Raw genomic sequence first — 57,456 nt, forward strand, 5'->3', positions numbered from 1 at the left:
TGGATGAACGATTACAACGAGCAATGCCCACATGATTCACTCAACGGGATGACCCCTGTTGAATTCCGGTTGTTTCACCAACCTCAAAACTCTAGTAATACCTGGCACTGATTAAGGGAGGTTTACAAACTTATCTTCGTGTTTTGCATAAAAATGTGGTTATGCATTTCATGCATAGTTAGATGCAAACAAAGCATTGGAGCGCTGGCAAGCACTTGCCTTAAGATGCGCTGCCTTTGATCAGATCGAGAAAAAGCGATGTGATCAAGTCAGAACAAATGCTAATTCAAGCTTATTTTGAGCCACATTATTCAATACGAATCGAGACTTACCATGTCGAGTAATCACCAAATCCCGTCCTACCTGACCCCACATGCGACTGGCCCATGGAATGTATACCTGGAGCAAATTGACCGCGTGACGCCTTACCTAGGCAGCTTGTCTCGCTGGGTTGAAACCTTAAAGCGTCCTAAGCGTATTTTGATCGTTGATGTCCCTATCGAGCGTGATGATGGCACCATTGCCCATTTCGAAGGCTATCGCGTTCAACACAATACCTCACGCGGTCCAGGTAAAGGTGGCGTACGTTTCCATCAAGATGTGACCTTGTCCGAAGTGATGGCCTTATCTGCGTGGATGACGATTAAGAACTCCGCAGTCAATGTGCCTTACGGTGGTGCTAAAGGCGGTATTCGTGTTGATCCTAAGACTTTGTCACGTGGCGAATTGATGCGTATGACGCGTCGTTACACCTCCGAAATCGGCATCATCATCGGCCCAGATAAAGACATTCCAGCACCAGACGTCAATACCAATGAACAAACGATGGCGTGGATGATGGACACCTATTCCATGAATGAAGGTCGCACGGCGACAGGCGTGGTCACAGGTAAGCCAATTTCCCTCGGTGGTAGTTTAGGTCGTCGTGAAGCGACAGGTCGTGGTGTGTTCGTCGTTGGTTGCGAAGCTGCTGCAAAAAAAGGCGTGACGATTGCCGGTGCAAAAATTGCGGTGCAAGGTTTTGGTAACGTCGGCGGTATCGCGGCACGTTTGTTCGCTGAGGCCGGTTCTAAAATTGTTGCGGTACAAGATCACGGTGGCACGATTTTCCACTCGAATGGTTTTGATGTGCCAAAGCTGTTAGATCATGTCGCAGCGCATGGCAGCGTGGCTGGTTTTGATGGCATAGAAGCGGTATTGCCTAACAATGAATTCTGGTCAGTCAATTGCGACATCATGATCCCAGCGGCATTGGAACAGCAAATCACCGAAGCCAACGCAAACGAGATCAAGGCTAAGATTATTCTTGAAGGTGCGAACGGCCCAACCACGCCAGAAGCTGATGACATCTTGCGTGATCGTGGTGTTTTGGTTGTGCCAGACGTTATCGCGAATGCCGGTGGCGTGACAGTTTCTTACTTTGAATGGGTACAGGATTTCTCTAGTTATTTCTGGACTGAAGATGAGATCAATAATCGTTTGACACGCATTATGAAAGAAGCTTTCAGCTCTGTTTGGCAAGTCACAGAAGACAAGAAAGTTTCTTTGCGTACGGCTGCATTTATTATTGGTTGCACACGCGTACTACAAGCGCGTGAAGTCAGAGGTCTCTACCCTTAATTGAGCGCGGCGATAAATTCGATTTTCGGGCGCTGTGCGGCGTTGTCTGTCCTCGCAATATTGACATATTGCTGCGGGCGACGCCTTGCTCTGCATCCCGAGAATCAAATTTCTCTTGGCTCAATGCGTTCAGTGAGGATTTACGGTTGACTTGTCAGGCGGCGATTTTTCCGCTTCTGGCGATGCCAATTGTGCAGGGCAGAAAATGGATAAAGAAAGCGTTGTTGTTTGAGGTTTAGCAGGGGTTTTGATGTGCATGCACATCGCCTGAGTTACGGTCTCCGCTTGCAAGCGGAGATGCGCCCTGCAAGGGAAGCGAGTTTCAACGCTTTCCCATTTTTTGCCCTGCATAATTGGGAACCCGAAGGGCAGCGACAGCGCGGTCGCCTTCTTTTGCTTACTTTTCTTGGCGAAGCAAGAAAAGTGAGTGGCCGCCGGGCCACACCCGGCCAGAGGTCGCGAAATAATCATCACAAAGTTGAAACTCGAAGAAAACCAAACCAAATCAAACATACACCCTCCACAACACACAAATCTCTCAAAGTGTAAAATACCACGGCAATCATTCCCCCAAAAAGGAACACCGTGTTCAAGCTGTTAAGTTTTGTCTTAGTTTTGTTAATTGCCACAGAAGCCAACGCCGCCGACACTCTGGCGCGTATCAAAGAACGCAAGACCATCGTCATCGCGCATCGCGAAGCCAGTGTTCCCATCTCCTATTTATCCGAAGACAGCAAGCCCATAGGCTATGCGATGGATATCTGTGCCAATGTGATAGAGCGCATCAAACGCGAACTAAAACTGCCGCAACTAGCTATCAGCTATTTATTGGTTAACCCATCGAATCGACTGTTAGCGATACAAGAAGGCAAGGCGGATATGGAATGTGGCACCACTGCTAATACCGCCGAGCGACGCAAACAAATGGCGTTTTCCATTCCTTACTTTTTTTCGGCAACACGCTTGTTAGTAAATGCCAATGCCAACATAAAAAACTGGATCGACCTATCGCAAAAGCGCGTGGTCGTAGTACGCGGTAGTACCGCATCGAGTTTGCTGAGACAGCAAACTCAATTCACATTTTCAGAATTAAAAATCATAGAAACCAGCACGTCACGCGCCGCCTTTGAATCACTGAAAGCTGGGCAAGCTGATGCTATGGTTGGTGAAGAAGTGGTTCTAGCCGGATTACGCGCAAGTGCAGAAGCAGCATCACAATGGAAAATTATCGGGGACGGCATCGGCATAGAAGCCCAAACGATTATGTTAGCCAAAGATGATCCCGTTTTGAAATCACTGATCGATAAAGAAATCGCCAGAATGATGAATGAAGGTGAACTCAATAAACTCTATGAAAAATGGTTCATGCAGCCGTTGCCGACGAGAGGTGTGAACTATGCTTTGCCTATGAGTTTTTTACTGCGCGATAGTATGCGGTTTCCGTCGGATAAGGTGTTCAATTAAGATCGGTGACACAGCAAAGTAGGTGCGATTAGCATCGCGTAATCGCACGAATGATCAATTTTTGTCAGATGGAAGTGCCATCTTCAAGTCTGTGAAAGAGAATTTTTAAGTAATCTTTATTTAAATCTAAACGAAGATATTCATCTGAATTCCATTCATGTGTTTAAAACTGACGGTGACATACGTGCGATTACGCAATGCTAATCGCACCTACTGCACTAAAACGGTAAAATAGAGGCTAATTTGATGTTTTCAGAACAATCATTGCCTCCTCATCGTTTTAGCGAGCTTTTATGACTACCTCTTCCATCCAACAAATCACCATCACCCGCCCTGACGATTGGCATCTCCACTTACGTGACGGCGATGCCCTAAAAACTGTCTTGCCACACACCGCAGCGCAATTTGCGCGCGCCATTGTGATGCCGAATTTGAAGCCACCGGTGACCACCACCGCATTGGCTGGAGCGTATCGCCAGCGTATTTTGGCGGCCTTGCCAGAAGGCATGTCGTTCGAGCCATTGATGACTTTGTATTTGACCGATAACACGCCGCCAGATGAAATTCGTCGTGCCAAAGATAGTGGTTTTGTGCACGCGGTGAAATTGTATCCAGCGGGTGCAACGACCAATTCCGATGCTGGTGTCACGGATTTGCGCAAATGCTATAAGACTTTGGAAGTCATGCAAGAAGTTGGCATGCCGTTCTTGGTACATGGTGAAGTGACGAGTCCTGAAATTGATTTGTTTGACCGCGAAGCGGTGTTCATTGATACCGTCATGAAGCCCTTGCGTGCCGATATGCCAGAACTCAAAGTCGTGTTTGAACACATCACTACCAGCGAGGCCGCAGCGTATGTAGCCGAAGCGAGTGGCCCGATTGCAGCGACGATTACTGCGCATCATTTGCTGTACAACCGCAATGAAATTTTCAAAGGCGGCATTCGTCCGCACTATTACTGTTTGCCAGTGTTGAAGCGCGAGACCCATCGCCAAGCTTTGGTGAAAGCGGCAACGTCGGGTAATCCCCGTTTCTTCCTCGGCACGGATTCTGCACCTCACGCTAAGGGTGTGAAAGAGCACGCCTGTGGTTGCGCTGGTTGCTACACCGCTTTGCATGCGATGGAATTATATGCGCAGGCCTTCGATCAGGTTGGTGCATTAGATAAGTTGGAAGGCTTTGCCAGTTTCTTTGGCCCTGATTTTTATCAATTGCCACGCAACGCTGGCAGCATGACCTTGAAACGTGAAAGCTGGACATTGCCGAGCGAGTTGAGCTATCTCGATGGCAGCCTGGTGCCTTTGAATGCTGGTGAAATCATCAATTGGAAAGTCTCAGAGTAATCCTAGAATGACTAAGTTTTATTCCGTCATTGATTGGTCGCGTCCTTGGTTGACATCTATCCTTCCTGCCGCTCAACATATTCTTGCGCAGGAAGATTGGCGTGCTGCCTTAAACCATATCGCGCAGACCCTTGATTTGCGTAATCACCGAGATTTGCCTTTGCAATTTATCCCACAAGAGGCATTGCCTGACGGTGTCGCTTACGAAAGTCATATCAGCCAAGCCGGTAAAGTACCGACACGTGAAAATCTGCATGACTTTTTTAATGCCTTAGTATGGTTAAGCTTTCCGCTCATTAAACGTCAGCTCAATGCCTTACAGTCAGCGCAAATTGATAGCCTTGGCATAGGGAAATCACGTGGGCCAGCCCGTGATGCAGCAACGATCTTCGATGAAAATGCAGCGCTTTTGGTGCTAGAAAATTCTGAACGAGGCCATCGGCTTTTGGCTTGTTTACGTGAGCATCAATGGCAACAGGCTTTCCTCGATCATCGCGATGATTTTGGTGCTGTGGCACAGGTCTGGAGCTTTGGACACGCATTGATGGAAAAGCTGGTGCAGCCGTATAAAGGTATCACCGCGCACACTTGGGCGGTGTGGGTTGATCCTCACTTTTTCAAGCAAGATTTTGCCTTGCAGGTGCAACAACTTGATAGGCAGGTGAGCGCACAATTGCAATCCCATGCATTGACGACCGCAGACTACACACCGTTGCCGGTACTTGGCGTACCGGGTTGGTGGCCAGGGCAAGATCACGCATTTTATGCAGATCAATCTGTATTTCGTGCGAAACGCAAAACCAGTTAAGTTCTCTTGTCGACATAAAAAAAGGCGAACCGAAGTTCGCCAAAATTTGCCCTACCAACTCAGTGACTGTTGTACTCAACAGTGTTGTAACTAATTACGCAACGTGGTTCTGCAATAAATGGAACAACTGATCTTTCAAATGCATACGAACTTTTTTCAATGTTTCTAAAGCTGCGTCGGCTAAATGTTCTACGCCGTTTTCTGCGCGGTTAATTGCCTTGTCAGTATCGGTGTATTCATCGAATAATTTGGCAAAATGCGCGTTAGCTAATTTTAAAGTATGAATCGTGTCTTTGAATTCTGGGAATTCGAGAGCTAATGGATGATGTTCAACTTGCATGGGTAAAACTCCTTTAGAAAATAGTTGCTACCGAATCGTATGACATCGATGATAGAGCTATTTCACTAAAGGAGAGCTGATCTAGATCAAGATAGTCTTTACTTTTTACCGTGGTGTAACCACGGGAGCATTAATTCTGTGGTTTCAGCTGCGATATCGACTGAGGACTCAGATTGATTTGCCACCGCTGCACAGATTGCTTCAATCAGGCATAACACGATACCTTCTGAATTAAATTGTGGTTTCGTTTGGGCGTATAAAGTGACATCAGCGATCGAAGCGACTGGTGAGCTGGGCCTGTCGGTCAGCGCCAGAATCGGCACTTGTCGCTTCTTTGTTTGACTCAGTAGGGTGATCACATCGCTGGAATAGCGCGGAAATGAAATGGCAATCACCAGATCCCGTTCCGTGTACTTGTATAGCGTCCGTGAGACTTGGGCTGGTCCGCCAGTGCCGATGTTGGTTTGCACTGAGTTGCAGTAGTTGGTCAGTGCATGGCACATAATGCCGCCTAAGTAAGCGCTAGCGCCATAACCAATAATGTAGATATGTTCCGCTTCCAAAATCATGTTAACTGCACGATCACAAACATCGGGGCGGAATTCGCGGCGGGTAATTTCCAGATTCGCGATGTCGTCGGAGAGTGAACGACTAATGACTTCTGAACTGCTAGAGGCACGGCTGATTTCGGAACGTAATTCTTCAATCGGTGCCAGCATGGTTTCAAAACCAGAAACCAGCTCAGCACGAAACTGTGGATAACCGTCAAAGCCTAAGGCACGGGCAAAACGATTGGCGGTCGCATTCGAGATCCCAACGGCATCAGCTAGTTCATCAATCGACATGGTGGCAGCTCTAAACGCATTGCCAACGACATAATCTGCGGTAATTTTGTGTGACTTCGACAATGAGCCATAAATGTGACCTATGCGCTCATTAATTGACCCCCCCTGGGTCTTGCTCTTTTTTGGACTCATTATAATTTTCTTGGTATTGCCAGTGATTGCTTACCTATGAGCGAACATAGACATGCACAGGATTTAAGATAGTTCTTGATTTGACTATTTAATAACTCCGAAAATACCACAGGACGCTTGCGCTATCAATCATTGCTCTGAATTCTTCATCCTTAATTGCTATTTTTATGATGTTTTTTATGCATTGGCATCGACGGCACTTAAATTCTTGAATGGGTGAGACATTTGCCCAGCCATCGCGAATAGTCGATGTTTGACCGGATAGGTGCAGCCGTGCGAGAGCACTTTCTCCAATCAAAGACTCAAAATCCGGTCGCGCAGAGATCTCTGATTACCTATAAAAAATGGCAGCCGAAGCTGCCATGGTGAAGGGGAGATAGATTATTCTTCGCGTATCCAGATTTGCGTGCGTCCAAACATCGGCATGCCAACGTAGCCACGCACTTCCAGTTTTTTGTTGTTTTCTATCAATTTGAGTTTACTGCTGTAGAGCTTGCCATTGGCAGGATCAAGGATTTTGCCACCACTGTATTCGTCGCCATCTTTTTTGATATTAAAAAGTATGGTCAGGCCGATTAATGGTTGATCTTTATTGCTGCCCTCGCATTTGTCGCATTTCGGGTTTTGATCCTGATCGGCTTCGCGGAATAATTTTTCGATTTTGCCTTGAAATTCGCCTCCAGTTTCATTAATGCGCACCAGCGATTTTACCTTGCCAGTTTTGTCGTCTATGGTTTTCCACAGACCTGTTGGCGAGCTTTGGGCAGCGGCCATTTGCGCTGCAAGTAGGCTCAGTATGGCAAAACTAGATTTGATCATTCCAGATTTATTCATGTTGTCTCCGATTTTTATAAAGAGGGCAAAAACTGCCAAAGAATTGTACGTGCAGTTCTTGAAGCAGCACACGAATTTACTAGAGTTAGAACTTTAAACTACCAAATTACAACAATAATGTGCCGGCATTCTTTATTTGTTGATGGCGTGCAATGCCGATAACGTCGTGCACACAAGTGTGATTCCGCAATTCGGATTTTACCTCCCACAAACAGTAGAAGGTTTAGCGATGAGTTGGTCGTAAAACTAAAGAATTACGTGTACGATTTAATTCTCACTTCGACATACTGCACATGTAATTGCATCAGTATTTCGCCAGGCAGAACTCTCCTCATCTCAAGCAGTTTCTAGCTGGGCTTCCAACTTGTCAAAGGAACCCGTCCATCCCATCGTCATGCCACCGCGTGCTTGCATAAATACTTCTAATTCCTCAGCGGTCACCGCGCCGTGCGGTTCCCATGTCACCGTCACGCGGGTACGATCGTCTGCCTCCTCAGTGAACAGCACGGTGGTCAACATCGTCTCCGGCCAGGTTGGTGCCATCGGATGACGCGAGATGTTTTCATGCGCATCGCAAAATTGTTGCGCGTAGACTAGACGATTCGGTCGATCCATTTCCAGATACGCGGCGCGGCCGTACATGGTCACATTATTCTCGCTACTGCCATTCGTCATCAAATAGAACGAACTACCACCGACGCGAATATCGGCGCGATTAAACGACATCGTAAATCCAGTTGGTGGCAACCATGTTGATATGTGCTCGGCTTGTGTCCACATGTCATACATGACATCGATCGGTGCTGCAAAGCTGCGATTGATAACGAAGCGTTCTTTGTGGTCGATTTGCTCTGCGAGATATTCTGCAAAACGATCCCAAGTGGAGTCACCACCAGCTTGCTTGATGAACTTGCGTGTTTCTGCTGCAGCTTCTGCGGTCGCCAAGGCCATCGTCATTTCCATCTGCGTTTTCTTGCCAACGGTGGAAAACAAAACAGTCACGCGAAACAGTGGTGGCGTGAGTTCCGTCGCGCCGTGGTCATACACGAGTTTTTTGTATTGTTCGATTTCGTGGTAAGTCGCGATATTTGGATAATCAGTGCCATCAGGCCCATGCATGGTGTAACGCCAGGTGCCACCGACACTCAAATCTTTGCTGTGCGTAGTCAGTGTAAATCCGCGCGGCCCCCACCACTGCGCCGCTTGTGCAGGATCGGTCCAAGCGTCCCACACCATCTCCACGGGGGCGTCATATAGACGCACGAGGTGGATTTCATTCGCTTTTGGCTGTACTTGTGCTTTTGGATTTGCGGACATTCTTTTTACCTTTCTTTTCAGCAGTGATAGTTTGTAGATAGAGATCAAGGCGATCAAAACTTTGTTCCCAAAACACGCGATATTGATCCACCCAGTCCGCCGCCAGTTTCAGGTTTTCACCATTGAGCTTACAAGGACGACACTGCGCATCGCGCGTTTTGGTAATTAGACCAGCAGTCTCGAGAACCTTGAGATGTTTGGTAACAGCAGGTAGGCTCATATCATTTAGAAATGGCCGCGCCAAATCAGACACATTCGCCTCGCCGTGCGAAAGCTGCGCCAAGATAGCCCGGCGTGTTGGATCGGCAAGTGCCGAAAACGTTAAACTCAGTTGATCTTGCATAATGTACCGATTGGTTAATTAACCGAATGGTTTAATAGTAGTTTGAGTTTTGGGAGGCGTCAAGAAATTTTGGTGGCTCGGTTATCGATGTGGAGCGGACGGATCAATGAATACGCCGTTCTGCTTCGTCGAAACGCGGCCTGCCTTGGTTTGTATTGGTTTGACGGCTTATCTAGCAAAGCGATATTGAAAACAACTTCCTCGTTTTCGTTTTGGTTATCGTGAATATTTCTCAACGTCTGGTTTTATGTATTTGATTTACTTAGACTTTCCTTTATGATCCTTGTTGTTGATAAATCAAGTCGGTCAGGTTAATTTTCAATCTTGTCCTTTTGAATTAAAGTTAGGCGAAATGCCCACCATCCGAAGCAACATGGACAAAATTTAGAGGCTGCTGTGAATACCATTCTGTTGATTGCAATTATAATTTTAGTGGCCGCGTTTATTTCATTTATTCTACTTCTTCAAAGAAGGACGAATAGTTCCGCCAGCATGATCGCGCCGGAACGGATTGACCTTAAACCAGATGATGCCTTAGAAATAATAAGTGACTCTGGATACAATCTCGCAATATTCGATGACAACGGACTCAAAGTGCTTGAGTCAAGAGAAATAGAAAAAATACCTGTCGGGGCTCATATGGTTGAGTCATCCAGCAGTGCAATTAGTCGTGTCAAACACCTTGCAGCCGACCTATTTAAAGGCGCCGCAGGCATTCCGAACAACACTGTAGAGGTGCTTTTCAAGCCCGAAATCCATCAAGGCTTAATTGATGGAACGTACACCTTGATGAAAACAAAATCAGGAGAAATCCTGGCAGATGCGGTTGATGCCTCAAATAAAGTGGTCGGGAAGGCTCGATTAATTCAAGGAGGAAAAGCGAAACAACTTGCCGGAGGTGCCTTTCAGCTTGTAAGTATTGCGGTTGCTCAATCACATTTGGCAGATATTGAAAGAAGTCTAAGCGCAATCAAAGACTCAATCTCCGAGGTGCTTGAAAGGCAAGAGAACGAAGACAAGGCAAGAATTACTGGAGCCTTTGACTATTTACGCGAAATCTCCACACACATGAAGGAGCTTCGTTGTCCTGATGAGCTCCCCCAACAAAAGAGGAACGCGATTGAAGGGATCATCAAGGACTCCTACTCTTGGCGCAACAAGTTAGAAGAAGACATGACCTCATTAATCAATACAATATCAAAGCTCACCGATCGAGACACTTTCGGGACAGGCGATACATTTGAAGAATTAAAAAATCTCATAGACAAAGTAAGGCCACTCTTAAAGCGGCGCGAGCTTTTCCTCAACCTTGCCTCAGCTATAAATTTTGTTACAGCTTATCTTGATCCTGCAAAACGCGAATATTCAAAGATTGATGTAAACGAAGATCGTTGGGCAGACCTTATCAACCAGTTCAAAAAATCCGCTTTAGAGCGAGAATCTACGCTCTTGGAAAAATCTTTTTGGAATTCGAATGAAACTTTGCACTTACGCAAAGATAAGCTTAGGTCATTGTCTTCTGACTATCACCGATCTGGGAATGATCAGCAAGCCGAGTACTTCGCGTTACGGAGTTCACTTGCAGAGAGCATGTCTCGCCTTATTGATCCAAGCGGCAATGTGCGCATTGCAATCTCATATGACGATCAGGGTAACGTTTGTGGTGCAGCAATACTTTAGCCATGCAGGGCGGGTGCAACCCGCGCGGTATATCTGTCGATCAAGTTTGCACATAGTTCAGGCGGCGCGGATTCCACCCGCCCTACATGGCGTTGAAGATTGGATGAAGTTGAGCAAACATACAGTCAATTTTAACGATGTTCGCCCATTTAATTGTTTTTGATTTGCAGTTGGCGTCAAACTTCTACCAAGTAAAGTCATCCGGAATCTGGTAGGCGGCATACGGATCATCTTCGTCAACTTCGGTTGATGTTTTCTTTACTCGCACCACCAGCGACGCATCGCGTTCTTCTATTTTTTCCGCGATAACTCGGGGAAGCAATTCGGTTTTTCCATCCACGCACACGATCATGAGCCGGCCAGCAATCAGATGTTTTTGTACTTCGGCCGATACGTAGATCTTATCGATCTTGGTGCCATGGGTGTAGTAATAAGCGATGTCGCCATTACCTTTACTTTGTCGATTGTTTTGCACCATCTGTACGATTTGCGCAAACACGGCCTTTTGAGCTGCCGCTGCATCGCGTTGTGCATTGAGTTCACGTGCGCGTTCGGCATTTTTTCGTTGCACTTCAAGCGCAGCCAAACGTGCCTCATCGACACTCTCGCTGCCAGTACGGCGCTCGACCTTTTTTTGTTTGACCTTGTCCTGGTGAACCAGTTTGGCCTTGTTTTTATCGACTAAACCCGCTTTTAAAAATTGATCTTGCAATGATGCCATAGTGCATTCCCATAAAATAAGTGCCACTGATTCAAGTCAACGCTGTTGACTGATCGCAGGCCGCCAGCATATCAAAATTTCCGATTCTGCGCCCCTGCAAAGTGTCAGCCGAGCTCTCATTACTAAAATTTATTGGCGTGGCGAACCCACTTTCGGTGCGCTTTTTGAGTTCACTCGGATTTGTACATGACCACAACCACCTTTTCCGCTGATTGAATGTTTTCGTTTTGTCTTACTCAAGCTTGTCGCGCCACCATGTCATATCCTCGTCATCAAAGCTTGCCAGAATTCGCCGTTTGATTGCGACGCCCTAAATGCGTGGCCATTTTCTGCGCTCACTTTTCACGCTTTTCACTTTTTAGACGAGAGACATCCATGTTGACATCCAGCCGACGCCATCTATTGGCCTCATTTATTCTTCCCATCACACTCCTGAGTGGCTGCGGTGGAAGTAGCAACGACACCAAGGAAACGCCTATTCCAGTCGCTCCGACGCCAGTTAGTATGACTTTAGAAAAAATCGGCAGCTACGACGGCCTTGTGCTTGGTGCTGCTGAGATTACTGCGTTTGACCCAGCGAGCAAACGTTTGTTTGTTGTCAATGGTGCCAATGGTTCTGTTGATGTACTCGATTTAACTACACCAGCAACACCGAAATTAATTAGTGCCATCAATGTCAGTAGCCTCGGTGGTGGTGTGAATAGCGTGGCGGTCTATGATGGCTTGGTCGCCTTGGCAATCGAAGGCAAAGCAAAAACTTCTCCTGGTGTAGTGGCGTTTTATAATGCAGCTGACCTCAAATTGTTGCACTCAGTTGCCGTGGGCGCATTGCCGGATATGGTGACTTTTACGTCTGACGGTAAGCAATTGTTAGTTGCCAATGAAGGTGAGCCAAATAGCTATGGCTTAGCCGACTCTGTTGATCCTGAAGGTTCTATTAGTGTGATTACAGTGAACCGTACTGGAACATCGACGGTCGCTACAGCCGACTTTAAAGCGTACATCGGCAAAGAGGCAGAACTCCGTGCTAGCGGTGTGCGTATTTATGGTCCAGGTGCCAATGCAGCACAAGATCTCGAACCAGAATACATTGCGATTAGCGCCGACAATAAAACAGCCTATGTCACGCTACAAGAGAATAATGCCATCGCGATAGTCGACATCGCGACAGCAAAAGTGACAGCCATCAAACCATTGGGCTTTAAAAATCACAATGTCGCAGGTGCGGGTTTAGACGCGAGTGACGAAGATGGCGGCACGAACACCAATAGCGGAACACCTGCGATCAAGATTGCTCCACAGCCGGTCAAAGGCATGTATCTGCCTGACGCTATTGCACGTTACACAGTCAACGGTAGCACTTATCTGATCACGGCAAATGAAGGTGACGCACGTGCAGATTGGCCAGGATTTAATGAAGAGACGCGGGTGGCTACGCATTGCAAATTGGGTTTAGATCCAGCAGTGTTTGGCAGTGAAGCGACAAACCTATTGTTTGATTCCAACCTCGGACGCTTACGCATCACGACCACACCAAATGGTGGTAGTGCTGGTAAGAATGCGGCAGGATTGTGTACTGAATTATTCTCATTTGGCGCACGTTCCTTCTCGATCTGGTCGACTGATATCGTTCGAGTGTTTGACTCTGGTGACGATTTAGAACAACGTACTAAAGCGCTCAGCAATGTCGCTTTCAACGCCAGTCACGACAACAACACGCTCGATGGACGTAGCGCCAGCAAAGGCCCTGAACCAGAAGGCGTCGTCGTCGGCACATTCGGCAACAAGACTTTCGCCTTCATTGGTATGGAACGCGTTGGTGGCGTGATTGTGTATGACGTCACCAATCCAACTGCGCCGATCTATGTCACTTATCTCAATACGCGTAATGCCTTAACAGGTGATCGCGGGCCAGAAGGCTTAGCATTGATCACCGCAGACAAGTCACCAAATGGCAAACCATTATTGATCGTTGGTAATGAAGTCAGTGGTACGACGGCAGTCTTTCAATTGAATTTGACCTACTAAAATGTCGATGACATCCGTCTGAATTGAGCAAGTATTCAGACGCGGATTTGCAAGTCAAAAAGCCTCCTTCGCGGGAGGCTTTTGTATTTTGGCGAACCCATTCTGAGCGATGAATTCTAATTTGAAGATCTACTAGTTGATGGTGATGGATGTTAATAAGTTGCCTTTTACTGAACTCTAGTTCAAGCTTGTTACCCGAAATCTTCCAACCCATTCCTTAAAGGAGTATCGCCATGAGCAATGCCATTCGCACCTGTCTTTGGTTTCGTGACGGACGAGGCCAAGAGGCTGCTGAGTATTACTGTTCTTTGATTCTCAATAGCAAAGTTGAAAGTGCCTATGTAGGTGACAACGGCTATGGCGTATTCTCCGTGATCGACTTCACGTTAGGCGGTGTCCCTTACCAAATTCTCGATGCGGGGCCGATGTTCACATTGAGCGAAGCTGTGTCGATTGCGGTCGCGACCGACGATCAAGCTGAGACCGATCGACTATGGGCAGCCTTCACCAGCAACGGCGGGGAAGAAAGTGTCTGCGGTTGGCTGAAAGATCGTTTCGGTGTGTCTTGGCAAATTTATCCAAAGCGTTTGCTTGAATTGACCATGAATGTCGACAAAGCAGTATCGAGCAAAGCAATGGCCGCGATGATGAAGCAAAAGAAGATTGATATTGCTGAGATCGAGGCGGCGGTTCGCGGGTAGGAACTAGCGGTGTGAAACTTCGTTGAACATGGTTGCTTCGCTAAAATTGGTAGGGCTGGTGCAAACCGTGCGGTTTATAAACCGATCAACTATGCACATTGGCGAGGACGTGCGGGTCGTACCCATCCTAGAAGGCTGCGAAAAACGGATGGCTGAACAAGTTTAGTTTATGATGAAAGTCAGAATTGAACGATTTTTCGAACGAAACAATATTGAGTCAAAGAGCAAGGGTCGAATATGAAATTATTTTTGGAGACATCGCTGATTGTGGTTTTTAGCACCTTGAGTTTACTTGCTCAAGCCGATGATTTTTCGGATGGCGTTGCTTTGTATGGTCAGCGTGATTTTCCGGCCGCTGCTGCTGCATTCAAAAAAGCTGCTGAACTAGGAAAGTCTGATGCCCAGTTTAATCTTGGCCTAATGTACTTAAAGGGTGAAGGCGTCGCGCAGAATTACGTAGAAGCGAAAGCCCTGTTTGAAAAGGCAGCGGAGCAGAATAATATCCGCGCGCAAGTCAATCTCGCCCGAATGTACGCAAAAGCCAAGGGCGTCGCGCCTAATTACGGAATGGCGGTCTATTGGTTCAAGAAGGCAGTGGAGCTCGGATATGCCGACGCGCAATATAGTTTGGGAGTTTTATATGTGAATGGGATTGGCGTTTCACGCAACTATGATAAAGCGCACGATCTTTTTGTAAAGGCGGCGCAACAAAAGGACGCTAGTGCGCAATATCAACTAGGGCTAATGTACTTCAAAGGAAAAGGTGTTGCGATCGATAAAGTCGAGGCTATGAAATGGCTTATTCTTGCTGGCGATTATGATGATGCTGTGACGTATCGTAAGTATGCAGAGTCGCAAATGAGTCCGAAAGAAATCGAGGAAGCCAAGGTAGAGGCGGCAAAATCGCAGTGAGTATCCATCATTTGTCGCCACTATATGGGTTACTTGAAGTGGGATAACAATGTAGGTCGGGTGCAACCCGCGCGGTAGATCGGTCGATCAACTTTGTACATAGCCTGAGCGGCGCGGGTTTTATCCGCCCTACAAGGCTGGATTCAGAATTTCAAAAATAGAAGGAGATCAAATGATAAATCAAGGAAGTAGTGATTTGAAAAACACGGCATGGATCGATTCAAAGCAATCTGCAAAGTGTCGAAGTCGATTTGGATTTTTAATCATGAGCATGACTTTACTTTTTACAAATATCTTGATGCTTGAATCAGTCGCAAATGAAATTCTTGCGCAGAAGAGCATGAAAAATAGATCTGATCAGGTAAAAGACGCAAAAACAGAACTTGAACAAACAAGGGAATTCTTGCCGCCTTTCTCTTTTACGAAAGACGATTTTCTCCAAAATGTTGGAAAAGTTTTGTTGAGTGAAGATGGTCGAACCAAAAGGGAAACGGTGGAACGTGCATTTAACGTGAAATTTCCCGAGACACCGTCGATAGATTTTCAGACATCATATCCAAATATGAGAGTGGATTATTTGAGACCAAGATTAGATTGGTACTTTGCAATGTCAGTTAAGAATGGAAACAATTATTCAAGTTTTGATTTAGGATTAGACTCCACAATGTGTATTCATTACCAAGAATTTCGAGAAGTCGCGAAGATCGCAGGATGGACGCTCGTAGGTGAAGCACAATTTCTTAATCATCGACCAATTTTTCGTGAAACTTACAATAAAGATGTGAAAGGTGCGACTCTATTTGTGAGTTTGTCTAGAGGCGATGTGAACTGCGTCACTAGTATTCACATGTTTAATCGTTCTTAATTTTTCATCTTTTATTTTTTCCCTTCGAGGCATATGTGGCCACGTTTTTTGTGTCCACGCAGATTTTGAAAACCTAGTGAGTGATTTCCTTGTCAAAACAAAAAAGCGCTTCAAAACATAGAAGCGCTTTTCGCATTTACAACTCAATCAAAAACCAAATCACCCCAACTTAGCAAACGACTCCTGCATCTTACTCAGAGTCGCAGAGAAGCCCGCGACGCGTTCTTTCTCTTGTTCGACAACAACTACCGGAGCACGTGCAACAAAACTCTCATTGCTGAGTTTGGCTTGAACCGTATTGATTTCGGCTTCCAGTTTCGCCATCTCTTTTGAGAGGCGTTCGCGTTCTGCGGCGACGTCGATTTCTACTTTTAATATCAGCTTGGTTTCGTCGACAATGGATCGCGTGGACGTAGCACAGCTAATACTCCCATAATGCGTATTCTTTATCTCTTAGGTATCCACTTGGCTTGACACTTGTGATCGAAATGAGAAACATAGATACTCTGACTGTGTTCGTGCAATTCAAATGTCTATGTCAAATTTAAATATCCCAAATGCAGTACTTGAAACATGGTCTGCTCAAGTGACGACAGCAGAACTTACTTGGGTTCTTCCCGATGGTTGTCAAGACTTGATATGGTGTGGCTCCGCCCAAGGTGTGGGCGAGTGGTTCGTAACTGATTTAGCGGATAGTGCTTACGCAGTGCAATGCAATCCGAGTGATTACTTTATCGGTTTTCGATGCAAACCTGGAGTCCGGTTTGCTACCGAAACTTTATTGCAAGCGATGCAGCATTGCCATCTCGACGACACCAGTAAAATATTGAGCTATTTGGAGGAGTGTACTTCCATAAATCAAGATGTGATTGACGCTTTAATTGTGCTTGCAAAAACGAGCAGCGTCGCTGACTCTGCCCGTTTATTGGGAATATCTGAACGAAGTTTAGAGCGTCACTTGCAACGTCATACGGATCGATCCCCTTGCTATTGGCGTAATCTGGCAAGAGTAAGGCGCGCAGGTGCAGAACTTGCACATACGACTTCTTTAAGTACCCTAGCGGCGAATCATGGCTATGCCGACCAATCGCACATGAATCGTGCATTTAAACAATGGTTCGGTCATAGTCCAAATGTACTCAGAAACGACCCTAAGTTGCTCGCTGCATTATCAATCTCAGGCTATTGACGGCTATGACGGAGTCATCGGCGTACATAGTTCCACCAAAAATCCATTGATATCAGCTACATACGCCACCGTTTGCCCCCAAGGCATTTGTTCTGGTTCTTGAATCATGACAGCACCTGCATCCAAAGCGTGTTGCATGGCGGTTGCGACATTTTCAGTTACTAATGCGATTTCAAAACACGGCGTTTTGGGATCAGGTGTTTGCGTTGTTTTGCCGATTTGCTTTAGCAGTGAATAAGAGCAAAATGAAAGGCAAGTCTCACCCGTTTCCAGTTCCCCCCAATCTCCACCTTCGTGCAGAAATCGAGCTTGAAAACCAAATGCCGCTTGATAAAATGCCAGCGTCTTCGGCACATCGTGTACATATAAAATGGTGTAGCCTAATTTCATCGCGATTCTCCGTATCGTTAATTGAACAAGGAAGATACGATATTGATCTCTAGCCGTCTTGAAGAAATCCGACAAATTGTAAATGCGCGTAAGACACTAATTTTGCCATCGCGGAATTGCTTATCGTCGCAAATGATATTTTTACTTTTTTTTCATCTTAATCGACCGTTATGCGTGGGTACGAAGAGGCTGGGTCCACCCCACATTCAATCTCCAAAAACAAAAAAGCGCTTCGAAACCTCGAAGCGCTTTTTGCATTTACAGCCCAATCAAAAAACCAAATCACCCCAACTTAGCAAAAGACTCCTGCATCTTGCTCAAAGTCGCAGAGAAGCCCGCTACGCGTTCTTTCTCTTGTTCGACAACCGCTGCAGGCGCACGTGCCACAAAACTTTCGTTGCTGAGTTTGGCTTGTGCTTTATTGATTTCGGCTTCGAGTTTTGCCATTTCTTTCGAGAGGCGTTCGCGTTCTGCGGCGACGTCGATTTCTACTTTTAACATCAGCTTGGTTTCACCGACGATGGAGACGGGTGCTGGTGAGTCGGGTAAAACATCGACAATCTGCACTTCAGACAATTTCGCCAAGGCTGCCATGTAAGGTGCGTAGCTTTCCATGCGGGCTTTGTCGGCAGCGTTCGCTGGTTGCAATAACAGTGGTACGCGGACTGCTGGTGATAATTGCATTTCACCGCGCAAGTTACGGCATGCATCGATGGCGGCTTTGAGGCCTGTCATCCAGTGTTCTGCTGCTTCGTCTATCGCTTCTGCATTTACCAATGGGTAGGCTTGCATCATGATGGAATCGCCCGCTGGGTTCAGCGTTTTGCCTGCCAATGGTGCTACTGTTTGCCACAAGGCTTCTGTGACGAAAGGAATGACTGGGTGTGCCATGCGCAGCGTGACTTCTAACACGCGTAACAAAGTACGACGCGTTGCACGTTGCTGCGCTGGCGTACCTTGTTGTACTTGCACCTTTGCTACTTCCAAATACCAATCGCAGTATTCATCCCAAACGAATTTGTAGATGGCGGAGGCGATATTGTCGAAGCGGTAGTCGGCAAAGCCTTTTTCTAGCTCTGCTTCTGTACGTTGCAAAGTGGAGATGATCCATTTGTCAGCTTGTGAATAATCGAGATCATTGTCTGTTGCTGTACCTGTGAAACCGCAATCCTGACCTTCGGTGTTCATCAATACAAAGCGCGTCGCATTCCACAATTTGTTGCAGAAATTACGATAGCCATCGCAGCGACCTAAGTCGAAATTGATGTTGCGACCTAAGGATGCATAGCTCGCCATTGTGAAGCGCAAAGCATCTGTACCGTAAGCAGGAATGCCATCAGCGAATTCTTTGCGCGTGGCTTTGTCGATGCTCGCCGCTTGTTTTGGGTTCATCAAGCCGACAGTGCGTTTTGCCGCGAGTTCGTCAACCGTGATACCGTCGATCAAGTCGATAGGATCAAGTGTATTGCCTTTGGATTTGGACATTTTTTGGCCGCTAGAATCGCGCACCAAGCCGTGTACATAGACGGTATGGAATGGCACTTTGCCAGTGAAGTGCGCGGTCATCATGACCATACGCGCTACCCAGAAGAAGATGATATCAAAGCCAGTGACCAATACAGAGGATGGCAAGAACAGTTTGCTATCAACCGTCAACTCCGGCCAGCCCATGGTGGAGAATGGAACCAAGGCAGAAGAGAACCAAGTATCGAGCACGTCATTGTCGCGGTTCAATGCGCCTGTGTAACCAGCCGCTGCTGCTTTTGCTTTGGCTTCGGCTTCATCGCGTGCAACGAAGATTTCACCATTGTCGCCATACCATGCTGGGATTTGATGACCCCACCACAATTGGCGTGAGATACACCAATCTTGAATATTGTTCAGCCATTGGTTGTATGTCGTGCTCCAGTTTTCTGGTACGAATTTCACTTCACCATTCGCCACTTTTTCTAGTGCGACTTCGGCAATCGATTTGCCTGGGAAGTGGGTGCCCTCTGGCGCAGCTTTGCTCATCGCCATGAACCATTGATCGGTCAACATCGGTTCGATGACGACGTTAGTACGGTCGCCACGTGGCACCATCAATTTGTGTGGCTTTACAGACTCGAGCAAACCTTGTGCATCGAGGTCAGCGACCATTTGTTTACGTGCTACGAATCTATCCATGCCTTGGTAAACAGCTGGGCCGTTTTCATTGATCTTGGCATCTAAAGTTAAGATGCTGATCAATGCCAAATTGTGACGTTGGCCAACTGCGTAATCGTTGAAATCATGTGCTGGTGTAATCTTCACGCAGCCTGTACCGAACTCTTTGTCGACATAGCTATCGGCGATGACGGGAATTTCACGATCCGTCAAAGGCAATTTGAGCATCTTGCCAACGAAAGCGGTGTAGCGTTCGTCAGTTGGATCTACCGCAACGGCGACGTCACCGAGCAATGTTTCTGGGCGTGTGGTTGCTACTGTGAGGTGGCCGCTTCCATCCGCGAATGGATAGCGGATATGCCACATTGAGCCGTCTTCTTCTTCCGATACGACTTCCAAATCAGATACGGCGGTGCCCAATACTGGGTCCCAGTTCACCAAACGTTTGCCGCGATAGATCAAACCTTGTTCTACTAAACGGACGAAGACTTCGGTAACCACTTTGGAGCGTTCTGCATCCATTGTGAAGTATTCACGATTCCAATCAGCAGAAGCACCCATACGGCGCATTTGGCCAGTGATGGTGGAGCCGGATTTTTCTTTCCACTCCCAGACTTTTTCTAAGAACTTTTCACGGCCTAAATCGTGGCGAGAAATCTTTTGTGCATCGAGCTGGCGTTCCACCACGATTTGCGTTGCGATACCAGCGTGATCCGTGCCTGGTACCCATGCCGTGTTATGGCCACGCATACGGTAGTAACGTGTCAAACCATCCATAATCGTTTGGTTGAAGGCATGACCCATGTGCAAAGTGCCAGTGACGTTGGGTGGTGGCAGTTGAATACTGAACGATGGTTTGGACTCATCGGTCGTGGCGGTGAAGTATCCGCGCTTTTCCCATTCGGTGCGCCAAAACGATTCAATATTGGCGGGTTCAAAAGATTTGGCTAATTCCATGATGTGTATACAAACTTTAAGTTAGTGAGAACCCATGCAGAATTGATCTTGCGTAAGTTCGATAAGTTGATTGGCGAAACCTTTGATTATAAATGAGTGCGATGTATTACTTAAAATATTCAAGGTGTTTTTTCTCATTTGGTGCTATGTGGATCGTTAAATGATGCGTTTGTGCTTGATGTTCGTTCAGAATGATGACACACGTGGTGCTGTGTATGGCACTGAAGTTCGCTTCGTCGATGGCTTCAAAATTAAGTAATGTTTTTATAAAAAAAGAGCTTTAATTGTTTGTGACGAGTGAGAATCTGTTGATTCTGTAGCTTATTTGGACGTGATGCAAAAAAAAGCAAAGATGCTTTTAGGAAAGTGCTAGCATATCTAAGTCTGCACAAAACAAAGAAAAAAGAAGCGCAAGGCACCGGATCTTGGTAACAAGCAGTCAGGCGAGGCAATGTGAACTAGGTGATGAATACATGAGACACTTTTTATATCGATCTGCTCTACCAAGCGTTGAGAAATTGAGTGTTTATGATGATGGAAAATTCTACTTTTTGTTGCAAAAAATTGTATTGCTAGTACTTTTAAGTCTCTCTTTCCCCAGCCTGGCAGATGACAAGTTGATCATGTCCCAGCTAGATGCGATTCAATCTCTTTCCGATAGAAATAACGAAGAAGGCTTACAACAACTTCTTGAGTTCAAAAAGAATTTACCCGCGGATACGTCACCAGCAATCCGATTAGAAGTGTTGTCGGTGTTAGGTGGCTTGTATTTTGATGCAGGTAACCGAAAACTTAGCACGCAAACGCTGGAAGAATTTGATCAGCTCGCTAAGCAAATGCAAGATCAGGATGCCTTGCTGTATCTGGAAATATTTGAAACCTATAGTATTTTCGAAAAATCAGGTTATGCCGTCGCGGTGGCTCACCTCGAAAAATTAGGTAATGCCGTTGCGACATCGAAAAATACGAATGTGCAATTTCGATATCTTGCGACTTTGGGCGCGTTCTATAGCAGTAATCTCAAATTTGACCTTGCATTGAAGCAGTACTTGGATATGCTCAAATTATCCGAGCAATTGCCTCGTCGGCAATTGCAAGCAAAGATGGCGACATGGAGTCAAATATCTGGTCTTTATTTGCAAATGAAAGATCCGCAAAAAGCACTGTCAGCGACCACTGAGGCTTTGGCAATTTCTTCTGCGAGCTTGGCACCAAAATCCTTCATCGATATCTCTGTATCACGAGGTGTTGCACTCAGCACCTTAAAGCGGAATGACGAGGCATTGAAGGAGTATGAAAACGCATTAAAAACTGCCAAAGTGGAGAAATTACCTTATTGGGCAGCATTGGCGCTGTTTAATATAGCAGATCAATATTTGATAAAAAAGGACTATAAGCGTGCCGAGTCCTATGCTCGTGAAGCGATGGCAAGATCCGAAGGATTGGAAGACCAGTGGGGCATCGCCAGTGCGCGTGTCAACTTGGGTTTAGCCTTGGGTTATCAGGGTAAACTCAAACAAGGCGGTGATCTGGTCAAAGAAAGTATCGCCTTCTTTGAAAAGGCAAACGCCAAATCGGATGTGGAAACCATCATAGGCGAACTATCGCAGATGTATGAAGCGGCTGGTTTGTACAAAGAAGCACTAGAGCAGGTGCGGGCACAACAAAAATTGAGCGATGAAATTTTTCAGTCAGATCGCGCTAAGTCAGTTGCTGCTTTGCAGGAAGGATTTGATGCGGAGCAGAGAAAACGTCAGATTGAAATTTTAGCCAAAGACAATGCACTCAAAGATGCCGATATCAAAAATCACCGCTTGCAGCAAATGGTGGCTTTATTGGCGTCGCTTGTCGGGGTATTAGCTGGATGTTTTATCTATACCCAGTACCGCCGCAGCAAAAAACTCAACGAGCAATTGAAGGAAGTGAATCTACAATTAGAGTTTCATGCTATTCGCGATGCGTTGACAGGGCTGCACAATCGACGTTCATTCATCAGTCTGATGGCCAATCGAAATCAACGGGTAGAAACCGAGCGGCGTGAGGGTAGTTATCGTAATCCTGATTGTATGATTTTGATGGATATCGATCACTTCAAAAATATCAATGACACCTGGGGGCACGCCGTCGGTGACGTTGTCTTAAAAGAAGTTGCTGCCCGTCTAAAGGCCGTGGTGCGTGATGACGACATGGTGATGCGCTGGGGTGGTGAAGAATTCTTGATTTACTCGCCAAAATCCAACCCCGAACAAATTACTAGTCTGGTTGATCGGGTGTTGCGTACCATTGGTGACACTGCGTTTGCTCATGGTAACTTGGCAATTCCAGTGACAGTCACTGCAGGGTTTATTGCGGTGCCTTTTTCTGATGTTCCTGAAGAGTTCTGTGATTGGGAGCGTGCCTTGCAAATCGCGGATATGGCGCTTTATCTGGGAAAAACACATGGCAGAAATCGTGCCTATGGCCTATCTCGTTTATTAGTTCCGCATGAGTTGGCGCTTCCTATTTTGACGCATGATCTGGCTGAGGCCATCACGCAAAATATGGTGGAAATGATCGAGGTACTGGGACCGGAACAAGCACATCCTCATCAATCAACGCCACTGAGTGAATTGAAATAAAAGCTTATTTGTCGTTTTATTTAAAACACGGCTATAATGCGCCGACAATTTTTGTTATTGTAATTTTGTAGTTAATTTTAAAAACGCTAGGGGTCCTGACAAGCTTGTATCTGTCGGGTGAGAAATACCCTTGAACCTGATCTGGATAATGCCAGCGAAGGGAAGCAGCCAAAGCCGTGATGCCACCTCAGTTAGGGTGTGCTGTCGCCTAATTTGGAAACTCCTTTGCTGGCTCCGTGCCATCAATAAAGCAAAGGAGCCAAATGAACGCCAACCCACAGTTTTTGTCCGCCACCGCTAAGGTCGACGAAGCCGCAATTCAAGCCTTACCCAATTCTCGCAAAATTTACGTTACCGGTAGTCGTCCTGATATCAGGGTACCTATGCGCGAGATCTCGCAAGCGGACACACCGGCGATGTTCGGTGCAGAAAAAAATCCGCCGATTTATGTTTATGATACTTCGGGACCTTATACCGATCCTGACGTCAAAATCGATATTCGCTCAGGCTTAGCTTCCGTGCGTGGTGCTTGGATTTCAGAACGCGAGGATACAGAGGAGTTAGCTGGTCCTAGCTCTGAATACGGCATAGAACGTTTGCATGATTCTAAGCTGCATGAGTTGCGCTTTAATCTGCAACGCAAACCTCGTCGCGCATTGCAAGGTAAAAACGTCACGCAAATGCATTACGCACGACAAGGTATCGTCACACCAGAAATGGAATACGTGGCAATACGTGAAAATATGCGCCGCCAAGAGTATTTGGATAATCTGAAAAACTCCGGTCCTATGGGGGAAAAGCTGGCGGCGATGATGGGACGTCAGCATCCGGGTCAATCGTTTGGTGCCTCGATTCCAGCACAGATCACGGCAGAATTTGTGCGCGATGAAATCGCCCGTGGACGTGCGATTATTCCAGCCAATATCAATCACCCAGAAGTCGAGCCGATGATCATCGGTCGCAATTTCTTGGTGAAGATTAATGCGAATATTGGCAACTCTGCAGTGACTTCATCGATCGGTGAAGAAGTCGAAAAAATGACCTGGGCAATACGCTGGGGTGGCGATAATGTGATGGATCTGTCGACAGGAAAACACATCCATGAGACGCGTGAATGGATCATCCGTAACTCGCCCGTACCGATTGGTACGGTACCGATTTATCAGGCCTTGGAAAAAGTGAATGGCAAAGCCGAAGATCTCACTTGGGAAATTTTCCGAGATACCTTGATCGAGCAAGCAGAACAGGGTGTTGACTACTTTACGATTCATGCGGGCGTACGTTTGCAATACGTACCGATGACCGCAAAACGCATGACGGGCATCGTGTCGCGCGGTGGTTCGATCATGGCGAAATGGTGCCTTGCTCATCATAAAGAGAGTTTTTTGTATGAGCATTTCGAAGACATCTGCGAAATTATGAAGGCTTACGACGTGTCATTTTCTTTAGGTGATGGTTTGCGTCCAGGCTCGATTTACGATGCCAATGATGAAGCGCAACTCGGCGAATTAAAGACGCTAGGGGAACTCACACAAATCGCTTGGAAGCATGATGTGCAAGTGATGATAGAAGGGCCGGGTCATGTGCCCATGCATTTGATTAAAGAGAATATGGATCTGCAATTAGAGCAATGTCACGAAGCGCCGTTCTATACATTGGGACCACTGACAACGGATATTGCACCGGGTTACGATCACATCACGTCTGGTATCGGTGCTGCGCAGATCGGTTGGTATGGCACGGCGATGTTGTGTTACGTCACGCCGAAAGAACACTTGGGTTTGCCGAATAAAGTCGACGTAAAAGACGGCATCATTACCTACAAAATCGCAGCCCATGCGGCCGATCTGGCTAAGGGACATCCAGGTGCACAAATTCGTGATAACGCTCTGTCGAAAGCACGTTTTGAATTCCGTTGGGAAGATCAATTCAATATCGGCTTAGACCCAGATAAAGCCCGCGAATTTCACGATGAAACGCTGCCCAAAGATTCCGCCAAAGTCGCGCACTTTTGTTCCATGTGTGGTCCACATTTTTGCTCGATGAAGATCACGCAGGAAGTACGTGACTACGCTGCGACTCAGGGCATTAGCGAAATTGAAGCGCTGAAAAAAGGAATGGAAGTTAAGGCGATCGAATTCGTCAAATCCGGCGCAGAAATCTATAAAAAATCCTAGGTGCAGCGATGGAAATTCAACTCAATGGTGAGCTACGTTCTTTGCCGCCTGAAACCGATTTGCATAGTTTGATTGCGGAACTGCAGTTAGGCAATCAAGCAATTGCGGTCGCTGTCAATCGTCAAGTGATACGCCGTACGCAGTGGCAGCAACACATGCTTCAGGCGGGCGATCAGGTTGATGTGGTGCGGGCGATCGGTGGTGGATGAATTTTAAATATTTCGCCGCAGAGGCGCAGAGTACGCAGAGTTTTTCAATGATTTGCTCTGCGATCTCTGCGCCTCTGCGGCTCAAGACTTTGACTGCGATTCTTTTGAAAAACACGGAAGAAAAAAATGACAACACAAACAAAACCAAACAGCCTGACCATAGCAGGCAAGACCTATAACTCGCGTCTCTTAGTCGGTAGTGGCAAATATAAAGACCTAGACCAAACCAAACTGGCTACCGAAGCCAGCGGTGCAGAAATTATCACCGTCGCCATCCGGCGTGTGAACATAGGTCAAGATCCCAACGCACCGAGTTTGCTTGACGTGGTACCGATGTCCAAATATACAATCTTGCCCAACACAGCGGGTTGCTACAACGCCAAAGACGCGATTTACACCTTGCAATTAGGCCGCGAATTACTTGGGGGGCACAAATTGTGCAAGCTTGAAGTTTTGGGTGACGAAAAAACATTGTTCCCCAATATGCCCGAGACTTTGGAGGCCGCCAAAGTCTTGGTCAAAGATGGCTTTGATGTGATGGTGTATTGCAGCGATGATCCGATTCAGGCTCGTATGTTGGAAGACATAGGCTGTGTCGCCGTAATGCCGCTCGCATCTTTGATTGGTTCTGGCATGGGAATTTTGAATCCGTGGAATCTTTCGCTCATTATTGAGCAAGCGAATGTGCCTATCATTGTTGATGCAGGCGTTGGCACCGCTTCGGATGCAGCGATCGCGATGGAACTTGGTTGCGATGGTGTTTTGATGAATACTGCAATCGCTGATGCACGCGACCCAATCCGTATGGCACGAGCAATGAGCTTAGCCGTTGAGGCAGGACGTGAAGCATTTTTGGCAGGGCGGATTCCTAAAAAATTTGCAGCGTCGCCTTCATCACCGATTGCAGGACGTGTGACCGAATGAACGAACGTCATCAACGCCCCTGTGTACTAGTCTTCGCGGGACATGATCCCAGTGGCGGTGCTGGCATACAAGCCGACATTGAAGCGATTGCAGCGCAGGGCGCGCATGCAGTGCCTATCATCACGGCGCTGACGGTGCAAGACAATAATCGGGTGCATGCGGTTTATCCGGTGTCGACAACAATTTTGCGTGAGCAATTTGATGCTGTGTTCGCGCAGTTACCGATTGCGGCGATAAAATTGGGCATCGTTGGCTCCTACGACAATGCCATCTTGATTGCCGACTGTATTTCCAAAATACGGCAAAGGCAACCTGATCTTTGTGTGGTGCTAGATCCTGTTCTCGCCAGTGGGCATGGTGATGCTTTGTCGGTTCAAGATCCTTTGTACGCGTTGCGGCCGGTGTTGGCTTGTGCGACTTTGCTTACACCTAATTTGCCAGAATTAGCGCGCTTAGTCCCTAATGAGGCTAGTGATAGCAATGAGTATCAGAGAGCCGAAACCCTGTGCCATCAATTTTCGTGCGATGTGCTACTAAAAGGTGGTCACGCCCATGGCGATGTGGTCAGCAATCATTGGTTCCAGAGGCAGTTTGCACCAACATTATCTATTCAGAAAACGAGTTGGCATTGGCCACGCTTAGATGGTGAATTTCACGGAAGTGGTTGTACCTTAGCAGCGGCGATTGCAGGACGATTCGCTCTCGGTCATAATGCGCCGCACGCTTTATCACTCGCGCAAGATTATGTACAACAGTGCTTGCGGAAAGCGTATGCGATTGCACCCGGGCAAGCGATTCCCTCTCGATCATTATTTCAAGGAGCAGTATGAGGTCTGGTAAAAATTGGCAGCAAACTTTATGCGGCTTGTATTTGGTCACGCCAGATTGGAATGATACTGGGCGGTTATTGGAGGTGACAGAGGAGGCATTAGCCGCTGGAGTAAGCCTGCTGCAATACCGACACAAAACCGCGCAAATAGAATTGCGCTATGCACAAGCCAGCGCCTTGCAAAGTCTATGTCAGAAGTATGCAGTGCCTTTTATTGTGAATGATTTTGTGACTTTGGCATTAGAGCTTAATGCCGATGGCGTGCACGTCGGTGGGCGGGATGTCTCCGTCGCGCAAGCCCGTTCATCGGTAGGGCCTGACAAAATTGTCGGTGCTTCTTGTTATGGCGATTTGAGTCTGGCGCATTTGGCTCAACTGCAAGGCGCCAGTTATATGGCATTTGGCGGATTTTATCCTTCTGCAGTGAAGCAGTACTCTTTCACGACCTGTCCAAGTATTGTGGAAACCGCTAAAGTTGAATTAAGCCTGCCGCAAGTGGTGATTGGCGGCATGACGGTCGATTTGGCACGACCCTTAGTCGCTCGTGGAGCGGATATGGTGGCGGCAATCAGTAGTGTGTACAACGCAGCTAAGCCAGCACAAGTGGTGAAAGATTTCATTGCGCTGTTTCGATAGTTGACTATATCCAAGGCGATAGTTTGTCGTGTAAATTTCTAAAATATGTACATCAGCAATTGAATGAACTACGCGCCTTAAAATTAAAACAAATCCACCACATTCCATTCAAATCAGACCTCATGCGAGTAAATGCACCAGTTAAAATCGAGACCGTAGCATCGTCCTCAGCTATGGCTGACAAAGACGTTACTGGTATTTGCGCGACCAAACCTGCTCGCTTTGAAAAAACTACCGCGCATGAACCCGCATGGTGGCGTGTGTTTAGCACCGCCTTTGACGATCTCTGGAATATCGGCGCTCCTCGTCGCCTGCCTTGGTATGCCCACTGGCCCCTAATTTTCCTTATCGGGGCCAGCGTGGGTGCGTCGATTGTCCTCCTGTCAGCCCTGTTCAGCGGCAATCTGCTGCGCATGGAGTGGTGGTCGCACAATATAGCTTGGTCGATGCTAACGGGCGTGATTATCATGCTGTTCTTGGAGGGGGCCTTTAGGGCTTTGAGCCGGATCATCTCGGCTGAGCGACTTTTGCAATGGCGTGAAGGTGTAGGGCGGTCGCGCTGGTTGGCCTATATCGGCGTGCCAGCACTGTGTAGCGTATTGGGGCTAATTACGCTGGATATTCTGATGCGTTCAGTGGACGCAGGCAGTTTGGCTAGCCCGCGACTGCCCAGCTACGGGCTGCTGACTACCTTCCTAGTCAGCGGCATCCTGTTGGCCGGCCTGAGTTGGTGGCGGCTGCGCCTTCAGTTGCAAGCCCACAAGGTTCGTCAGCAGATGGCCGAGGCGCAGCTGCGTCTTCTGCAAGCCCAAATCGAGCCGCACTTTTTGTTCAACACCTTAGCCAATGTGCAGGGGCTGATTGACTATGAGCCGGACTTAGCCAAGCGCATGCTTGATGCCTTTACCGACTACCTACGCGCCAGCCTAGTGCAGATGCGCGCCCAGGACGTGAGCTTGGCCGAAGAGCTGGATCTAGTGCAAAGTTACTTGATCGTGATGCAATGCCGTATGGGGGAGCGCTTGCGTTGGCAGCTGGACATGCCGGCTGAGTTGCGCACCGCCCGCATTCCACCTTTGCTGTTACAGCCCTTGATCGAAAATGCCATCCACCACGGTTTGGAACCGCAGATTGAAGGTGGCTTGCTTGTCCTGCGTGCCCGCATTGTCGATCAAGGCCTGTGCATTGAGATTGATGACGACGGTATTGGCTTGACCGCCGCGCAGCTGCGCCCCCGTCGAGGCAACGGTGTGGCGCTGAAGAATATTCGGGAGCGCCTGCGGGCAGCCTATGGCCCCGAAGCTCGCTTGGAATTGCACGCGCGAGCGAACGAACAGGGCACCCGCGTGCGCCTAATCTTGCCGCGACTGTACCCACAAGCGACAGCCTCCATTTGATGAATCCCGAGATTGAGTTAAACCGAATGAGTACCCACTCCATACCCCGTCCCCGCGCTTTGTTGGCTGATGATGAACCCCATCTATTGCGCGTGCTGCAAGACCGATTACACGAACTTTGGCCGGAGCTAGAAATCGTAGCCACAGCACCGCATGGCATCGCGGCGGCTGAGCAGATTGAACGCTTGCAGCCAGATATCGCTTTTTTGGATATACAAATGCCCGGCTTGACCGGTCTTGAGGTGGCTCAAGGCATCGAAGGTGCGACCCGCGTTGTGTTTGTAACGGCCTATGATGAACATGCCTTAAGTGCTTTTGAGCACGAGGCCGTTGACTATGTGCTCAAACCGATTCGCGCGGAACGGCTGCAACTCACAGTGGATCGTTTGCGCCGTGTCTTCGCCGACTGTTTCGAAGCCTCTTCGCAAATAGAAGATGAGCCTAGCGCAGTGGTTCCGTCTTTGCCAGATGCTGCACAGCTGGCCAAGGTGCTGGCGCAACTGATGCCGCACGCCGCAAGCGCTCAACCCATGTTGCGCCACCTGCGCGCTAGTCGTGGCAACACCACCCACATCATTCCAATCGAGGACATTCTTTACCTGCAGTCCGACGAAAAATACACTATGGTCCGCACTGCAGAACATGAGTACCTGATTCGCAGTGGCATCATGGAGTTGGCCAGTCAACTGGACCCGCAACGCTTTTGGCAGGTGCATCGCGGCACCATGATTAATGTGGATCAGCTGCTATCTACCCGCCGCGATGATAATGCGCGACTTTTCTTACAAATGCGGGGGCATGAGCGCGAACTGCCCGTGAGTCGCGCCTATGTCCATCTGTTTAAGGCGATGTAACTGCAATCAAAATCTCACTGGAGACCGATATAAAATTCGGCGCAGCTACGCCCCCTCGATTGGTGAAGGACTTCATTGCTCTATTTCAATAATTAAATATATCCAAAGCGATTGAATGTTGTGTAAATTTCTTAAATGTGTCCTGCTTGCTGCATTCGTGCTGTAAACAACGTGATTGACTTGGCTTTTGAGCTAATTTTAGGAGCTTTATTGTATGATCCATACAATGCTAGTCAAAAATTACATTTAGGTTAAGCAATGACATTATCCCCATCCATGGTGGCGGCTCCAAATGCCAGCCGCCGTTTTGTTTTAGAAATGCGTGGATTTTCAGATGCGGAAAAAAGCATGCTGACTTCTACGTTTCGCCTGACCAGCCGTCGTGAGATGAGTTACGTTGAGGCCGGCGAGGGCGACACGCGTGCTGATATTTATTTAATTAACGCGGATAATCCAGATGCCATAGACGAATTACGTAAACGTGATATCGGGGCGCCAAACGCGCATTCGCCAGCAGTCGTGATAGGCAGAACGCCAGTAGAAACGCCATGGCCTTTCGTCGCCAAGCCGATTCATTGGATGCGCCTTTTCGAAAATCTAGATCAAGAAATGTTACGCGCTCTGCGTGAGCGTAGCACCCGTGTTGCGGTGAATGATAATTGGGATGGCGCGACTATGCGTCGTTCTAGCGATCAAAAAATAGGCGCTGCACCATTCGCCATAGAGCAACCGGCGCGTGAAACGGTCTTAGTTGTGGATGACAGCGCCACCGTAAGAGCCTTTATGCGGATTAAATTGTCCCCATTTCAGTTCGACGTTGATTTTGCGGAAACCGGCGAACAAGCCATAGAAAAAGTTATTGCGAAGGCCGATAGCAAAGCTTATAACTGCATTTTCCTCGACATCATGATGCCTGGCATCGATGGCTATGAAGTGTGTAAAAAGATTAAATCCAATAGCAAGACAAAGTCGTCGGCAGTGGTAATGTTGACGAGTAAGTCCTCGATTATCGATAAGCTACGGGCGAATTGGTCGGGCTGCGATGCGTTTTTGAGTAAGCCAGTGTCAGAAGATGATTTGCTCGCGACTATTGCAAAATTTTTACCGAGTGCTCGCGAATCCGTGAAGATTTAAGAAGCCTAAATGGTCGCTATTCCTTTGCGCTAAAGTTGCGTGCCGATATTTTGAGCTTGTTTCGGCATGCTTTTTTAATCTCTCATTCCATTTATTGGTCAGGTAATTGCGCATTTGTTTTTCTTGATACCAGAAACTCAAAGCCTTTATTGAAGTAAATCTTAAGCAAAACAAGACCTTAGAAAGGCTTTCGGGTATAATCTCGCGTTCTGTCCAAAATTTCCTCATCAAGTGCCTATTGTTGTCTCTTGTTTGAATTTTCGACGCTGCATGATCGCTCGAAAAAAGGTATTTGTGGATTCTTTCTCTCTTAGGTTGGTGCAAATTAATTTGGGGGGTGGGGATGTCCGATCTGGCTTCTTTGTCTACATTAGCGCGTTCTGACGCGCAACTTCCGGTTCATGTGTATTTTGATCAAGCCTTGTTAGCACGCGAGATCAAACAGTTATTTCAATCTGGCCCACGCTATGTTGGTCACGAATTGATGGTTCCTAACGTCGGCGATTATGCGACGCTCGCTTCTGAGAACGAAGGGCGTATGCTGGTGCGCGGCAAAGATGGAATCGAATTACTCTCGAATGTCTGTCGTCATCGCCAAGCCTTAATGTTCGGCGGCCCTGGCACGACGGGTCGCGGCAATGCAAATCATATTGTTTGTCCTTTACATCGCTGGACTTATGATTTGAAAGGCGAGTTGATTGGCGCGCCGCATTTCAAAGATACGCCTTGTCTAAATCTGTCACGTACACCTATTCAAAATTGGAACGGTTTGCTGTTTGAACAAAACGGTTACAACGTGATGGAAAAAATGTCGACCTTGTCCGTGACCAAGGATTTAGATTTCACTGGCTATATGCTCGATCATGTGGAAGTCCATGAATGCGATTACAACTGGAAAACTTTTATCGAAGTCTATCTGGAAGATTATCACGTCGAGCCTTTCCATCCTGGCCTTGGTAGCTTCGTCACTTGTGATGATTTGCGCTGGGAATTCGGTGACGACTACAGCGTGCAAACCGTTGGTGTGCATAAAGGTTTGTTGAAATCCGGTTCAGCAAAATATCAGGCATGGCAAGAGCAGGTCTTGAAATTCCGTGGTGGTGAGCCGCCGAAATATGGCGCAATCTGGCTGACTTTGTATCCAAACATTATGGTGGAATGGTATCCACATGTGTTGGTGGTATCGACGCTATGGCCAACCGCCACCGGTAAGACTAAAAACGTCGTTGAATTTTACTATCCCGAAGAAATCGTGTTATTTGAACGCGAATTTATTGAAGCCGAACGTGCTGCGTACATGGAAACCTGTATCGAGGATGACGAGATCGGTGCGCGCATGGATGCCGGTCGTAAGATTTTGCTCGATCGTGGCGAGAATGAAGTCGGTCCTTACCAGTCACCGATGGAAGACGGCATGCAGCACTTTCATGAATGGTATCGACGTAAGATGACGTTCTAAGTAATGTAAATATGGGGAAGCAATGCTTCCCCATACTTTTTTCTGTTTCGTATTTTGTTGTGAAATCTTAAGAATATTATGCAAGCACTCTGGATGTTGGTCGCCACCTTTTTGTTTTCTCTCATGGGTGTCTGCGTTAAGCTCGCCTCAGAAACTTACAACACGGCAGAGATCGTCACTTATCGCGGTGCGATTGGTGTGATAGGGATCTATTTACTGATGCGCTGGCAAAACGGCACATTGCGCAGCTCCATGATTAAAGGTCATGTTTGGCGCGGAATCTTCGGCGTGACGTCTTTATGGTTGTGGTTCTACTCGATTTCAAAACTCCCCCTGTCCTTGTCAGTCACGCTGAGCTACATGTCTTCGATCTGGGTCGCTGTTATTTTATTCGCGACTTCTTGGTGGAATAATCGAGGCAAAGATGTCGTGCATCTCCCTCCGCATTTGGTGTGGTCTATCTTATTAGGATTTATCGGCGTCGTGATGTTGCTGCGCCCGACCATCCAGCTTGAACAATTACCGGACAGTTTGATCGCTCTGTGCTCCGGGTTCATTGCTGCTTTGGCTTACATTCAGGTGCGTCAAATGGGCGTGGCTGGTGAGCCCGAATATCGGGTGGTCTTTTATTTCTCGCTGGTCTGCACAGTGATGGGTGTCTTGGGTCAACTTTGGCATGTGAATACCTTCTCAGAATCGCAATTAGCTGCGCATGTGAATCATCAATTACTAGACTTTAAAGGGATCGCACTTTTGCTCGGCGTTGGTATCTTTGCCATGATTGCGCAATTAGCGATGACACGTTCGTATCGACTCGGGAATCCCTTAGTGGCAGCGAATTTACAATACGTGGGCATTGTGTTCACGAGTGCGCTTGATGTCATGATTTGGAAGCTTAATTTGAGCTGGATTAGCTGGCTAGGAATTGCAGTAATTTTGGCTAGCGGTATGATAGCGTCTTCATTCAATAGTAATACTGGCACCAAGTCAGTGGACACTGATCACGCCAGCTAAGCCCTCTAAGGAAAATTCATGTATGCGACTTTGATTAGTGCACAACAACTCGCAGCGTTAAGCGATAAAACGACGGTCGTGGTTGATTGTCGCCATGACTTGATGGATGGCCAAGCAGGCAAAAATGCTTATGATGCAGGGCACATTCCGGGTGCCGTGTTTGCCAATTTGGATACCGATTTGTCTGGTAGCAAGCATAATGCTGACGGAGTTTTTGCTGGCCGTCACCCGCTGCCAAACACTGATGATTTGCTCGCGGTGTTACGCCGCCTTGGAATCAATCAGGATACGCAGGTGATCGCTTACGATGCCCATGGTGGGATGTTTGCGGCACGCTTATGGTGGCTGTTGCGCTCGATTGGTCATGCATCTGTAGCGGTGTTAGATGGCGGTATTGCGGCTTGGATTAGTGCGGGGCAAACGCTGCAAACCGAGGTGGCTAGCCATGTGGTGGGCAATATTCAAGTCAAAGACAGCTTAACGACACAAGTCAATGTGCAAACCGTGTTGCAAAATCTGCAGGCGACAGCGGATGTGCAATTACAAGTAATCGATGCGCGTGCGGCTGATCGTTTTCGTGGTGAAAATGAAACCATCGATCCGGTCGGAGGCCATATCCCAGGTGCAAAAAATCGCTTCTTTAAAGATAATTTGCAAGCCGATGGACGTTTTAAATCTGCACAAGAATTGCGTCAAGAATGGCAAGCGTTGTTTACTGACCCAACTAAAGCCATCATGCAATGCGGCTCAGGCGTAACTGCTTGCCATAATTTGCTGGCATTGGAAGTTGCTGGTTTAGGTGGTGCCGCTTTATATCCAGGATCGTGGAGTGAGTGGTGTTCAGATGCTTCGCGCCCTGTGGCAACTGGCACCGTTTAGTTTTGGGTTTAGTGCTGATGCTTGATCATCAACAAGACCAGTATCACGCCGCAGCCAACCAAAATAACCTGCGGTATGGTTTCTCTCAAGGTCGCGCGGCGCTGCATTTGTGGCATCAAATCGCTGACGGCGATGTAGATGAACCCGGACGACGCTAGTACCAAAACATAAGGAATTAAGGAGCTCGCTTTGTCTAGGGTGTAGTAGCCCAATACACCACCTAATACTGACATCAAGCTACATATTAGGTTGTAAAAATAGGCACGGGTTCGGCTAAATCCTGCATTTAATAAAACGATGAAATCGCCGATTTCTTGTGGAATTTCATGAGCAATAATTGCCAGTGCAGTGACTACACCTAGGCCCGGATCTGCTAGAAACGCCGCGGCGATCAGAATCCCGTCGGTGAAGTTATGCATGCCGTCGCCTATCAAAATCATCCATCCAGCTTTGCCTGCCTCATGCGCATCATGGCCATGCTCATGGTGGTGACCATCACCCTCGTGGTGATGAGAGTGGCGCAAGATCGCAAATTTTTCTAACAGGAAAAAAGCCAGTAATCCGCCCAACAAACAGGCAAATAAAGAACGAGGATCCGTACCAGATTCAAATGCACGTGGGAGGGCATGTAGCAAAGACGTTGACAACATCACACCCACCGAGAAGCTGACCATACGTTCCACTAGCTTCGATAGCAAAGAGAACGAAAAGATGGCAGCAAAACTGATGCTCAACACACCAGCAATTGTGGTCGTGAAAATAATGGAAGTCAGGGTGGAATGAATTTTAGGCCTCGGCGCGGGGGGATCTGCAACTATGTTGCAATTAGACCACAAATCCCTTGTTTCTGCAATTCAAATTCGGGCGCGGCGCTTGTTGTGACAAACCATGCCGGGTAGATCAGCCTTGTTCTTCTTTGCAATTTTTCATTTTGTCGGTGACTTTTTTGATCTCTTCTAGACGGTCAGCATCTTCCATGTAGGTCGGCTCACCTTTGGCGTTTTCACCGGTAATGAGCGGCAATCCATTGTTCAATGTCGCCAGTCGTTTTTTATTTTGGTAGCATTTTTCTTCATCCTGACGCACTTTGTCACGCGCCAAGTCTTCCTGTTCCTTGCGTAGCTTTTGTCTTTCCTTGAATTCGATTTCTTTTGCCCATAAAGCTTTTTCAGGAGGTTTATTGGTAGCGGCTTGTCCATGACCACTCGCAACCGGCGTGATCTCGACTTCTTTGACTATGGTGCTGCCGAGAGGACAGCGACTTGCCATAATTTTACGACCTTGCGCATCTTTACATTCAAAGATTTGAGCTGGCGTGAGTTGTGTCATCCCTAATAAAATGGCAGCTATAGTAAGATTTTTTTTATACATGAGGTACATAGGGTATTCTTTCGACGAGTGCGAGGTGCAGAGTGAAAACCTCAGTTTGCATAGGAATGCCTTTACGCTAAGTTGTAGTATGTGCATTCGCTTTATAAAGGATAGATTCTCATGTTTTATGCGGATACGTCCAGTTTTTTTGCCATGGAAAATGAATATGCGTGATAGTGCAGCATTGAAACAAACGATGTGTGATTTTATCGAGAGTCTGGGAATCTCTATCATTCCTCGCAAATTGGAACATGTTACGTTTTTGCCTGGTTTAGATCTTGGCCCAAATTGTATTTATGTCGATGCCGAAAAACTCTTGTATCCCGGAGATCTATTGCACGAAGCGGGGCATTTGGCGGTGACGACTGCTGCGCAAAGATCCGCGGTAGGTAGTGAGGCTTTAGAGTTACCGTGGCCAACTGATGGTGAAGAAATCGCTGCAGTCCTTTGGTCTTTTGCTGCCGCCCAGCATCTTCAGATTCCATTGGAAGTGGTGTTTCACAGCGATGGTTACAAAAATGAATCCCAGTGGTTGATCGAAAACTTTCAACAAGGCCAGTACATAGGCTTGCCATTTTTGCAGTGGGCTGGATTATGTTTTGATGAAAATCAGGCCGCTTTGCACCAAGCGCAGCCATTTCCAGTGATGCAGAAATGGATGCGTGATTAGGGCGACAATGAAGATACAGCGACGATTACTTTGGTTGTGCCAACAAAGTGATCACATCTTCGCGAATGTCAGCTGGGGTGGTCTGTGGTGCATAGCGTTTATAGACGCTGCCGTCACGATGCAAAAGAAATTTGGTGAAATTCCACTTGATCATTTCCGTTCCTAGAACTCCCGGTGCATGCGCCTTAAGATATTGAAAGAGTGGATGGGCATCTTCGCCATTGACATCGACTTTTTCGAACATCGGGAAGCTCACCCCATAGTTTTTTTCGCAAAAGCTGCCGATTTCATTGGCATCACCAGGCTCTTGATGGCCAAACTGATTACATGGAAAACCCAATACGGTGAAACCCTGTCCCTGAAATTCTTGGAACAGTGCTTCCAACCCTTTGTACTGCGGTGTATAGCCACAGTTGCTCGCCGTATTCACAATTAACACAACTTGTCCTGCATAGTCGTTCAATTCGGTGTCGTCGCCATTGAGGCGTTTGGCTTGGAAATTTAATGCGCTCATACGATGCCCAAATGTTGTGTGCCAGCAGAAAGATCACGATTGCTGGCATCTTTGCCACGCAGCTTAATTGCCAAACGTAATTCGTTAACTGAGTCCGCATTACGCAGAGCATCTTCGTAAGTGATTAAATCAGCTTCGTGTAGATCAAACAGGGATTTATCAAAAGTAATCATGCCTAGCTCTTCGGATTTCTTCATGATCTCTTTAATCTCATGCACATCGCCTTTGAAAATCAAATCGGAGATCAATGGGGTGTTGAGCATGATTTCGATTGCCGCAATTCGGCCTTTTTTACCGCGCAAAGGTACCAAGCGTTGCGAGATAACAGCCTTTAAATTCAAGGACAGATCCATCAGTAATTGCGCACGACGTTCTTCTGGGAAGAAGTTAATCATGCGATCTAATGCCTGATTCGCACTATTTGCATGTAGAGTCGCTAAGCACAAGTGACCAGTTTCAGCAAAGGCAATCGCCAGATCCATGGTTTCGCGAGAGCGAATCTCGCCGATCTGGATCACATCAGGCGCCTGACGCAAGGTATTTTTTAAAGCGATTTCCCAGTCATCGGTATCGATACCAATTTCACGTTGCGTGATAATGCAATTGCCATGCGGGTGGACATATTCAATTGGGTCTTCAATCGTAATGATGTGACCATAACTATTCGCGTTGCGGTGCCCAACCATCGCCGCTAACGTGGTGGATTTACCTGAACCGGTCGCGCCGACCATGATGACAAGACCACGTTTTGTCATGCCAATTTCTTTGAGCTGATTTGGTAGGCCTAACTCTTCAAAAGTCGGAATTGCCGAGGTAATGGTACGCAACACCATGCCAACTCGACCTTGCTGCAAAAATGCAGAAACGCGGAAACGGCCTAAGCCCGGTGGATTGATCGCAAAATTACATTCTTTGGTCGATTCAAATTCGGATGCTTGTCTATCATTCATGATAGCGCGCGCTAAATCGACAGTGTGCGCTGGGGTTAATACTTGATTGGATACCGGTGTGACCTTGCCGTCGATTTTGAAGGCAGGTGGGAATTCAGCGGTGATAAATAGATCGGAACCATTTTTGCTTAACATCAGTTTGAGCAAATCATTCATAAATTTGGTGGCCTGATCGCGTTCCATGAAATTCTCTCTTTTCTTTGTTCTGTGTAATTTTGATCGATAAAGTTTCTAGGATTAGCCTGGGAAATTTTCTGGAATCTTTGCGGCGGCTCTCGCAGTTGCTGATGAGATCACATTCCGACGAACCAAATCGGCTAAATTTTGATCTAGCGTCTGCATACCGACATTGCTACCAGTTTGAATCGCAGAATACATCTGCGCAATTTTTGCTTCACGAATCAAGTTTCGAATCGCTGGTGTGCCGACCATAATTTCATGCGCTGCGACGCGGCCAGTGCCATCCTTAGTTTTCAATAAAGTCTGTGAAATAACGGCCTGTAAAGATTCGGATAACATCGAACGCACCATTTCTTTTTCTTCGGCCGGGAACACGTCAACAATACGGTCAATGGTTTTTGCCGCGGAAGACGTATGCAGTGTACCGAACACTAAGTGGCCAGTTTCTGCAGCGGTCAGCGCCAAGCGGATGGTTTCCAAATCACGCAACTCACCGACCAGAATGACATCAGGATCTTCACGCAATGCGGAGCGTAGCGCATTGGAGAACGAGTGGGTATGCGGGCCGACTTCACGTTGATTGATTAAGCATTTTTTTGAGTCATGCACAAATTCGATCGGGTCTTCAACAGTAAGGATATGACCGTATTCACTTTCGTTGACGTGATTCACCATGCCAGCCAGTGTGGTCGATTTACCGGAACCAGTTGGGCCAGTAACTAATACCAAACCGCGCGCTTTGAGAGAAAATTCGGCAAAACACTTTGGAGCATTGAGCTGTTCTAGCGATAGAATCTTAGACGGAATGGTACGCATAACGGCGGCGGCACCACGTTCCTGATTAAACGCATTGACACGGAAACGCGCCAATCCAGGAATCGCAAAGGAAAAGTCACATTCCAAATTTTCTTCAAAGTGTTTACGCTGACCATCGTTCATAATGTCGTAAATCAGTGCATGCACGTCTTTGTGTTCTAATGGCGGTAGATTAATACGTCGCACATCACCATGCACGCGTATCATCGGTGGCAAACCGGACGATAGGTGCAAATCGGAGGCGTTGTTCTTGACCGAGAATGCGAGAAGTTCTGAGATATCCATTTATAATCCGATACGAAATAATTGATGGTCGTTAGCGTTGTTGAACTGCTACGTCCGTGAGTGATAAATTTGAATGCGCTTGAATTTTTCTTTAGCTGGTTAATCCTGTTCCATGGCCTTGATTATGTCCTTAATTTCTCAAAACTTGCAAGCCGTGCATGAGGCAATCGCACTAAGTGCCATGCGCTATGACAGGAATCCAACTGAAATTGCCTTATTAGCAGTATCTAAAACCTTTGGCCCCGAGCAAGTTGTCGACGCATGGCATGCTGGTCAACGTGCCTTCGGTGAAAATTATTTGCAGGAAGGCGTCGATAAAATTGCTGCGGTTAAGTGTCTACTTGCTGACCAGGCGGCAAGTGAACAGCCAGTCTGGCATTTTATTGGTCCAATACAGAGCAATAAGACCCGTCCTATTGCCGAACATTTTTCTTGGGTGCATTCCGTCGATAGAGAGAAAATCGCCAGTCGTTTGTCTGAACAACGACCGCATGAATTAGGACCGTTGAATATTTGTTTGCAAGTGAATATCAGCGGAGAAAATAGTAAAAGTGGCGTGCATCCGGATGAGGTCTTGGCCTTGGCGAAACAGGTGGTGCAATTACCAAACCTACGCTTGCGCGGCTTGATGAGTGTGCCGGAAGCGAGTGATGACGAAGTCGTGCAAAGACAGGCTTTTCGTCGTTTAGCAGAGTTACAGCAACAACTACAATTACAGGGTTTCGTGCTCGATACGCTGTCTATGGGCATGAGTGCTGATATGCCAGCGGCCATTGCAGAAGGTAGCACCCTAGTGAGAATTGGTAGTGCCATTTTTGGAAAGAGACATTATGCAGTCTAGCGCAGTGAATTTACGAAGCATCAAGATTGGCTTTATCGGCGGCGGCAACATGGCAGGCGCCTTAATTAGTGGCCTAGTCAAACAGCTAGATAGTGCAAAGCAATTGCATGTGGTGGACCTGAATCAAGATAATTTGCAAAACTTGGAAAGTCGTTTTGGCGTGAGCACGGCGACCGAGATGGATGCTAAGTTGAGAGAACTGGACATCATTGTGTTGGCTGTAAAGCCGCAACAAATGCAGGCAGTGGCAGCGAGTCTTGTACCGCATATTTCTACGCAATTACTGTTGTCAGTGGCGGCTGGTATCCGTGCTGCAGACTTATCACGTTGGTTAGACGGACATCAGAAAATTGTACGCGCCATGCCGAATACACCAGCCATGATTTCTTTGGGGATGAGTGGTTTGTATGCAATGGATGCCGTAACAGCATCGGAGCGTGAGTTAGCCCAAGCCATTATGCACGCGGTTGGCGATACCATGTGGGTGCAAGACGAAGCGATGATTGATGCAGTCACTGCGATCTCTGGTAGTGGGCCGGCTTATGTGTTTTACTTTATCGAAGCGATGCAAGAAGCAGCGATGCAATTAGGTTTTGATGCAGCGCAAGCACGTCAATTATCCTTGGCGACTTTTAACGGTGCAGCGCAATTGGCGAACCAATCGGATGAAAGCGTAGACATCTTGCGTCAACGTGTCACTTCAAAAGGTGGTACGACCTACGCGGCTTTATGCAGTATGGACGACAGTGCAGTTAAACCAGCGATCCATCGTGCCATACAGGCAGCAGCTCAACGTGGCAAAGAATTAGGTGATGAATTTGGACAAGATTAATTGGCGCATGTCGTTGCTTCCTTCAATATGGATATCAAGGAGCGCTAGCATATGAAAACACCAAAGCGCTTACAACCCCTAGTCGATGAAGGCATGATTGATGAGGTCTTACGTCAATTGATGAGTGGTAAAGAAGCGACCGTATTCGTAGTGCGTTGTGGCGATCAAATCCGCTGCGCCAAGATGTACAAAGAAGCAGGGCAGCGTAGCTTCAAACAAGCCGCCGCTTATCAAGAAGGCCGCACCGTTAAGAATAGTCGGCAGGCGCGTGCCATGCAAAAAGGCTCGAAGTATGGCCGCAAGATGCAGGAAGAAGTTTGGCAGAATGCTGAAGTCGATGCGCTATATAAATTAGCCGATGCCGGTGTGCGAGTGCCGACGCCGTATATCTGTTTTGAAGGTGTGTTGCTGATGGATTTGGTCAGCACTGCCGATGGTCAGGTTGCACCGCGTTTGAATGACGTTAGCCTCAGTTACGCACAAGCTTTGGTGTATCACGAAGAGCTAATCCAGCAAGTGGTGTTAATGCTGTGTGCTGGCATTATTCATGGGGACTTATCTGAATTTAATATCCTCTTAAATGAACAAGGCCCCGTGATTATCGACTTGCCACAAGCGATTAATGCTGCTGGCAATATGGGCGCGGCAGCTATGCTTTACCGTGACGTCGATAACCTCAAAACCTATTTCAGTCAGTTCGCTCCAGAGCTAGCAAAGACGCAGTATGGCAAAGAAATTTGGCAATTATATGTCGCTGGTTTGTTGCGTCCAGATACGGTATTGACTGGCGTTGTGGCAGAAGACAAACGCCCGGTAGATGTTGGTGCTGTGATAGAAGAAATCGAATTGGCGCGTATGGAAGCCGAAGAAGAAGCGCAGCGGCGTTTGATGAATTCTGCGATGTAGATTTCTTTATTGCGACTCTCGAGAGCCTAACCTCCACCGTCGTAACAGTGGAATCAAAGGCATCAACATTGGTGCAAATTTTAACCACAAACGCCAGCTAGACAATCCCGTTTTCAACATCCACATCACCCGGCGTGGTTTGATAATCATGAGTGCTCCAGCGATGGCTGCGACGATGACGGGCGATGCACGTAGCACTTGCGCTGTACGCAAGCCGAGTTCCACAAAGCGCAATTCATGCTGTAGCTGGGAGCTTTGCCAGATCAGGTCTTGCCGTTGTTGTTGACAGCGTGCCATCAAGATTAGGCGTCGGGCTTGTCGTTGTTGTTGGCGCTCGCTTAGCATGACTTAAAAGCCTTCGCTATCTTGATCAGCTTCACTGTTTTTACCAGATTTTGCTGTGGTACTTTGTGCCGGGTTTGCATTCGTTGGACGCAATGCCTGCAAATCACTTTGCAACTCACCCAGAGTAGCGGCCAGCAAGCGAGGTTTGTTTTTGATCATTGTTTTGAGATACAACAGGATGCCTACGGTAGCCAGGCCAAATGTTGAAATCAATCCAAATAGAGCCAATTCGCGGTGGCTATCCCAAAACAAAATTAACACCAGCAAAATCAGGAGCAAAATCGTCACCACGCCACAAAATAGTCCAAGTAGGGACCAGATGAAATAGCTGCCATAGCGACCAAACTCCTCTTCGATTTCAAGCGAAGCGAGCTCTAGCCGCGTATGGATAGTTTCGATCAGGCTGGCACCTAGCCTGACAATGGAATCAGTGATTGCCATTGGAACTTATTTGTTTCTGGCAATGAGTAAGCCCACCAATAAACCAACGCCCGCGGCGATACCGGCCGTTTTCCATGGGTTATCGTGGACATAGGTGTCAGTGGCATGCGCTGCGTCTTTAGTTTTTTGTACCACGACTTCTTCGATGCGGTGGATTTCTTGCTTGGCGTTTTTCAGCGTTGCTTCCAATTTATCTTTGGCACTCTGAAAGCCATCACCCGCTTGTTGTTCTGAATTTTTAATTAGTTCTTCGGCATCTTTCAAAACTTGATTGAGTTCGCGCATCAGATTGGCTTTATGTTGATCTACAGAATTCATGATATTTCCCTTTGTGAAAATCGCTAACAACGAACATAGAACTTCTACAAATAGTCTAAGACGAAAAGTGGATTTTGTTTTGCGTTAGCGCAAAATATTGCCATCTAGCCGAATAAGAATCAAGCAGGCAAATCAGCGCATCAAGTAATCAATCGCAATCCCAAAAAACACTGCAGCGCCTAGCCAGTTATTGTGGCGAAAAGCAGCGAAACACCGCATCCGGTCTCTATCTTTAATGAGGGTGTAATGATATGCCGCGATGAAGCCTGCGGCGATGATGCCAATGACAAAAGGCCAGCCTAAGCCTAATTGTAAACCGCATGCCAGAATTAGTAACAATGAGATCAGGTAGCTCAGCATGATGGCGCTAACATCCCATCTGCCAAAGGTGATCGCCGAAGTCTTGATTCCTATTTTTAAATCATCTTCTCTATCGACCATCGCATATTCCGTGTCGTAGGCAATCGCCCAAAACACATTTGCGAGTAGTAGCCACCAAGCTTGCGCGGGAATGGCATCGTTCACCGCCGCAAATGCCATGGGGATGCCAAAGCCAAAGGCGATTCCCAGATATGCTTGTGGTATCGCGAAAAAGCGTTTGAAATAGGGATAAGAGCCTGCCACGATGACGGCAACCACCGACAATTGCTTCGTCAGTGTATTGAGTGGCAAAATCAGGATGAAAGACACTAAAGCCAGGACCACGGCTACCATGATCGCTTCCCATGATTTGATCTTGCCGCTGGTCAGTGGACGTTCGGCTGTACGTTGTACATGCTTATCAAAATCGCGGTCAGCATAATCATTAATCGCACAACCAGCCGAGCGCATCAAGGCAGTTCCTAAGCAAAAAATCAGTAGATGTTGCCACGATGGTTTGCCTTCTGAGGCTATCCACAACGCACTTAGGGTAGGCCACAGTAACAGCAAAATACCGATAGGTTTATCAAGGCGGATTAGTTTGAAATACAGAGCCAGTCGAGTCAGGAGAAAATTCATGAGATGCGTTAAGTCATAGGCTTGTGAAGAACACGCATTATAAAGGGCACCCATAAAAATCCAAACTTCGTCATGATGTATCGTCGTGAGAAGAATTTTGAATTGTTAGAGGCACCCTAAAGATAATCTAAGCGGACTGGTGCGTCTCGGCAATGGCATTATTGCGCGACAGCGATCTCGTCAAGCATGGTGACGCCAGATAAATCGCAGCTCAATACTGCCTGACGTATTGCTTCAATAGCAGCATGGCGGGTAAAGCTTTTGCGCCAAGCAAGCACTACACGTCGATCTGGTGCACGATTACTAAACGGGACATAGCGCAGCATACTGTCTTTGGTATGTAAGTCTGGCACCGATGCCATCGGTAATACGGTAATGCCAATGCCGGAGGCTACCATGTGGCGTATGGTCTCTAAAGAAGAGCCTTCAAAGGTACGGGCAATGCCATCACTAGCAGTGGAAAAGCGCGCCATTTCGGGACAGACTTCTAAAACTTGATCGCGGAAACAATGACCGCTGCCGAGCAAGAGCATGGTTTCGGATTTCAATTCTTCTGCAGAGACGGATGCACGGTTTGCCCAAGGATGGTCTTTTGGCATAGCAACCACAAAAGGCTCGTCATATAAGGGTTGCACCATCATGCCGTGATCTGGTAGCGGCAACGCCATGATCGCTGCATCGAGTTCACCTTGACGCAGCAATTCCATCAGTTTCACAGTGAAATTTTCTTGCAAGATGAGTGGCATCTGCGGCACGGTATTGATCATAGTCTTGACCAGGCCAGGCAATAAATAGGGGCCTATGGTGTAGATAATGCCGAGACGGAAAGGGCCGTTTAGTGGGTCTTTGTTTTGTTTGGCAATCTCTTTAATGACTGCAGTTTGTTCTAAGACACGTTCGGCTTGCGCTACGATCTGTGCACCAAGTGGTGTGGTAGAGACTTCTGTACCACCGCGTTCAAATATAGTCACGCCTAATTCGTCTTCTAGTTTTTTGATGGCGACTGAGAGCGTCGGTTGTGCGACAAAACAAGCCTCTGCCGCGTGACCAAAATGCTTTTGGCGGGCAACTGCAACGATGTATTTTAATTCTGTGAGAGTCATGCGTTTAGTGTGGCACAGACTGCGCTACAAGTCAGCAGGCATTTTGGAATTTTCTCAATTCTATGGGTAAATTTTGGCGATGTTTAGGTTGGAAGAATGTCGACATTCGGTTTATTGGGAATAGCTCCACGGCGTGAGAGCGACTCACTACTATTATGTTATTAATTTTTAATAAGTGTAGTGATGACGTTTGCACAGTCGTATTTTATTTGCCTAGCTTCTTTATCTCTTAAACAAAAAGAATCATTGCTTAAAATTTGATGCCATAATGATTAAGTATTTTTACGACATCATTTTTAGTTTTGCTGAGCTAATGACATGCTACATCTGAACACGACTCCCACTGACCTCCAAGTGCATGCCGTCTACGCCGAATTGCAGAAACTTGCTTCATCGCAGATGCGCAAGGAGAGAAGCGATCACACCTTATCTGCAACGGCATTGGTGCACGAAGCCTATATTCGATTAGCCAAATCGAATCCACAATGGGAAACACGAGGACATTTTTTTGGCATCGCGGCAAATGTGATGCGCCAAGTATTGATCGATCACGCGCGTGCTCGTCAGGCGGAAAAGCGGGATGGTGATTGGATCAAACTAACACTCACTTCCGCGATTCCAGAAATCGAAAGCCAGGTTGAGGAAGGTCTGGATGTCCTACAGTTGAATACCGCTTTGCAAGCGCTGGAAGCCATCGATGCGCGACAAGCAAAAATCGTCGAGTTACGTTATTTCGGCGGCCTATCGATTGAAGAAACTGCCGATATCATGAATCTTTCTATCGCGACCATCAAACGCGAATGGTCCACCGCTAAACTATTTTTGAAACGGTTACTACATGATGAATAATGCGAATTTATGGACGCGCGCTAAAGACATCCTTGCGGATGCTTTAAGCTTACCCGAACAAAGTCGTAACGCCTTTGTGATAGAAAAATGTGGCGATGATCATTTTCTCCGCGATGAAATTTTCGCCTTATTAAAACACGCTGAAAATCTAACCAATTTTATCGAAACGCCAGCGGCCCTTCTGACGGGGGATGCCTCTATTACTGCCGCATCCGATCTTGATCATGGCATTTCTTCGCTCAAAGGAACGCGTGTCGCTGCCTATGCGCTTACTGAGGAAATCGGGCGTGGCGGCATGGGTGTTGTGTATGCGGCCGATCGGGTTGATGGCGCTTATCAGCAAAAAGTGGCCATTAAGTTGATTCGCGGTGCCACCCAAAGCGTGGCCGATGTCAGACGAATGCAAATTGAACGGCAATCCTTAGCAGAATTAAGTCATCCAAACATTGCCCGCTTACTCGATGGCGGCACCACCGCGGATGGGATGTCCTATTTAGTGATGGAATTCATTGATGGGGTTAGCATCGATCGATATTGCACGCAACATCATTTGGATTTGCGAGCGAGAGTGAGTTTGATTCGCCAGCTTTGCGATGCTGTGCAAAGTGCACATCAGCATTTGATTATTCATCGCGATATTAAACCATCGAATATTTTGGTGAACATGCAAGGCGAACCAAAATTGCTCGACTTTGGCATTGCCCGTATGCTCACTGCGAGTAACGATGATGCTAGCCAGACACAAGATGTGAGCCATTTGTTCAGTCCTCGTTATGCCAGTCCAGAGCAAGTGCGCGGTTTGCCAGTGAGCGTGACGACCGACGTGTATAGCCTTGGCTTGTTGATGTACGAATTGTTGGCGGGTGATAGTCCTTATCAGCGTATTGCCTCGAACGAAGCGAGTAATGCAGCCGCCGCAATGCAGGTGATATTGGAAGATGCGCCGAGAGCCGCAAGCGTTGTGGCGCGTGAGAAACAGAGTCAATTTGCAGACAGTTTGCGCGGCGACCTCGATTGCATTTTACTGAAAGCCTGTGCCAAAAAAAGTAGCGAACGCTATGCAACCGTAGCGCAACTCGATGATGATTTGCAGAGCTGGCTAGAGAAGCGACCCATCTTGGCAAGACGCCCCTCCTGGCATTATGTAGTCGGTAAATTTATTCTCCGCAATCGTGCTGTCACGGCGATGGGCGTCGTCGCTTTGTCTGCGGCCATGATCGGTGGATTGAGTACCCTACAACAGCAACAAAAAACGCAGGCTCGCTATACCGAAGTACGTCAACTGGCAAATAGTCTGATCTTCAAATATTACGAAAGAATTGAATCAATGGGAGGGTCGACTCCCGTTCTCAAAGAACTCGCTGCTGATGGTATTCGTTTTTTAGACAGTTTGGCAAAAGACGCTGACGCCGACCTGACTTTGTCAGTGGAGATTGCACGTGGTTATCGACAATTAATGAATGTCATGTTCAATGGTCGTAATCTCCCTAATCTGGGAGATAAAGTGGGTGCCGATCTGACCGGGAAAAAGGCTTACGCCATATTAGAAAACGTGTTGAAGAAAGACCCCAATCATCTAGCCGCCAATCAAGAAATGGCGGAGTTAGAAACCGCAATCGGCTCTATCTTGTCGCAAGAAGGTAATAGTCAGGCGGCAATTCAATCGATGGAAAACGCCGCTAAGCGCTACGAAACAATCTTACAAGTTACGCCTGATAATAAAGAAGTCGCATTTTCCGTGACACGCACGTATATCGCGACAGCGCAGGCAGCGATCAATGCCAATTTGCCTGCGGAACAATACTTGGATCGTGGTGAAAAGGCACTGAAACGCTGGTCCATCGGATTGGAAAATGATAAGAACTTGCCCAACATGGAAATGTTCTTAGTCCGTACCCGATATCGGGTTGCCTATGCGGCAAAAGACTATCCAAATGCGCTGCGTTTAGCCGAGGAAGAAATCGTCGGCGTGAAAAAAATGCTGCTACGTGATATCGATCAGGAAAACATGGTCTTGCTCGGACATTTACAATCTGCGATGGCGGCCAAAGGTACAATTTATATTGACTTGAATCGGCTTGATGAGGCCGTGGTGGCGCTACATGAGAGTCGTGACATCGCCCAAAAGATCATGAGTAAAGATCTAAACAATATTTCGGCACGCGTCCGACTCGCGCGTATTTATACCCATATTGGTAGAGCTGAATATTTGCGTAAGGCATTGCAGCCCGCAGCGATCGCCTTTACCACGGCGATTGAAGAATATGCAAAGGGCAATCAACAAACCATGCCAGCGTTCGCTTATCAACAAAACGCTGAGGCTTTATGGCGTGCCGCGACCACCTATCAACAATTAGGCGAGACCAAAACCGCACGACGATTTGCCAATGAATTGCTGGCCTTTGCGAAAGTCAACACAGCACTATTTCAAAAAGCACCGGCACAAGGATGGTTGGCGGAAGCAAATGCGATTGTGACGACGAAGTAGTCGAGGATGATGCTAACGAACGAAGCCCAAGGGCTTCAAACTTACATTTTGTACCCGCCGGATGAAACGAGCCAAGGACATTGACGTTGTTGGCTCGTTTAATCGACTTATCGGCAATGCTGGCTCGCTTGCGCTATTGTTTCATCGCAGCTTCATACTCCGCGCGTCCTTGCGCCAGGGCCTCAGTGGTGGCATTGAAAATTTGCATGACATTCTCGCGCTCTGATTCCGGTAGGGTGATCCATTTACCACCGCTTGTCAGCGCGCCCAAAGACATTTTGTTGTTCGAACTTTTTACTAAACCATAGAGTTGATACGGCGCCTGTGCTGTAGTGCCGATCAATAAATCACCGTTGCTATTAGTGAATTTAATCGGCCCGGTATTTTTATCATCGAGATAGAGGGCTTCATTAATGCCTTGTTTTGCGGTGTAATCAATTCGGTACCCATGTTTTTGACCTGCGGCATTAAGAAAACTTTCGGACATGGTTTTGTTGATTTTGTCGACGGTTTGTCCGACCAACAGGGTTTTTCCATCGGCATGAAAGGTTCCTTCAAAAGAGACTTTTTCATCGCTGTAAATGCCACGGTATTCGATACCATTTTTAAATTCGCCTGTGAAACGACCTCCTTTAGCATAAATCAGCGTGCCTTTCTTCATTACACCTTGCTCATCAAATGTGCCAGTGAACTTCGTGCCTTCTGCCCACATTAGCTTTGACTGTGTTGGATCACTATAGTTGATGATTTTTTTGAACCCGCTTGGAAATTCAATCAGCCGTTCTCCTCTGGTCTCGGCCACACCATCTTTATAAAAACCAGTGATGTTGTATTTTTTTCTGAATAGTTTTGCTAAGCCATTCAATTTATTGTTTTTAAAAGTTCCCTCATCAACATCTCCATTCGTCCACTTAAACTTTCCTTGTCCGAAAAATTCAGTGCGGTAGAAGCCACCCTCATATACATTTCCATCCGCAAAGCGCAAGACGATATCGCCTTGTAAAGTGCCTTCGACAAAAGTACCGATAAATTGATCGCCATTCGATAGCGTTAACACGCCTTTACCGTGCGGCCTGCCGCCTTCCGTATTGCCGAGGTAGCGCCCAGATTTATCTTTGTAGTAGAGGGTTTCTTTGCATTCGCCATCACATTTACTTTTGCTGCTACCTTCAAACAGACTGGAGGCTTTAGGATTTTTGCTGGCTTGGCGATCCAGCATCGCTTGGTATTCATCGGCGTCGAAACCCAGCATTCTGCCTGCCGTATATTGATCCAAACCTGCATCTATCGCACAAGTAAACAGCGCTTGATAATTTTCTTTACTCTTAGTTAGATTCCTTTGTTTGATGAGCTTTTCCATTCTCTCTAGCTTGGCTTCAAAGGCCGAAACCAGAGCATCATTTCTGGCACCTGCTTCCCTTTGTCGATTGATGTGGCTAGTGTCTGCCCAGCTAAAATTCTCTGAGCCAGTATCAAAACTTGACGCACTATTATTGCCGCTGCTATTACTTTGCTTGCTGCTCGAGTTTGCGTTACCCGTCGCCTTATTGGTGTAGTTAATTACTGGCGCAGGACGATTTGGAATCGCAAAAGCTCTTTGGGTTGCTTCGCTCAGTCGCTTGTATTCCGCAGTTTGCCTTTTTTGTTGTTCGGTTTGTGCGTTTGAATAAGGTGTGTAAATCAAGCTTGATGCTAATAACAAGCAACTGACTAAGGGTAGCGTTTGCCTAGCTTTGTAGCTGCTTGGTTCGGGTATCGTAGCGCATATCAACGTGGCGTTTTGTGGCATGATCGTTCCTAATTGGATAAGTCAAACAGTTGAGAAAAGTGAAGGATGTGAGAAATAGTGCGCATCATTTTCCAACGCGCAGACGCTCCATAAACATTTCTCTTACTGCACCGACACCCGCACTGACGAGCGTCCGATATTTTTCAGGATCCGCAATGGCGTCTTTAGAAACCGCCGTCGCGCTGTTGCCACCGCCGATGGCGAGTGAGAGTAAAGCGAGTCCCACATTGCCAGCCACCGATGTTGTATCTTTAATTTCTTTAAAAGCGCTACCATCGATGAGAAGCGGCGCTTGTAAAGTCATCGTCATATTCTGCGTTGGGCTACTAATACTCATCGTAGATTCACCCGCTGCGACCGAAGGACCGAATTCCCAGGAAACTTTTGCCTCACCTGAACTGCGACTAAACCAGCTGCTATCGCTGCTTTTGGTATCGACGAAGTTCACGACCAAACGTACCGTGACGAGATTGGCGTCTAGTTCCTTTGCCAGTTCCAAATTGCCGGACATGGTATTCATCACGTCACTCATTGCAGTAAAACCTGCTAGTAGGGAAATCGCCGTGCTGCTTGAGCCTACGCCATACACGGCCAAGCCAGCTGGGGCATACACGCTAGACCAGGTATCTTTGGTTCTGGTTTCTGTGGGTGAAGGTTTGCCACTGGCGGCCATTTTTTGATAGGCTTGCGCCGCCAGAACTTGTTCATGAGGAACGACGTCGATCTTCATCGCACTCAGATCTCGCATAAATTGTGCATGCAGTTGGTCAGTGATTGCTTGAAAGTCGGTGGGTTCCAACCCCACTAACTTGATCATCGAACTCACACTAGCGCGCCCGGGTTTGCCAATTTCATAAGAGCTGGCACTGGCTGCACCAGAGGTCACGAACTGCACTTGAAATGAGCTAATGGCCGCACGTTTAATATCGCCCAAGCCAGTGCCATGTGAATTGACAAGCTTCAACATGGAACTGGCGCGTTCAGCTGGTTTGAAATTGGCATCGAAGGCCACGCCTGGAATCTTCTCGGCAAAAGCGGATGTGTTCATGCTTAAGACGCATATAGCGATAAACATACCGCGCAAAAGAGAATGATGTAATGATGAGTTGATCAGTTTCATTGGTTTCATATAAAGCCCTCTAAATGGATGCTGTTGTCGATACATTTTGATGGGGGGATAGACCGCCATGCCCCGTGCAAAATGTGCTGGAGATAAAAACAAACTAGTTTTGATCTTCCCTACTGACTAATGCGGAATAACAACGCAAACTGGCTCATACAAAATTCGAATCGACGCAATATTGTGATTTTTTCGGGGCAATGGTGCTAATGATGTCTGCGCGATATGGTTTACTTTGAAAGACACGAGAGCTCAGGTCTTTAAAGTGAATTGAAACACTTGCGAACTCAGTTATCGCTTCTAGGGTACTAGGGTAGGAAGGGCATGTTGATAATGAAAATGATTATTTTGCCCGATCGTAGTGGGATCAGATCCCACGTGCGGGGCAATGAGCCTTGGCAGAATTGAAACAGCAGTGAAGCAAACCACCGCTTTGAAGAGATTTACATCCCTTTAAAACGCCAAACGTAAGATGGGCTCACCTTAAATATTTCGCTTCGCTTGCGTAGACTGATGATAATATTTCCAAGCTCATCTCGTGTCGCCTTGTCGAGTGCGTTGACATTAACGATCACACTGCGGGAAATTTGCCAGAACTGCTCACTGTCGAGGCTCAGTTGTAACTCCTTGAGTGGCGTTCGAATAATGGCGTCGTCTTTTTCTGTCACGACGCGGATGTACCGCGCATCAGCTTCGAAAAATAGAACTTCTTCAACACGAATTATTTTGATCGTTTTCCCTATACTGGCGCTGATCCAGCGAATCTGCTCTTTTGCCTTTGATTCTTTCAGGCGCTCTTCCAGTTCGATCATCATGCGTAAGATATCGCTTTGTGGCAGCGCGCTATTGTTCTCGAATTGTTCGCGTAGTCTGACTATCGTTTGCTCCAAGCGACTTGCTTTGATCGGCTTGAGTAGATAGTCAATCGCCCCAAGATTAAATGCCTCAATCGCAAAAGAGTCGAAAGCTGTCGTAAAAATGATGCGGCATTTTCCTGCGGTGATGCGTGCGACATCGAGGCCGCTCAATGCGGGCATGCGGATATCGAGGAATGCGATATCGGGCTCATGTTTGACTATGGTTTCAATGGCCTCGCCGCCATCGGTGCATTCTGCAACCACCTCTAAACTAGGCCAAGCGACCGCTAGTAATTGTTTGAGCTCAAGCAAGGCAAGATCTTCGTCATCAGCAATAATAGCGCGTGGCATTTACAGTCCTTCCTTCAGATTCACATGTTCTTGGGGAGTCATCGGAAAACAAATCGTTGCAACCAAGCCATTAATATCACCTGCGCTGATTTGGAGTTCCGCTTGTTCGCCATACATTTGTTCAAGACGTTCACGTATGTTACTTAGTCCGATGCCACTTCCTGTGCTCTTCATCCCAAAACCCACGCCATCGTCAGTTACGCTAACCGACATACGATGCTGGTCTTCGTGATGATGTTCTCTCACCTCTATGCGTACATTGACATTACCTTTTTTCGGCTCAATGCCATGTTTAATCGCATTTTCTACCAAGGAGATCAACATCAATGGCGGCATCTTTGCGTTTCGTAGATGCTCAGGACAGTCAATCGAATAGCTCAGACGTTGTAGCCGTAAGCTCATGACTTCTAAGTACGCTCTGGCGATCTCTAATTGACTTTCTACGCTAGTGACGCTGCTGGTTCCGTCGGAACGCAAGCGGGGAATGGTTGCGCGTAGATAGTCGACTAGATGATCAATCATTTGAAAGCCTCGTTCTGGGTCATTGACCATGGCAGAACGTACACCCGTTAAGGTATTAAACAAAAAATGGGGTTCAACCTGGCTAGCTAAAACGGATAGTTTTAGTTCTGCTAGATTGCGTTCACTTTTGTAACGCGCTATTTCTTCTTCTCTGAAAGCGAGTTCGATAATCGGCTTTTGTTTGAAGTAACGCCAAACATCTAAGACACCCCCCCAATAACACATCAAGAGAAAATAGATGATTGCGCCGAGCGAAGTTGGGTAGAACGGAATTTCCTCAGAGGTATCTTGTGATTCGATTTTTTCGACTTGCTTTAGTTGAGGTACCTTCGCACGCATCTTTCCATCTCGAAATTCAAGATAGGCTTCTGGCAGGAAGGTCGTTGCTGGTAGGTAGTAACCCAGGGGATTTGGATGAGGTAGATTGTGTACGATTAAACCACCAAAAATGCCAGCGCAGGTCGTGATAATGATTAATAGGAGTTTAGTTTTGTCACTAATGGCCGAAAGACAAATCCGAACTGCTATCCAACGAGCAGCAAGTAATTGGATTGCCACTCCCAGAAAAACGAAGTAAGGACGCATATAAACTGCTTCAGACTGGGAAAGGAAAACGAGCAGCATAAAGAATCCCAGCACAGCCAGCATGACGGCGTAGCGATAACAACGATAGCGAAACCACGTAGGTGAATAAATAGGGTAACGATCCGCTTTCGTTATCCAGTTTCCAATTTTGTTAAGTGCTTGGGGTGGAATAGGTTGGTCGAGTTTTTTCATCGTCATCGGTTTGTGGGTCATAAAACAGTAAGCGAACTTGTTTGCTTTGCTTGCTTAAGACAATCGCTCAGATTTATTTTTGGGGGGCTGGTTGATGAAATTATGTTGATAAAAGCAAATAAAACAGTAAATGTTCGTACCGCGGCAAAGTATACCCTCGCGGCCAGAACGTCATTGGATTATTCACCTTATCTTCAGTGCTAGCCCGCATATTTTTCCAGCATTCACGAGTGACTAAAGAAATATGCGGGCTAGCATAGTTTATTCTATGCGCTTGGCGACTTGATTAGCGCCACCTTGATGCAAAGTCAAACTAATTGCTTTATCCGATGAATCAAGATTGATGGTGATTTTCGCATTCACAGCGGGAAGATCAAAATGTGTTTTATCTTGCGCTGCCATTTCGAATGGAGGCTGATTCGTCGCTTGTGCAAAGTAACGATCGTCTTGACGATACAAGCTAATAATGAAGCTGGGAGCTAGTTGATATTTTCCGACATATTGATCAAAAGCCTTACTCGTGATGGGCGCCGAGCTTTCCTTTTTTATGCTTGCTTTTTCAGCACTTGCTAGGAGCTCTTCTACTCGCTTCCCCGGAAAAGTGCCTTGTACTACGTGGACTAATAAACTCGGCGATTTTCCGTTGATATCGGCATCAAAACTAATTTGTGCATCCTGAAGTTTGGAGAAAAATTTTCTCGCATCTTCTGCAAAAATCTGTTCTTTTGGCATATTATCCTGTTGCGCAAACAACGCATCACCTTCTTGGGTGATTTTAATGATAGGACCTACGTCAAGTTGATAATTTCCGACAAAGCTTGTGTAGGTTTTGGGATCAATTTTTATTTCTGTGGGTTGACGTGCAGCCTGCGGTTTCTCCATTAATTCGTAGCGCGTGTCGAGGATATGACGTCCTAAGTCATCCACTCCTTTTTCATCGCCCACATTGGAAAGCACGACGACTGCTGTTTTTGTTTTTGGATTGAATCCCGCGAAACTACGATAGCCACCGGTGCCTCCATTGTGCCAGACCAGTTTGCTGCCATCTTTGTGTTTAAGAATATGCCAACCCAACGCTATATCCAAATTGGGATTGCCCGTTGTAACAGGCTTTGCCAGCATCTGCTTCATTGCTGCCTTTAACGGAGATGAAGAGAGTCCAGCATGCGCCGCCATGAAATTAAGCAGGTCATCCATATCGGATCTTAAGCCACCTGCACCTGCTAAAGCTTGGGACTTCCAAGTCCAACTTGGTACCGCTTGCAATTTGGCATTGTGACCAACTGCGAGACGTCGCTGCATATCTGTTGTTGTATTGATGTTGGAACTCGACATTTTCAACACATTGAATATTCGCTCATTTACCAAGCTGGCGTAGTCCTTCCCAGCACGTCGCGCCAAGGCTTCGCCCAATAATCCGACACCGAGATTTGAGTACTCATATTGTGAGCCAATTGCTCGCGTTAGTTGGTAGTTAGAGAGAAACTGAAATAGTTGTTCGGTACTGTAGTCGTTATAGGGATTATTTCCATCTTTGGGTGCTAAATTGGAAGGTAGACGAGGAAGCCCTGAGACCTGTTGGGCAAGATCTCTTAAGGTAATTTTCTTGCCGTCGCGTTCTGGAACTTTGACATCACTCGGTAAATATTTTGCCACAGGATCGTCCAGCTTTACCTCGCCACGCGCAATCATGTCCGTGAGTAGTAGTGAAGTAAAGACTTTCGTAATTGAGCCGATTTCAAAGACAGTTTTTTGATCGACAGTGCTTCCATTTTCTTGCCCAGTTTTACCATAGGAAATGATACGCCGACCTTCCGGACTGACGATGCCGACAACGATACCAACACCGATGTGCCAATCATCAATTCGCTGTACCAGAACTTGTCGAATCTGTTCGTCACTTAAGCGTGGGGTAGTTGTTGATGATGTCTTACTTGATGCCTTATCTAATGCATGAGTGATTTCCATGGAATGCTCGACGGCAAAACTGCCATTGATACTGACGGATAAGAGGACAACAATGATAATAATTCCAAATAGAACTTTCTTCGCGAACATAAATATCTCCTAAAATCAACGATGGGGTTGAGATCTGATCTTAGTAGCCAATCCATGCTGACACTCCACTATCGGTTGAATGTCAGGAATGAAGGATTGAATCCCCGATTTGGTGATGTGAAATTGGAGGGAATCTTGTTGGCGTTTCTAGAAAAAATTGTATTGTGATTGCTTGGCACAAGAGATCACATGCTCTCATCACATACCTTTAAAGCGCCAAGCATAGGTCTGACTGACTTTGAGTTGTTCAGGATGGTTTTTGAGTTCGACCAGAATATTGCCCATTTCATCCCGGCGTGCGCGGGCAATCGCCCGAGGATTGACCATAGTGCTACGATGGATTTGCCAGAATTGATCAGGCGCTAAGCCTTTCTGCAATTCTTTGATCGAGGTGCGTATGTGACCTTCATCTTCAGCGCTGACCACGCGCGTGTAGCGCAAATCAGATTCGAAGAACAAGATGTCTTCGATAGAAAAAAGCTTAATCGTATTGCCCGAGTTGGCACTGATCCAACGTATTCTTTCCGTTTCTTGTGGCTCACGTAGACGTTGGTCAAGTGCTGCCATCACTTGCATTAAATCGTTCGGCGTGGTGCCGGCGCTGAGCTGTTCCTTGATACGCGAAACCGTGTGTTGTAAGCGTTCCTCAGTAATCGGTTTCAGTAAATAATCAATCGCCCCCAGTTTAAATGCCTCGATCGCATGATTATCGTAAGCGGTGGTAAACACGACTCGGCATTTACCATCACTGGCACGTGCAACATCAAGCCCACTTAATTCTGGCATACGGATGTCTAAGAAAGCGATATCGGCTTGGTGTTTAGCGATGGCATCTAAGGCATCGCCACCGTCCTCACAGGTAGCGACGATCTCTAGTTCTGGCCAAACTAGATGCAACATGCGCTGCAGATCGGAGCGCTGTAAATCTTCGTCGTCGGCGATGATGGCGGTTGGCATAGTTATTCCTTTAAAATCAATGGCTAAGTTAAGACGAATGTTTGTCGCAGCGTGTCAGTGGTAAAAGTATGCGGGCAACAATACCGCCTTCTTCACGCATACTTAGTTCAAGACTAGCATCACCGGCATACAAGTGTTTTAGACGTTCGCGGATATTGTTTAGCCCTATGCCAGAGCCAGAAGTACTGTGACCAAAGCCGACCCCATTGTCTTCCACACTTAAACATAATTGCTCACCATCGGTGTGATCATTCATAGGGATCTTGCTAGCTTTGACGGCAATATGTACTGGCCCTTTTTTTGGCTCTATCCCGTGTTTCACCGCATTCTCGACGAGGCTGATCAACATCAAA

54 protein-coding genes, 1 pseudogene and 1 riboswitch (1 of these 56 only partly in view) are annotated in these 57,456 nt (G+C 47.0%); of the genes and pseudogenes, 28 read left to right on the plus strand and 27 right to left on the minus strand.

Annotated features, from left to right (window positions below):
* Positions 1-333: 333 nt before the first annotated feature.
* Positions 334-1,620 carry a Glu/Leu/Phe/Val family dehydrogenase gene (locus H8K52_RS12140; protein WP_186923173.1) on the plus strand — a complete coding sequence of 429 codons (1,287 nt, stop codon included), beginning with the start codon at positions 334-336 and terminating at the stop codon, positions 1,618-1,620.
* A 129-nt stretch (positions 1,621-1,749) separates the two neighbouring features.
* Here the strand turns inward: H8K52_RS12140 and H8K52_RS12145 are convergent, their stop codons facing one another.
* On the minus strand, positions 1,750-2,133 hold the full coding sequence (locus H8K52_RS12145) for a hypothetical protein (RefSeq protein WP_186923174.1): 384 nt from the start codon (positions 2,131-2,133) through the stop codon (positions 1,750-1,752).
* A 72-nt stretch (positions 2,134-2,205) separates the two neighbouring features.
* Between H8K52_RS12145 and H8K52_RS12150 the strand changes: the two genes are divergently transcribed.
* The 3 genes from H8K52_RS12150 to H8K52_RS12160 all read left to right on the plus strand — a co-directional run bounded on the left by H8K52_RS12150 (position 2,206) and on the right by H8K52_RS12160 (position 5,235).
* Entirely contained in the window at positions 2,206-3,084 is an 879-nt protein-coding gene (locus H8K52_RS12150) for a transporter substrate-binding domain-containing protein (protein WP_186923175.1), read from the plus strand.
* Positions 3,085-3,377: 293 nt separating this feature from the next.
* Positions 3,378-4,427 carry a dihydroorotase gene (gene pyrC, locus H8K52_RS12155; protein ID WP_186923176.1) on the plus strand — a complete coding sequence of 350 codons (1,050 nt, stop codon included), beginning with the start codon at positions 3,378-3,380 and terminating at the stop codon, positions 4,425-4,427.
* Positions 4,428-4,434: 7 nt separating this feature from the next.
* Positions 4,435-5,235, plus strand: a complete 801-nt coding sequence (locus H8K52_RS12160) for a DUF3025 domain-containing protein (RefSeq protein ID WP_186923177.1) — start codon at positions 4,435-4,437, stop codon at positions 5,233-5,235.
* A 94-nt stretch (positions 5,236-5,329) separates the two neighbouring features.
* On the opposite strand, the gene H8K52_RS12165 is transcribed toward H8K52_RS12160, so the two are convergent.
* The 5 genes from H8K52_RS12165 to H8K52_RS12185 all read right to left on the minus strand — a co-directional run bounded on the left by H8K52_RS12165 (position 5,330) and on the right by H8K52_RS12185 (position 9,046).
* The gene (locus tag H8K52_RS12165) at positions 5,330-5,575 is read right to left on the minus strand and encodes a YdcH family protein (protein WP_186923178.1); all 246 of its coding nucleotides are present in this window, start codon (positions 5,573-5,575) and stop codon (positions 5,330-5,332) included.
* A 98-nt stretch (positions 5,576-5,673) separates the two neighbouring features.
* Positions 5,674-6,552, minus strand: a complete 879-nt coding sequence (locus tag H8K52_RS12170) for a MurR/RpiR family transcriptional regulator (RefSeq protein WP_186923179.1) — start codon at positions 6,550-6,552, stop codon at positions 5,674-5,676.
* Positions 6,553-6,933: 381 nt separating this feature from the next.
* Positions 6,934-7,371, minus strand: coding sequence for a DUF2147 domain-containing protein (locus H8K52_RS12175; RefSeq protein ID WP_186923264.1), 438 nt, complete (start codon positions 7,369-7,371; stop codon positions 6,934-6,936).
* A 351-nt stretch (positions 7,372-7,722) separates the two neighbouring features.
* Entirely contained in the window at positions 7,723-8,703 is a 981-nt protein-coding gene (locus tag H8K52_RS12180; protein ID WP_186923180.1) for an SRPBCC family protein, read from the minus strand.
* Positions 8,660-9,046 carry an ArsR/SmtB family transcription factor gene (locus tag H8K52_RS12185; protein WP_186923181.1) on the minus strand — a complete coding sequence of 129 codons (387 nt, stop codon included), beginning with the start codon at positions 9,044-9,046 and terminating at the stop codon, positions 8,660-8,662. Before H8K52_RS12185 ends, H8K52_RS12180 begins: the two co-directional genes overlap by 44 nt.
* Positions 9,047-9,442: 396 nt before the next feature.
* Between H8K52_RS12185 and H8K52_RS12190 the strand changes: the two genes are divergently transcribed.
* On the plus strand, positions 9,443-10,726 hold the full coding sequence (locus H8K52_RS12190) for a hypothetical protein (protein ID WP_186923182.1): 1,284 nt from the start codon (positions 9,443-9,445) through the stop codon (positions 10,724-10,726).
* A gap of 184 nt (positions 10,727-10,910) precedes the next feature.
* Here the strand turns inward: H8K52_RS12190 and H8K52_RS12195 are convergent, their stop codons facing one another.
* Positions 10,911-11,447: a DUF2058 domain-containing protein gene (locus H8K52_RS12195; RefSeq protein WP_186923183.1), complete on the minus strand. Its 537-nt coding sequence runs from the start codon at positions 11,445-11,447 to the stop codon at positions 10,911-10,913.
* Between the two features lie 375 nt (positions 11,448-11,822).
* Here H8K52_RS12195 and H8K52_RS12200 point away from each other — a divergent pair, with 375 nt between their 5' ends.
* The 4 genes from H8K52_RS12200 to H8K52_RS12215 all read left to right on the plus strand — a co-directional run bounded on the left by H8K52_RS12200 (position 11,823) and on the right by H8K52_RS12215 (position 15,953).
* Positions 11,823-13,475 (plus strand): choice-of-anchor I family protein, encoded by a 1,653-nt coding sequence (locus H8K52_RS12200; protein WP_186923184.1) that lies wholly within the window; start codon positions 11,823-11,825, stop codon positions 13,473-13,475.
* 233 nt (positions 13,476-13,708) lie between these two features.
* Positions 13,709-14,176 carry a VOC family protein gene (locus tag H8K52_RS12205; RefSeq protein WP_186923185.1) on the plus strand — a complete coding sequence of 156 codons (468 nt, stop codon included), beginning with the start codon at positions 13,709-13,711 and terminating at the stop codon, positions 14,174-14,176.
* A gap of 237 nt (positions 14,177-14,413) precedes the next feature.
* Entirely contained in the window at positions 14,414-15,088 is a 675-nt protein-coding gene (locus H8K52_RS12210) for a tetratricopeptide repeat protein (RefSeq protein WP_186923186.1), read from the plus strand.
* Positions 15,089-15,260: 172 nt separating this feature from the next.
* Positions 15,261-15,953, plus strand: a complete 693-nt coding sequence (locus H8K52_RS12215) for a hypothetical protein (RefSeq protein ID WP_186923187.1) — start codon at positions 15,261-15,263, stop codon at positions 15,951-15,953.
* A 159-nt stretch (positions 15,954-16,112) separates the two neighbouring features.
* Here H8K52_RS12215 and H8K52_RS12220 read toward each other — a convergent pair.
* Positions 16,113-16,355, minus strand: a pseudogene (locus H8K52_RS12220) (hypothetical protein); the annotation flags it as partial.
* Between the two features lie 127 nt (positions 16,356-16,482).
* Between H8K52_RS12220 and H8K52_RS12225 the strand changes: the two are divergent.
* Positions 16,483-17,142, plus strand: a complete 660-nt coding sequence (locus tag H8K52_RS12225) for a helix-turn-helix domain-containing protein (RefSeq protein WP_186923189.1) — start codon at positions 16,483-16,485, stop codon at positions 17,140-17,142.
* Positions 17,143-17,145: 3 nt separating this feature from the next.
* Here H8K52_RS12225 and H8K52_RS12230 read toward each other — a convergent pair whose 3' ends face one another.
* Both H8K52_RS12230 and H8K52_RS12235 read right to left on the minus strand, forming a co-directional pair.
* Entirely contained in the window at positions 17,146-17,532 is a 387-nt protein-coding gene (locus H8K52_RS12230) for a VOC family protein (RefSeq protein ID WP_186923190.1), read from the minus strand.
* 282 nt (positions 17,533-17,814) lie between these two features.
* Complete coding sequence (locus tag H8K52_RS12235) at positions 17,815-20,634, minus strand: valine--tRNA ligase (RefSeq protein ID WP_186923191.1); 2,820 nt, start codon at positions 20,632-20,634, stop codon at positions 17,815-17,817.
* 623 nt (positions 20,635-21,257) lie between these two features.
* On the opposite strand from H8K52_RS12235, the gene H8K52_RS12240 reads away from it, so the two are divergent.
* The 12 genes from H8K52_RS12240 to H8K52_RS12295 all read left to right on the plus strand — a co-directional run bounded on the left by H8K52_RS12240 (position 21,258) and on the right by H8K52_RS12295 (position 34,764).
* The gene (locus tag H8K52_RS12240; protein ID WP_186923192.1) at positions 21,258-23,252 is read left to right on the plus strand and encodes a tetratricopeptide repeat-containing diguanylate cyclase; all 1,995 of its coding nucleotides are present in this window, start codon (positions 21,258-21,260) and stop codon (positions 23,250-23,252) included.
* A 78-nt stretch (positions 23,253-23,330) separates the two neighbouring features.
* A riboswitch (TPP riboswitch) is annotated at positions 23,331-23,432 on the plus strand.
* Positions 23,433-23,515: 83 nt separating this feature from the next.
* On the plus strand, positions 23,516-25,429 hold the full coding sequence (gene thiC, locus H8K52_RS12245) for a phosphomethylpyrimidine synthase ThiC (protein WP_186923193.1): 1,914 nt from the start codon (positions 23,516-23,518) through the stop codon (positions 25,427-25,429).
* 8 nt (positions 25,430-25,437) lie between these two features.
* Entirely contained in the window at positions 25,438-25,638 is a 201-nt protein-coding gene (gene thiS / locus H8K52_RS12250; RefSeq protein ID WP_186923194.1) for a sulfur carrier protein ThiS, read from the plus strand.
* A gap of 126 nt (positions 25,639-25,764) precedes the next feature.
* The gene (locus tag H8K52_RS12255) at positions 25,765-26,562 is read left to right on the plus strand and encodes a thiazole synthase (protein WP_186923195.1); all 798 of its coding nucleotides are present in this window, start codon (positions 25,765-25,767) and stop codon (positions 26,560-26,562) included.
* Positions 26,559-27,392: a bifunctional hydroxymethylpyrimidine kinase/phosphomethylpyrimidine kinase gene (thiD, locus tag H8K52_RS12260; RefSeq protein ID WP_186923196.1), complete on the plus strand. Its 834-nt coding sequence runs from the start codon at positions 26,559-26,561 to the stop codon at positions 27,390-27,392. Before H8K52_RS12255 ends, thiD begins: the two co-directional genes overlap by 4 nt.
* Positions 27,389-28,027, plus strand: a complete 639-nt coding sequence (gene thiE / locus H8K52_RS12265) for a thiamine phosphate synthase (protein WP_186923197.1) — start codon at positions 27,389-27,391, stop codon at positions 28,025-28,027. The genes thiD and thiE overlap by 4 nt, the downstream gene beginning before the upstream one ends.
* A 23-nt stretch (positions 28,028-28,050) precedes the next feature.
* Positions 28,051-29,424, plus strand: coding sequence for a sensor histidine kinase (locus H8K52_RS12270; protein ID WP_186923198.1), 1,374 nt, complete (start codon positions 28,051-28,053; stop codon positions 29,422-29,424).
* 26 nt (positions 29,425-29,450) lie between these two features.
* Positions 29,451-30,278 (plus strand): LytR/AlgR family response regulator transcription factor, encoded by an 828-nt coding sequence (locus H8K52_RS12275; RefSeq protein WP_186923199.1) that lies wholly within the window; start codon positions 29,451-29,453, stop codon positions 30,276-30,278.
* 258 nt (positions 30,279-30,536) lie between these two features.
* Positions 30,537-31,412, plus strand: a complete 876-nt coding sequence (locus H8K52_RS12280) for a response regulator (protein ID WP_186923200.1) — start codon at positions 30,537-30,539, stop codon at positions 31,410-31,412.
* A gap of 343 nt (positions 31,413-31,755) precedes the next feature.
* Positions 31,756-32,871, plus strand: coding sequence for an aromatic ring-hydroxylating oxygenase subunit alpha (locus H8K52_RS12285; RefSeq protein ID WP_186923201.1), 1,116 nt, complete (start codon positions 31,756-31,758; stop codon positions 32,869-32,871).
* A 78-nt stretch (positions 32,872-32,949) separates the two neighbouring features.
* On the plus strand, positions 32,950-33,885 hold the full coding sequence (locus H8K52_RS12290) for a DMT family transporter (protein WP_186923202.1): 936 nt from the start codon (positions 32,950-32,952) through the stop codon (positions 33,883-33,885).
* 18 nt (positions 33,886-33,903) lie between these two features.
* On the plus strand, positions 33,904-34,764 hold the full coding sequence (locus H8K52_RS12295; protein WP_186923203.1) for a sulfurtransferase: 861 nt from the start codon (positions 33,904-33,906) through the stop codon (positions 34,762-34,764).
* An 8-nt stretch (positions 34,765-34,772) separates the two neighbouring features.
* Here the strand turns inward: H8K52_RS12295 and H8K52_RS12300 are convergent, their stop codons facing one another.
* Both H8K52_RS12300 and H8K52_RS12305 read right to left on the minus strand, forming a co-directional pair.
* Positions 34,773-35,525: a ZIP family metal transporter gene (locus H8K52_RS12300; protein ID WP_186923265.1), complete on the minus strand. Its 753-nt coding sequence runs from the start codon at positions 35,523-35,525 to the stop codon at positions 34,773-34,775.
* A gap of 139 nt (positions 35,526-35,664) precedes the next feature.
* Positions 35,665-36,135 carry a hypothetical protein gene (locus tag H8K52_RS12305; RefSeq protein WP_186923204.1) on the minus strand — a complete coding sequence of 157 codons (471 nt, stop codon included), beginning with the start codon at positions 36,133-36,135 and terminating at the stop codon, positions 35,665-35,667.
* 166 nt (positions 36,136-36,301) lie between these two features.
* Here H8K52_RS12305 and H8K52_RS12310 point away from each other — a divergent pair, with 166 nt between their 5' ends.
* Positions 36,302-36,805, plus strand: a complete 504-nt coding sequence (locus H8K52_RS12310; RefSeq protein ID WP_222613771.1) for a hypothetical protein — start codon at positions 36,302-36,304, stop codon at positions 36,803-36,805.
* 25 nt (positions 36,806-36,830) lie between these two features.
* Here H8K52_RS12310 and H8K52_RS12315 read toward each other — a convergent pair whose 3' ends face one another.
* From H8K52_RS12315 to H8K52_RS12325, 3 genes are read right to left on the minus strand one after another with little or no spacing between them, the layout of a single operon-like run.
* Entirely contained in the window at positions 36,831-37,319 is a 489-nt protein-coding gene (locus tag H8K52_RS12315) for a glutathione peroxidase (protein WP_186923206.1), read from the minus strand.
* On the minus strand, positions 37,316-38,452 hold the full coding sequence (locus tag H8K52_RS12320) for a PilT/PilU family type 4a pilus ATPase (protein WP_186923207.1): 1,137 nt from the start codon (positions 38,450-38,452) through the stop codon (positions 37,316-37,318). Before H8K52_RS12320 ends, H8K52_RS12315 begins: the two co-directional genes overlap by 4 nt.
* 54 nt (positions 38,453-38,506) lie before the next feature.
* Entirely contained in the window at positions 38,507-39,550 is a 1,044-nt protein-coding gene (locus tag H8K52_RS12325; protein WP_186923208.1) for a type IV pilus twitching motility protein PilT, read from the minus strand.
* Positions 39,551-39,674: 124 nt separating this feature from the next.
* On the opposite strand from H8K52_RS12325, the gene H8K52_RS12330 reads away from it, so the two are divergent.
* Genes H8K52_RS12330 through H8K52_RS12340 form a run of 3 tightly spaced genes read left to right on the plus strand, consistent with a single transcriptional unit; the run spans position 39,675 to position 42,129 of the window.
* On the plus strand, positions 39,675-40,391 hold the full coding sequence (locus tag H8K52_RS12330; protein WP_186923209.1) for a YggS family pyridoxal phosphate-dependent enzyme: 717 nt from the start codon (positions 39,675-39,677) through the stop codon (positions 40,389-40,391).
* A complete protein-coding gene (gene proC, locus H8K52_RS12335) occupies positions 40,381-41,223 on the plus strand; it encodes a pyrroline-5-carboxylate reductase (RefSeq protein ID WP_186923210.1) in 843 nt (280 codons plus the stop codon). The genes H8K52_RS12330 and proC overlap by 11 nt, the downstream gene beginning before the upstream one ends.
* A 51-nt stretch (positions 41,224-41,274) precedes the next feature.
* Positions 41,275-42,129: a PA4780 family RIO1-like protein kinase gene (locus H8K52_RS12340; RefSeq protein ID WP_186923211.1), complete on the plus strand. Its 855-nt coding sequence runs from the start codon at positions 41,275-41,277 to the stop codon at positions 42,127-42,129.
* A gap of 6 nt (positions 42,130-42,135) precedes the next feature.
* Here H8K52_RS12340 and H8K52_RS12345 read toward each other — a convergent pair whose 3' ends face one another.
* The 5 genes from H8K52_RS12345 to H8K52_RS12365 all read right to left on the minus strand — a co-directional run bounded on the left by H8K52_RS12345 (position 42,136) and on the right by H8K52_RS12365 (position 45,335).
* Positions 42,136-42,474, minus strand: coding sequence for a YqjK family protein (locus H8K52_RS12345; RefSeq protein ID WP_186923212.1), 339 nt, complete (start codon positions 42,472-42,474; stop codon positions 42,136-42,138).
* A gap of 3 nt (positions 42,475-42,477) precedes the next feature.
* Positions 42,478-42,915 carry a phage holin family protein gene (locus tag H8K52_RS12350; protein ID WP_186923213.1) on the minus strand — a complete coding sequence of 146 codons (438 nt, stop codon included), beginning with the start codon at positions 42,913-42,915 and terminating at the stop codon, positions 42,478-42,480.
* Positions 42,916-42,921: 6 nt separating this feature from the next.
* Positions 42,922-43,233, minus strand: a complete 312-nt coding sequence (locus H8K52_RS12355; RefSeq protein WP_186923214.1) for an ElaB/YgaM/YqjD family protein — start codon at positions 43,231-43,233, stop codon at positions 42,922-42,924.
* Positions 43,234-43,365: 132 nt separating this feature from the next.
* Positions 43,366-44,220: a 4-hydroxybenzoate octaprenyltransferase gene (gene ubiA, locus H8K52_RS12360; RefSeq protein WP_186923266.1), complete on the minus strand. Its 855-nt coding sequence runs from the start codon at positions 44,218-44,220 to the stop codon at positions 43,366-43,368.
* 170 nt (positions 44,221-44,390) lie between these two features.
* Complete coding sequence (locus tag H8K52_RS12365) at positions 44,391-45,335, minus strand: hydrogen peroxide-inducible genes activator (RefSeq protein WP_186923215.1); 945 nt, start codon at positions 45,333-45,335, stop codon at positions 44,391-44,393.
* A gap of 318 nt (positions 45,336-45,653) precedes the next feature.
* On the opposite strand from H8K52_RS12365, the gene H8K52_RS12370 reads away from it, so the two are divergent.
* Both H8K52_RS12370 and H8K52_RS12375 read left to right on the plus strand, forming a co-directional pair.
* Positions 45,654-46,184: an ECF-type sigma factor gene (locus H8K52_RS12370; protein WP_186923216.1), complete on the plus strand. Its 531-nt coding sequence runs from the start codon at positions 45,654-45,656 to the stop codon at positions 46,182-46,184.
* Positions 46,177-48,672: a serine/threonine-protein kinase gene (locus H8K52_RS12375; RefSeq protein ID WP_186923217.1), complete on the plus strand. Its 2,496-nt coding sequence runs from the start codon at positions 46,177-46,179 to the stop codon at positions 48,670-48,672. The genes H8K52_RS12370 and H8K52_RS12375 overlap by 8 nt, the downstream gene beginning before the upstream one ends.
* 133 nt (positions 48,673-48,805) lie before the next feature.
* On the opposite strand, the gene H8K52_RS12380 is transcribed toward H8K52_RS12375, so the two are convergent.
* The 7 genes from H8K52_RS12380 to H8K52_RS12410 form a co-directional block, all read right to left on the minus strand.
* Positions 48,806-50,461, minus strand: a complete 1,656-nt coding sequence (locus tag H8K52_RS12380; RefSeq protein WP_186923218.1) for an MORN repeat-containing protein — start codon at positions 50,459-50,461, stop codon at positions 48,806-48,808.
* A 64-nt stretch (positions 50,462-50,525) separates the two neighbouring features.
* Positions 50,526-51,509 (minus strand): hypothetical protein, encoded by a 984-nt coding sequence (locus tag H8K52_RS12385; RefSeq protein WP_186923219.1) that lies wholly within the window; start codon positions 51,507-51,509, stop codon positions 50,526-50,528.
* Between the two features lie 515 nt (positions 51,510-52,024).
* Entirely contained in the window at positions 52,025-52,789 is a 765-nt protein-coding gene (locus tag H8K52_RS12390; RefSeq protein ID WP_186923220.1) for a LytR/AlgR family response regulator transcription factor, read from the minus strand.
* Positions 52,790-54,088: a sensor histidine kinase gene (locus tag H8K52_RS12395; RefSeq protein WP_186923221.1), complete on the minus strand. Its 1,299-nt coding sequence runs from the start codon at positions 54,086-54,088 to the stop codon at positions 52,790-52,792. It abuts the gene before it with no gap.
* Between the two features lie 261 nt (positions 54,089-54,349).
* Complete coding sequence (locus H8K52_RS12400; RefSeq protein WP_186923222.1) at positions 54,350-56,146, minus strand: serine hydrolase; 1,797 nt, start codon at positions 56,144-56,146, stop codon at positions 54,350-54,352.
* Between the two features lie 198 nt (positions 56,147-56,344).
* A complete protein-coding gene (locus H8K52_RS12405; protein WP_186923223.1) occupies positions 56,345-57,103 on the minus strand; it encodes a LytR/AlgR family response regulator transcription factor in 759 nt (252 codons plus the stop codon).
* 28 nt (positions 57,104-57,131) lie between these two features.
* Positions 57,132-57,456: the end of a sensor histidine kinase gene (locus tag H8K52_RS12410; RefSeq protein ID WP_186923224.1), read on the minus strand. Its footprint extends 986 nt past the window's final position; 325 of the gene's 1,311 nt are visible here — the last part of the coding sequence; its start codon lies beyond the right edge, outside the window; its stop codon occupies positions 57,132-57,134.

The sequence above is a fragment of the Affinundibacterium seohonense genome (genome assembly GCF_014284305.1).
Classification (GTDB): Bacteria; Pseudomonadota; Gammaproteobacteria; order Burkholderiales; family Burkholderiaceae_D; genus Undibacterium; species Undibacterium seohonense.

What these genes read in the sequence shown, in the direction of transcription:
- H8K52_RS12140 (WP_186923173.1), top strand. Translation starts at nt 334, where the DNA reads ATGTCGAGTAATCACCAAATCCCGTCCTACCTGACCCCACATGCGACT.
- H8K52_RS12145 (WP_186923174.1), bottom strand. Translation starts at nt 2,133, where the DNA reads ATGTTTGATTTGGTTTGGTTTTCTTCGAGTTTCAACTTTGTGATGATT.
- pyrC (WP_186923176.1), top strand. Translation starts at nt 3,378, where the DNA reads ATGACTACCTCTTCCATCCAACAAATCACCATCACCCGCCCTGACGAT.
- H8K52_RS12160 (WP_186923177.1), top strand. Translation starts at nt 4,435, where the DNA reads ATGACTAAGTTTTATTCCGTCATTGATTGGTCGCGTCCTTGGTTGACA.
- H8K52_RS12165 (WP_186923178.1), bottom strand. Translation starts at nt 5,575, where the DNA reads ATGCAAGTTGAACATCATCCATTAGCTCTCGAATTCCCAGAATTCAAA.
- H8K52_RS12170 (WP_186923179.1), bottom strand. Translation starts at nt 6,552, where the DNA reads ATGAGTCCAAAAAAGAGCAAGACCCAGGGGGGGTCAATTAATGAGCGC.
- H8K52_RS12175 (WP_186923264.1), bottom strand. Translation starts at nt 7,371, where the DNA reads ATGATCAAATCTAGTTTTGCCATACTGAGCCTACTTGCAGCGCAAATG.
- H8K52_RS12180 (WP_186923180.1), bottom strand. Translation starts at nt 8,703, where the DNA reads ATGTCCGCAAATCCAAAAGCACAAGTACAGCCAAAAGCGAATGAAATC.
- H8K52_RS12185 (WP_186923181.1), bottom strand. Translation starts at nt 9,046, where the DNA reads ATGCAAGATCAACTGAGTTTAACGTTTTCGGCACTTGCCGATCCAACA.
- H8K52_RS12195 (WP_186923183.1), bottom strand. Translation starts at nt 11,447, where the DNA reads ATGGCATCATTGCAAGATCAATTTTTAAAAGCGGGTTTAGTCGATAAA.
- H8K52_RS12200 (WP_186923184.1), top strand. Translation starts at nt 11,823, where the DNA reads ATGTTGACATCCAGCCGACGCCATCTATTGGCCTCATTTATTCTTCCC.
- H8K52_RS12205 (WP_186923185.1), top strand. Translation starts at nt 13,709, where the DNA reads ATGAGCAATGCCATTCGCACCTGTCTTTGGTTTCGTGACGGACGAGGC.
- H8K52_RS12210 (WP_186923186.1), top strand. Translation starts at nt 14,414, where the DNA reads ATGAAATTATTTTTGGAGACATCGCTGATTGTGGTTTTTAGCACCTTG.
- H8K52_RS12215 (WP_186923187.1), top strand. Translation starts at nt 15,261, where the DNA reads ATGATAAATCAAGGAAGTAGTGATTTGAAAAACACGGCATGGATCGAT.
- H8K52_RS12225 (WP_186923189.1), top strand. Translation starts at nt 16,483, where the DNA reads ATGTCTATGTCAAATTTAAATATCCCAAATGCAGTACTTGAAACATGG.
- H8K52_RS12230 (WP_186923190.1), bottom strand. Translation starts at nt 17,532, where the DNA reads ATGAAATTAGGCTACACCATTTTATATGTACACGATGTGCCGAAGACG.
- H8K52_RS12235 (WP_186923191.1), bottom strand. Translation starts at nt 20,634, where the DNA reads ATGGAATTAGCCAAATCTTTTGAACCCGCCAATATTGAATCGTTTTGG.
- H8K52_RS12240 (WP_186923192.1), top strand. Translation starts at nt 21,258, where the DNA reads ATGTCCCAGCTAGATGCGATTCAATCTCTTTCCGATAGAAATAACGAA.
- thiC (WP_186923193.1), top strand. Translation starts at nt 23,516, where the DNA reads ATGAACGCCAACCCACAGTTTTTGTCCGCCACCGCTAAGGTCGACGAA.
- thiS (WP_186923194.1), top strand. Translation starts at nt 25,438, where the DNA reads ATGGAAATTCAACTCAATGGTGAGCTACGTTCTTTGCCGCCTGAAACC.
- H8K52_RS12255 (WP_186923195.1), top strand. Translation starts at nt 25,765, where the DNA reads ATGACAACACAAACAAAACCAAACAGCCTGACCATAGCAGGCAAGACC.
- thiD (WP_186923196.1), top strand. Translation starts at nt 26,559, where the DNA reads ATGAACGAACGTCATCAACGCCCCTGTGTACTAGTCTTCGCGGGACAT.
- thiE (WP_186923197.1), top strand. Translation starts at nt 27,389, where the DNA reads ATGAGGTCTGGTAAAAATTGGCAGCAAACTTTATGCGGCTTGTATTTG.
- H8K52_RS12275 (WP_186923199.1), top strand. Translation starts at nt 29,451, where the DNA reads ATGAGTACCCACTCCATACCCCGTCCCCGCGCTTTGTTGGCTGATGAT.
- H8K52_RS12280 (WP_186923200.1), top strand. Translation starts at nt 30,537, where the DNA reads ATGACATTATCCCCATCCATGGTGGCGGCTCCAAATGCCAGCCGCCGT.
- H8K52_RS12285 (WP_186923201.1), top strand. Translation starts at nt 31,756, where the DNA reads ATGTCCGATCTGGCTTCTTTGTCTACATTAGCGCGTTCTGACGCGCAA.
- H8K52_RS12290 (WP_186923202.1), top strand. Translation starts at nt 32,950, where the DNA reads ATGCAAGCACTCTGGATGTTGGTCGCCACCTTTTTGTTTTCTCTCATG.
- H8K52_RS12295 (WP_186923203.1), top strand. Translation starts at nt 33,904, where the DNA reads ATGTATGCGACTTTGATTAGTGCACAACAACTCGCAGCGTTAAGCGAT.
- H8K52_RS12305 (WP_186923204.1), bottom strand. Translation starts at nt 36,135, where the DNA reads ATGTATAAAAAAAATCTTACTATAGCTGCCATTTTATTAGGGATGACA.
- H8K52_RS12310 (WP_222613771.1), top strand. Translation starts at nt 36,302, where the DNA reads ATGCGTGATAGTGCAGCATTGAAACAAACGATGTGTGATTTTATCGAG.
- H8K52_RS12315 (WP_186923206.1), bottom strand. Translation starts at nt 37,319, where the DNA reads ATGAGCGCATTAAATTTCCAAGCCAAACGCCTCAATGGCGACGACACC.
- H8K52_RS12320 (WP_186923207.1), bottom strand. Translation starts at nt 38,452, where the DNA reads ATGGAACGCGATCAGGCCACCAAATTTATGAATGATTTGCTCAAACTG.
- H8K52_RS12325 (WP_186923208.1), bottom strand. Translation starts at nt 39,550, where the DNA reads ATGGATATCTCAGAACTTCTCGCATTCTCGGTCAAGAACAACGCCTCC.
- H8K52_RS12330 (WP_186923209.1), top strand. Translation starts at nt 39,675, where the DNA reads ATGTCCTTAATTTCTCAAAACTTGCAAGCCGTGCATGAGGCAATCGCA.
- proC (WP_186923210.1), top strand. Translation starts at nt 40,381, where the DNA reads ATGCAGTCTAGCGCAGTGAATTTACGAAGCATCAAGATTGGCTTTATC.
- H8K52_RS12340 (WP_186923211.1), top strand. Translation starts at nt 41,275, where the DNA reads ATGAAAACACCAAAGCGCTTACAACCCCTAGTCGATGAAGGCATGATT.
- H8K52_RS12345 (WP_186923212.1), bottom strand. Translation starts at nt 42,474, where the DNA reads ATGCTAAGCGAGCGCCAACAACAACGACAAGCCCGACGCCTAATCTTG.
- H8K52_RS12350 (WP_186923213.1), bottom strand. Translation starts at nt 42,915, where the DNA reads ATGGCAATCACTGATTCCATTGTCAGGCTAGGTGCCAGCCTGATCGAA.
- H8K52_RS12355 (WP_186923214.1), bottom strand. Translation starts at nt 43,233, where the DNA reads ATGAATTCTGTAGATCAACATAAAGCCAATCTGATGCGCGAACTCAAT.
- H8K52_RS12365 (WP_186923215.1), bottom strand. Translation starts at nt 45,335, where the DNA reads ATGACTCTCACAGAATTAAAATACATCGTTGCAGTTGCCCGCCAAAAG.
- H8K52_RS12370 (WP_186923216.1), top strand. Translation starts at nt 45,654, where the DNA reads ATGCTACATCTGAACACGACTCCCACTGACCTCCAAGTGCATGCCGTC.
- H8K52_RS12375 (WP_186923217.1), top strand. Translation starts at nt 46,177, where the DNA reads ATGAATAATGCGAATTTATGGACGCGCGCTAAAGACATCCTTGCGGAT.
- H8K52_RS12380 (WP_186923218.1), bottom strand. Translation starts at nt 50,461, where the DNA reads ATGCCACAAAACGCCACGTTGATATGCGCTACGATACCCGAACCAAGC.
- H8K52_RS12385 (WP_186923219.1), bottom strand. Translation starts at nt 51,509, where the DNA reads ATGAACACATCCGCTTTTGCCGAGAAGATTCCAGGCGTGGCCTTCGAT.
- H8K52_RS12390 (WP_186923220.1), bottom strand. Translation starts at nt 52,789, where the DNA reads ATGCCACGCGCTATTATTGCTGATGACGAAGATCTTGCCTTGCTTGAG.
- H8K52_RS12395 (WP_186923221.1), bottom strand. Translation starts at nt 54,088, where the DNA reads ATGAAAAAACTCGACCAACCTATTCCACCCCAAGCACTTAACAAAATT.
- H8K52_RS12400 (WP_186923222.1), bottom strand. Translation starts at nt 56,146, where the DNA reads ATGTTCGCGAAGAAAGTTCTATTTGGAATTATTATCATTGTTGTCCTC.
- H8K52_RS12405 (WP_186923223.1), bottom strand. Translation starts at nt 57,103, where the DNA reads ATGCCAACCGCCATCATCGCCGACGACGAAGATTTACAGCGCTCCGAT.